The sequence below is a fragment of the Variovorax sp. dw_308 genome (assembly GCF_019207085.1).
Classification (GTDB): Bacteria; Pseudomonadota; Gammaproteobacteria; order Burkholderiales; family Burkholderiaceae_C; genus Variovorax.
Genome location: NZ_JAATOM010000020.1, coordinates 1 through 57,067, shown reverse-complemented (window position 1 = coordinate 57,067; position 57,067 = coordinate 1). Strand labels below are relative to the sequence as shown.

The 57,067-nt window shown below is 66.4% G+C and carries 48 protein-coding genes and 1 pseudogene (1 of these 49 cut by a window edge); 26 read left to right on the top strand and 23 right to left on the bottom strand.

Features of this window, described 5'->3' with window-relative positions; translation table 11 throughout:
• The 3 genes from HCU76_RS27885 to HCU76_RS27875 form a co-directional block, all read left to right on the top strand.
• Positions 1-679, top strand: partial view of a Crp/Fnr family transcriptional regulator gene (locus tag HCU76_RS27885; RefSeq protein ID WP_213958377.1) — the 3' portion only. 53 nt of this gene lie to the left of the window's left edge; 679 of the gene's 732 nt are visible here — the last part of the coding sequence; its start codon lies beyond the left edge, outside the window; its stop codon occupies positions 677-679.
• Between the two features lie 89 nt (positions 680-768).
• Complete coding sequence (locus HCU76_RS27880) at positions 769-1,461, top strand: Crp/Fnr family transcriptional regulator (RefSeq protein WP_218511135.1); 693 nt, start codon at positions 769-771, stop codon at positions 1,459-1,461.
• A gap of 211 nt (positions 1,462-1,672) precedes the next feature.
• Positions 1,673-2,068, top strand: a complete 396-nt coding sequence (locus HCU76_RS27875) for a hypothetical protein (protein WP_218511134.1) — start codon at positions 1,673-1,675, stop codon at positions 2,066-2,068.
• Between the two features lie 49 nt (positions 2,069-2,117).
• On the opposite strand, the gene HCU76_RS27870 is transcribed toward HCU76_RS27875, so the two are convergent.
• Both HCU76_RS27870 and HCU76_RS27865 read right to left on the bottom strand, forming a co-directional pair.
• A complete protein-coding gene (locus tag HCU76_RS27870; protein ID WP_218511133.1) occupies positions 2,118-3,749 on the bottom strand; it encodes a toll/interleukin-1 receptor domain-containing protein in 1,632 nt (543 codons plus the stop codon).
• A gap of 194 nt (positions 3,750-3,943) precedes the next feature.
• Positions 3,944-4,678: a toll/interleukin-1 receptor domain-containing protein gene (locus HCU76_RS27865; RefSeq protein ID WP_218511132.1), complete on the bottom strand. Its 735-nt coding sequence runs from the start codon at positions 4,676-4,678 to the stop codon at positions 3,944-3,946.
• Positions 4,679-4,984: 306 nt separating this feature from the next.
• On the opposite strand from HCU76_RS27865, the gene HCU76_RS27860 reads away from it, so the two are divergent.
• Complete coding sequence (locus HCU76_RS27860; RefSeq protein WP_218511131.1) at positions 4,985-10,495, top strand: CHAT domain-containing protein; 5,511 nt, start codon at positions 4,985-4,987, stop codon at positions 10,493-10,495.
• Positions 10,496-10,500: 5 nt separating this feature from the next.
• Here the strand turns inward: HCU76_RS27860 and HCU76_RS27855 are convergent, their stop codons facing one another.
• The 9 genes from HCU76_RS27855 to HCU76_RS27815 all read right to left on the bottom strand — a co-directional run bounded on the left by HCU76_RS27855 (position 10,501) and on the right by HCU76_RS27815 (position 18,829).
• Entirely contained in the window at positions 10,501-11,319 is an 819-nt protein-coding gene (locus tag HCU76_RS27855; protein ID WP_218511130.1) for a phytanoyl-CoA dioxygenase family protein, read from the bottom strand.
• Between the two features lie 16 nt (positions 11,320-11,335).
• A complete protein-coding gene (locus tag HCU76_RS27850) occupies positions 11,336-11,719 on the bottom strand; it encodes a hypothetical protein (protein WP_218511129.1) in 384 nt (127 codons plus the stop codon).
• A gap of 12 nt (positions 11,720-11,731) precedes the next feature.
• Positions 11,732-12,802: an ABC transporter ATP-binding protein gene (locus HCU76_RS27845; protein WP_213958385.1), complete on the bottom strand. Its 1,071-nt coding sequence runs from the start codon at positions 12,800-12,802 to the stop codon at positions 11,732-11,734.
• Positions 12,803-12,824: 22 nt separating this feature from the next.
• On the bottom strand, positions 12,825-13,679 hold the full coding sequence (locus HCU76_RS27840; RefSeq protein ID WP_213958386.1) for a carbohydrate ABC transporter permease: 855 nt from the start codon (positions 13,677-13,679) through the stop codon (positions 12,825-12,827).
• Positions 13,676-14,548 (bottom strand): carbohydrate ABC transporter permease, encoded by an 873-nt coding sequence (locus HCU76_RS27835; RefSeq protein WP_213958387.1) that lies wholly within the window; start codon positions 14,546-14,548, stop codon positions 13,676-13,678. Before HCU76_RS27835 ends, HCU76_RS27840 begins: the two co-directional genes overlap by 4 nt.
• A gap of 143 nt (positions 14,549-14,691) precedes the next feature.
• A complete protein-coding gene (locus tag HCU76_RS27830) occupies positions 14,692-16,068 on the bottom strand; it encodes an ABC transporter substrate-binding protein (protein WP_218511128.1) in 1,377 nt (458 codons plus the stop codon).
• 80 nt (positions 16,069-16,148) lie between these two features.
• Entirely contained in the window at positions 16,149-16,892 is a 744-nt protein-coding gene (locus HCU76_RS27825; protein WP_218511127.1) for a FadR/GntR family transcriptional regulator, read from the bottom strand.
• Between the two features lie 21 nt (positions 16,893-16,913).
• Positions 16,914-17,858 carry a 2-hydroxyacid dehydrogenase gene (locus HCU76_RS27820; protein ID WP_218511126.1) on the bottom strand — a complete coding sequence of 315 codons (945 nt, stop codon included), beginning with the start codon at positions 17,856-17,858 and terminating at the stop codon, positions 16,914-16,916.
• Entirely contained in the window at positions 17,855-18,829 is a 975-nt protein-coding gene (locus HCU76_RS27815) for a tripartite tricarboxylate transporter substrate binding protein (protein ID WP_213958391.1), read from the bottom strand. The genes HCU76_RS27820 and HCU76_RS27815 overlap by 4 nt, the downstream gene beginning before the upstream one ends.
• 145 nt (positions 18,830-18,974) lie before the next feature.
• Here HCU76_RS27815 and HCU76_RS27810 point away from each other — a divergent pair, with 145 nt between their 5' ends.
• The 3 genes from HCU76_RS27810 to HCU76_RS27800 are packed head-to-tail and all read left to right on the top strand — an operon-like array spanning position 18,975 to position 21,274.
• Entirely contained in the window at positions 18,975-19,865 is an 891-nt protein-coding gene (locus tag HCU76_RS27810; protein ID WP_218511125.1) for a 2-dehydro-3-deoxygalactonokinase, read from the top strand.
• Positions 19,862-20,500, top strand: a complete 639-nt coding sequence (locus HCU76_RS27805) for a 2-dehydro-3-deoxy-6-phosphogalactonate aldolase (protein ID WP_218511124.1) — start codon at positions 19,862-19,864, stop codon at positions 20,498-20,500. The genes HCU76_RS27810 and HCU76_RS27805 overlap by 4 nt, the downstream gene beginning before the upstream one ends.
• Before the next feature lie 9 nt (positions 20,501-20,509).
• The gene (locus tag HCU76_RS27800) at positions 20,510-21,274 is read left to right on the top strand and encodes an aldolase (RefSeq protein ID WP_218511123.1); all 765 of its coding nucleotides are present in this window, start codon (positions 20,510-20,512) and stop codon (positions 21,272-21,274) included.
• A gap of 30 nt (positions 21,275-21,304) precedes the next feature.
• On the opposite strand, the gene HCU76_RS27795 is transcribed toward HCU76_RS27800, so the two are convergent.
• The gene (locus tag HCU76_RS27795; protein WP_218511122.1) at positions 21,305-22,318 is read right to left on the bottom strand and encodes a LacI family DNA-binding transcriptional regulator; all 1,014 of its coding nucleotides are present in this window, start codon (positions 22,316-22,318) and stop codon (positions 21,305-21,307) included.
• A 111-nt stretch (positions 22,319-22,429) separates the two neighbouring features.
• On the opposite strand from HCU76_RS27795, the gene HCU76_RS27790 reads away from it, so the two are divergent.
• From HCU76_RS27790 to HCU76_RS27730, 13 genes are read left to right on the top strand one after another with little or no spacing between them, the layout of a single operon-like run.
• On the top strand, positions 22,430-23,452 hold the full coding sequence (locus tag HCU76_RS27790; protein WP_256354521.1) for a Gfo/Idh/MocA family protein: 1,023 nt from the start codon (positions 22,430-22,432) through the stop codon (positions 23,450-23,452).
• Between the two features lie 8 nt (positions 23,453-23,460).
• Positions 23,461-25,152: an acyl CoA:acetate/3-ketoacid CoA transferase gene (locus HCU76_RS27785; protein WP_218511121.1), complete on the top strand. Its 1,692-nt coding sequence runs from the start codon at positions 23,461-23,463 to the stop codon at positions 25,150-25,152.
• Positions 25,145-25,924: an enoyl-CoA hydratase/isomerase family protein gene (locus tag HCU76_RS27780; protein WP_218511120.1), complete on the top strand. Its 780-nt coding sequence runs from the start codon at positions 25,145-25,147 to the stop codon at positions 25,922-25,924. The genes HCU76_RS27785 and HCU76_RS27780 overlap by 8 nt, the downstream gene beginning before the upstream one ends.
• Before the next feature lie 22 nt (positions 25,925-25,946).
• Positions 25,947-27,455, top strand: a complete 1,509-nt coding sequence (locus tag HCU76_RS27775) for an aldehyde dehydrogenase family protein (protein WP_218511119.1) — start codon at positions 25,947-25,949, stop codon at positions 27,453-27,455.
• Between the two features lie 45 nt (positions 27,456-27,500).
• Positions 27,501-28,745, top strand: coding sequence for an ABC transporter substrate-binding protein (locus tag HCU76_RS27770; protein ID WP_218511118.1), 1,245 nt, complete (start codon positions 27,501-27,503; stop codon positions 28,743-28,745).
• An 8-nt stretch (positions 28,746-28,753) separates the two neighbouring features.
• Positions 28,754-29,620, top strand: coding sequence for a carbohydrate ABC transporter permease (locus tag HCU76_RS27765; protein ID WP_213958400.1), 867 nt, complete (start codon positions 28,754-28,756; stop codon positions 29,618-29,620).
• Between the two features lie 43 nt (positions 29,621-29,663).
• The gene (locus HCU76_RS27760; RefSeq protein WP_218511177.1) at positions 29,664-30,521 is read left to right on the top strand and encodes a carbohydrate ABC transporter permease; all 858 of its coding nucleotides are present in this window, start codon (positions 29,664-29,666) and stop codon (positions 30,519-30,521) included.
• Positions 30,522-30,547: 26 nt separating this feature from the next.
• Positions 30,548-31,669, top strand: a complete 1,122-nt coding sequence (locus tag HCU76_RS27755; RefSeq protein WP_218511117.1) for an ABC transporter ATP-binding protein — start codon at positions 30,548-30,550, stop codon at positions 31,667-31,669.
• Positions 31,670-31,674: 5 nt separating this feature from the next.
• Positions 31,675-33,195 (top strand): GMC oxidoreductase, encoded by a 1,521-nt coding sequence (locus HCU76_RS27750; RefSeq protein ID WP_218511116.1) that lies wholly within the window; start codon positions 31,675-31,677, stop codon positions 33,193-33,195.
• Positions 33,192-33,959, top strand: a complete 768-nt coding sequence (locus tag HCU76_RS27745; protein ID WP_218511115.1) for a 3-ketoacyl-ACP reductase — start codon at positions 33,192-33,194, stop codon at positions 33,957-33,959. The genes HCU76_RS27750 and HCU76_RS27745 overlap by 4 nt, the downstream gene beginning before the upstream one ends.
• Complete coding sequence (locus HCU76_RS27740) at positions 33,956-35,575, top strand: GMC family oxidoreductase (RefSeq protein ID WP_218511114.1); 1,620 nt, start codon at positions 33,956-33,958, stop codon at positions 35,573-35,575. The genes HCU76_RS27745 and HCU76_RS27740 overlap by 4 nt, the downstream gene beginning before the upstream one ends.
• A gap of 27 nt (positions 35,576-35,602) precedes the next feature.
• On the top strand, positions 35,603-36,772 hold the full coding sequence (locus HCU76_RS27735) for a dihydrodipicolinate synthase family protein (protein ID WP_218511113.1): 1,170 nt from the start codon (positions 35,603-35,605) through the stop codon (positions 36,770-36,772).
• A gap of 7 nt (positions 36,773-36,779) precedes the next feature.
• Complete coding sequence (locus tag HCU76_RS27730; RefSeq protein WP_256354519.1) at positions 36,780-37,313, top strand: heme-degrading domain-containing protein; 534 nt, start codon at positions 36,780-36,782, stop codon at positions 37,311-37,313.
• Between the two features lie 46 nt (positions 37,314-37,359).
• Here the strand turns inward: HCU76_RS27730 and HCU76_RS27725 are convergent, their stop codons facing one another.
• Positions 37,360-38,151, bottom strand: a complete 792-nt coding sequence (locus HCU76_RS27725; RefSeq protein WP_256354518.1) for an IclR family transcriptional regulator — start codon at positions 38,149-38,151, stop codon at positions 37,360-37,362.
• 176 nt (positions 38,152-38,327) lie between these two features.
• On the opposite strand from HCU76_RS27725, the gene HCU76_RS27720 reads away from it, so the two are divergent.
• The 5 genes from HCU76_RS27720 (at position 38,328) to HCU76_RS27700 (ending at position 46,660) form a co-directional block, all read left to right on the top strand.
• The gene (locus HCU76_RS27720; RefSeq protein WP_218511112.1) at positions 38,328-39,326 is read left to right on the top strand and encodes a tripartite tricarboxylate transporter substrate binding protein; all 999 of its coding nucleotides are present in this window, start codon (positions 38,328-38,330) and stop codon (positions 39,324-39,326) included.
• Positions 39,327-39,343: 17 nt separating this feature from the next.
• The gene (locus HCU76_RS27715; protein WP_218511111.1) at positions 39,344-40,147 is read left to right on the top strand and encodes an enoyl-CoA hydratase/isomerase family protein; all 804 of its coding nucleotides are present in this window, start codon (positions 39,344-39,346) and stop codon (positions 40,145-40,147) included.
• Between the two features lie 32 nt (positions 40,148-40,179).
• Positions 40,180-42,267, top strand: coding sequence for an acetate--CoA ligase family protein (locus tag HCU76_RS27710; RefSeq protein ID WP_218511174.1), 2,088 nt, complete (start codon positions 40,180-40,182; stop codon positions 42,265-42,267).
• Positions 42,268-42,374: 107 nt separating this feature from the next.
• Complete coding sequence (locus HCU76_RS27705; RefSeq protein WP_256354517.1) at positions 42,375-45,629, top strand: patatin-like phospholipase family protein; 3,255 nt, start codon at positions 42,375-42,377, stop codon at positions 45,627-45,629.
• Entirely contained in the window at positions 45,626-46,660 is a 1,035-nt protein-coding gene (locus HCU76_RS27700; RefSeq protein WP_218511110.1) for a hypothetical protein, read from the top strand. The genes HCU76_RS27705 and HCU76_RS27700 overlap by 4 nt, the downstream gene beginning before the upstream one ends.
• A gap of 4 nt (positions 46,661-46,664) precedes the next feature.
• On the opposite strand, the gene HCU76_RS27695 is transcribed toward HCU76_RS27700, so the two are convergent.
• The 9 genes from HCU76_RS27695 to HCU76_RS27655 form a co-directional block, all read right to left on the bottom strand.
• A complete protein-coding gene (locus tag HCU76_RS27695) occupies positions 46,665-47,246 on the bottom strand; it encodes a hypothetical protein (RefSeq protein WP_218511172.1) in 582 nt (193 codons plus the stop codon).
• Between the two features lie 39 nt (positions 47,247-47,285).
• Positions 47,286-48,074: a thioredoxin family protein gene (locus HCU76_RS27690; RefSeq protein ID WP_218511109.1), complete on the bottom strand. Its 789-nt coding sequence runs from the start codon at positions 48,072-48,074 to the stop codon at positions 47,286-47,288.
• A gap of 119 nt (positions 48,075-48,193) precedes the next feature.
• Entirely contained in the window at positions 48,194-48,919 is a 726-nt protein-coding gene (locus tag HCU76_RS27685; RefSeq protein ID WP_218511108.1) for a hypothetical protein, read from the bottom strand.
• A 136-nt stretch (positions 48,920-49,055) separates the two neighbouring features.
• Entirely contained in the window at positions 49,056-50,282 is a 1,227-nt protein-coding gene (locus tag HCU76_RS27680; RefSeq protein ID WP_218511107.1) for a porin, read from the bottom strand.
• A gap of 16 nt (positions 50,283-50,298) precedes the next feature.
• Complete coding sequence (locus HCU76_RS27675) at positions 50,299-51,270, bottom strand: quinone oxidoreductase (protein ID WP_218511106.1); 972 nt, start codon at positions 51,268-51,270, stop codon at positions 50,299-50,301.
• Positions 51,271-51,429: 159 nt separating this feature from the next.
• On the bottom strand, positions 51,430-52,425 hold the full coding sequence (locus HCU76_RS27670) for a tripartite tricarboxylate transporter substrate binding protein (RefSeq protein WP_218511105.1): 996 nt from the start codon (positions 52,423-52,425) through the stop codon (positions 51,430-51,432).
• Positions 52,426-52,514: 89 nt separating this feature from the next.
• Positions 52,515-53,567, bottom strand: coding sequence for a 3-keto-5-aminohexanoate cleavage protein (locus HCU76_RS27665; RefSeq protein WP_213958410.1), 1,053 nt, complete (start codon positions 53,565-53,567; stop codon positions 52,515-52,517).
• Between the two features lie 114 nt (positions 53,568-53,681).
• Positions 53,682-54,263 (bottom strand): alpha/beta hydrolase, encoded by a 582-nt coding sequence (locus HCU76_RS27660; RefSeq protein WP_218511104.1) that lies wholly within the window; start codon positions 54,261-54,263, stop codon positions 53,682-53,684.
• Positions 54,264-54,400: 137 nt separating this feature from the next.
• Entirely contained in the window at positions 54,401-55,252 is an 852-nt protein-coding gene (locus tag HCU76_RS27655; protein WP_218511171.1) for a TauD/TfdA family dioxygenase, read from the bottom strand.
• A 185-nt stretch (positions 55,253-55,437) separates the two neighbouring features.
• Here HCU76_RS27655 and HCU76_RS27650 point away from each other — a divergent pair, with 185 nt between their 5' ends.
• Positions 55,438-56,463 carry an AraC family transcriptional regulator gene (locus HCU76_RS27650; protein ID WP_218511103.1) on the top strand — a complete coding sequence of 342 codons (1,026 nt, stop codon included), beginning with the start codon at positions 55,438-55,440 and terminating at the stop codon, positions 56,461-56,463.
• 36 nt (positions 56,464-56,499) lie between these two features.
• Here HCU76_RS27650 and HCU76_RS27645 read toward each other — a convergent pair.
• Positions 56,500-57,067: pseudogene (locus tag HCU76_RS27645) on the bottom strand (helix-turn-helix domain-containing protein); the annotation flags it as partial.

Genomic DNA, 57,067 nt, shown 5'->3' with positions numbered 1-57,067 from the left:
CGAATGGGGCCGGTGGCTTCCGAACCTCGAACCCTTCGAGATGGCGTTGGGCGACGTGCTCCATGAGTCGGGCAGCCAGCAGACCCACGTGTATTTTCCGACCACCGCCATCGTCTCGCTGCTGTACGTGCTGGAGAACGGCGCCTCGGCGGAGATCGCCATCGTGGGCAATGAGGGCATCGTCGGCGTGCCTCTTTTCATGGGTGGTGGCTCGACGCCCAGCCGCGCCGTGGTCCAGAGCGCCGGCAAGGGCCTGCGGATGTCAGCGCGCGCGATGAAGGACGAGTTCGACCGGGCCGGTCCGGTGCTCCAGCTGTTGCTGCGCTACACGCAGGCCCTGATCACGCAAATGTCGCAGACGGCGGTGTGCAACCGGCACCACACGGTGGACCAGCAACTGTGCAGGTGGTTGCTGTTGAGCCTCGACCGGCTGCGGGACAACGAACTTTCCATGACCCAGGAACTGATCTCCAACATGCTCGGCGTGCGGCGCGAAGGCGTGACCGAGGTGGCGCTCAAGCTGCAGAAGGCGAACCTGATCCGATATGCACGAGGTCGCATATCGGTGCTCGATCGGGCAGGGCTCGAAAGGCGCAGCTGCGAATGCTATGCCGTCGTGAAGAAGGAATACGACAGGCTGCTTCCGCCGATGAACGAGACGGGATTGCGCGCATACTGACGCACCGGACCCTACTGCAGGCGAGAAAAGAGCGTTGACGGCGAGCCGCTCGCCCAACCGGACGAGTGGCAATCTTCTGGAGATGCCGCATGACGAACGTCCGCAACCGGCTGATCGCCGGGCTTCCCGCCGCTGACCAGGGGCGCCTCCTCGCGATGTGCGAGCCTTTCGAGCTGGTGCTGTCCGAGGTTCTCTGCGAGACCGGCATGCCGACGTTCCATGCCTACTTCCCGGTCGAAGGCTTCATATCGCTGGTTTCGATGATCGACCAGAGCCCCGGCGTCGAGGTCGGCATGGTCGGCAGCGAAGGCATGCTGGGCGCACAGTTGGCACTGGGTGTTTCCGTGACGCCGCTGCGGGCGCTGGTGCAGGGCCCGGGCACGGCGTTGCGCATCAGCGCTCCGGCGTTTCGCAAGGCGTTGAAGCGCAGCCCCGAGCTGCAGCATGCGATTCTTCGCTATGTCCATGTCCTGATGACGCAGTTGGCAACCTCGTCCGCGTGCCTGCGCTTCCACATGATCGGGCCGCGCCTGGCGCGCTGGCTGCTGATGAGCCAGGACCGCGCGCAGTCCACGCACTTCCACGTCACGCAGGAGTTCCTCGCCTACATGCTCGGCGTGCGACGCGTGGGCATCACGGCCGCCGCCGGTGCGTTGCAACGCAGTGGCTTGATCGTCTATCACCGGGGCGATATCGAGGTCCTGGATCGCAAGGGGCTCGAGGCTGCCGCTTGTGGCTGCTATGCCGCCGAGTGCCGGGCCTACGAGGCATTCCTGCACTAGGGCTTCGCGGCTTCGGCTTTGCCATGGTGCGGCAGCGTACAGACGGCCGGTCGACCGTCCCACTATCGTTTCATGCATGCGCGTGGCGTGTCGACGCTTTCGGCCGATGCGATGCGCAGGTACAGGGAGCCATGCAATGCATGAATTGGACTTCGACCTTCGGATCGCGGCTGTCAGGAGTGTTCTTGCGACACGCGGCGTCCTCGCGGGCTTGGCCATGCTCAACCACAGGACGGACTACCGCTACACCGGGCTGTTCAATCTGCGAGGCGCTGGCATGTGTCCGACCGTCGTATTCGACCGGACGGCCGACTCTCGCACCTGGCACCGGCTGGTCCCGCTTCGCGCAAGCATCTGGCGTCACATGCTCCGCCAGGGCGAATTCACGACGAGTTGCGCATCGGAAGACAGTCGACTCAGCCGCAGTGACCCGCTCAACTCCCTCGAATCGTGCTGCGGAAGCCTGCTTCAACCCAATGCAGGCGCCCTGCCCTGCGGCGTGCTGATCCACTTCGACGTGCAACGGCGAAGCATTGACCCGGGCGAGGTCTCGATGCTCCGGAGGACGGCGCCGCTCTTCCTCACGTACCTGGCCTTGAGCGAATGACAGGCCGCTCAACCTGCCACCGCGGAGCACCGGTGTCGCGGCTTGCGACTCAGCGCTTGATCAACAGGTCTTCGGTCTTGATGAATGTGATGACCAGGCTTGGCGCCTTGAATCGAACATCGCCCTTGCCCGTGTATTTGAAGTGCAGCCCGAGCAACGATCCGGTGTTGAACGCGTTGCGCATGATGTGCTCCGGAAGCGTCAGGCGGACTTGATGAAGTCCATCCCATGTCAGCGGTTCGGCGAGATTCACCGGTTGCCAGTCGCCGCCTTGCTCAGGTCGGAAAACGCCGGTCGATTCGTATAGCGACACTGAGATGGTCCCGGTCCCGGACGACTGCTGTGGCGCCAGAGTGACTTCAGCCTGCACCAGGGCGCCGGGCCCCAGGGGCTTGAGGCTGTAGACGTAGATCGCTCGACGATCGTCCGCGTCGAGGTTGCCGACGAATCCATCCGCAACCTTCTCCTCACGCCCCGTGATGGCGCCGCCCTTGCTGGCCATCAGGCCGGTGAGAAGTGGTTCCAGGCGCTTTTCCGTCCGGCGTTCAGGTGTGCTCGGTACGACCTGGGTGCCCGCCTCATCCTTCAGTTGCTTCACGGGGCCATGGGCAATCCAGACGCCGAGATCGTTCCCTTCTGCCCATGCGTTGTCGTAGGGTCCTTGCAAGTAGTTGGAATACTGATAGCCCCAGACCTTCATGCCGCCATCGCTGGCGCGATGGATTCCCATCACGTTCGTGGCTCCGCCGGGGATCTGGCGCGTCGCAAAGGCCCGGAACAAGGCGCTCCCGTCGATGGCTTTCAGGTCTTGCATCTCCTCTTCCGAGGCCAGATGCCAATTTGTAAGGCCGTCAAGCAGCAGCGCCTTCGCCTTCGCGTCGATCGCTGCAAGGTCCTGGGAGCGTGTGGCCGTCCCTGCCGCGCTGGCCTTGAGAAGCTCTTTCGTCGTACCGAGCTGGAAGATGTCGCGCGCCCAGACACGACCCGTCTTTGAGTCGCGGACGACCTGGTTGTTCATGCTCAACGTCGTCGGCACTCCGTCCATGTTTTGCGAGGGCGCAGGGACGGAGGGCTCTGGCAAGGGCGGCGGGTTCGCCGAGAGGGTTGGACCTGGCGCAGGTTCAGGCACAGGTTGGCGCAAATGCCAATAAAGGGCAGCCGAAACCACGAGCCCAAGCAAGACAAGGGCGATCGGCGTCTTGGGGACGCCAATCCTTTTGCTCGGCAGGCTCGCAGTGATTGCGCCAATGAGTCGGTCGATGTCATGCTTGAAGTCCGCGCCGGAGCGAACCGGAATCGCGTTGCGAAACGACAGTTCTGCCAGGGTCTGCGGAAGTTCGTTCGCCTGAGGCATGACCGCGCCGCCGACGCAGACGGGGATCAGCGGGATCTTGCGACGGATGGCCGTTTCCAGTTCCAGGCGCACGAAGTCATTGACATCCTCGAGACGGCGATTTCCGGCGGCGTCGGCCGCATTCAACCAGCCGGGACCAATGATCGCGACAAGGACCTGAGTGGATCCAAGCGCCTTTTCGATCTCGGCCCGGAAGTCTGTCCCCGGTGACATCGAGTCGATGTCCCTGAACATGTTCTTCTCGCCGAACTTGTCTTCGAGACGGTCGTAGACGCGCCCAACGTAGTGTTCGTCCACACGGCGATACGACAGGAAGATGCGAGACATCGGGTACGACCAGAGCGGCTCCGAGGGTGAACGAAAGTCTAGCGGCTAAGCCCGCTCCAGAGCCAAGTGCGCGTGGCTGCGTCGGGTGCCCATGGGCGTCTCGTCGGAAGTCATGGCGAGGCGTGGTCATGGCCACCGCGCACGACGCGAGTCGAAGTGCACACCCCTGGCGCACGAGTCCCAGCGGGAAAGCGCTAGATCGGCAGTGGCGCTGGCTCCGTCCCGACCTTCGGATTCGTGCCCATGCAGCCCCCTCCATGGTTCTGCAACCAATTGATGACTGCAGCCTCCGACTTCGCGCAGATGCCGAGAAGGAGATAGTCGTTTCCATTCACCACTGGGTCCATGCCCACGTCGAACCAACTCGCGGCCTGGGAGGAATGCAGGATGTGTTGCTTTGCCCGTCCAAACTCGTAGGGGACCCAGCGGGAGTGCACGGCATTCTTCGTCTGCACCGCGATCACATGGGAGCAGTTGAGCAGCGCCATCTCGATGATGGACGCAATCAGGATGGACTTCGTGAGTGGCGGCAAAGCCCATCCATTGGCAAGTCGCAGCACGGGGTCATGGACATCGAGCCAATATTCGAGGCCATTCTTGTTTGCCAACCACGCGATGCGCTCGGCGTATACGACATCGGCCTGCTGGTGTGAGACGAACACGCGGCACGGTTTCCGCACTTCCTTCTGCTTCCGTCTCTGTGCCTCTGCCCAGGTTGCACTCAGGAAGTCATCGAAAGCGCCGAGGCTGCTCCTTGTCCAGGAATCCTCTTCGGCCCTGTCCGGCGATCCGATCTCGCGCAGCCTTTCGACAAGCGCAGTCCATTCGTTTGGGCCGATATCAACCCACTCATCAGCATCGTCATGTGGCCTCTTGTAGCGATCCCGGAGATCGTCCGAGGCTGCGAGAACCCAATTGAAATTGGCCACGTGAGCTCCTTGTCAGACCCCGCATCGCCGCCAGAGTAAAGGTCGGAACCAGCATGCATTCGGTCGAATCGTGGGTGAGGGATCGCGGTCAAGCACCCGAGTCCTGGCGGCATTCTGCGCGCCGGCTCCCGGCAGGTCCATCCACCCATCGAGGGATGCTTTTCCTCGACCGCCACCTCGCACCGACTTGATAATTCAGGCTGAGGAGGAAGCCGCGCCGACGTCGACAGCGCCACGCAAGACGCGTCCAACTCACCAGCATGCTGACCGGCGCTGCCCCAATAACGAACCTCAAGAGGCAAGGGCATGGCCAACAACGCACCTCGAATCCTGCATCTGCGCGGCACGTACCTGGGCCCCGCCGAGATCCAGGGCATGCAGCACCTGACCGTCACCAGTGCCCGGCGCGTGGGCATCGGCGGCGCAAGCCGCGCGGCCGGTCCCGCGCCGGAGGTCAAGGTCGCATCCGATGAACTGGTCCGCGTCGTCTTCGCCGATGACCAGGTGATCTGGATGCGCGCCGACGAGCTGGTCGCGCTGCGGGGTTCGAGCAGCAACCAGGGGCGCGGCGCCACGGAGCCGGAACTCATCGAGATCGACGACAGCGGCCAAGCCGACCAGCGGGGCGCTTTGTCCATCGGCATCAAGGTACTGGAGTTCTTCGGCATCAACCTCAAGCAGAAGGCCGCTCTCAACCTGGCCGCGCTCGTCGACCAACGCCAGCTCAAGGTGCAGGAGCCAGGACTCTATCGATGCCAGCTCGACAAGGCGGTGCCGCTTTCACCGCTTCCGGCCAACGCGCGCCCGCCCGGCAAGCAGCCGCTGCTGCTGTTCTTGCACGGCACGTTCTCGAATTTCGAGGGTGGCTACGGCGGGTTGATGGCGCGCACCGACGACGCGGCCGGTCGTGCGGCAGGGTTGGCGCGCGAGGCAATTGCCAAGGCTTATGGTGAACGCATTTATGCGTTCGAGCACCGCACGCTGACAGAGAGTCCGATCGACAACGCACTGGCGCTTGCAGGTGCCTTGCCGGATGACGCCGAGTTGCACATCGTGTCGCACTCGCGCGGCGGACTGGTCGGGGAACTGCTGGCCCTGGCCGGCCGGATGCGGGAGATGGATCCGCTGGCCGAAGACCTCATCAGCCGCCTGTTCGAACAGGATCCCGAACTGTCTCGCCCGCCGGGGCTGCCCCGGTTGAACGAGGAGGACGCCAAGCGTCTGGCGAAGACCTACGAGAAAGATGCAGAACGCCTGCGGGATCTGCTCCGGCTGCTCGATGCCAAGCGGGTGCGCATTCGCCGTTTCGTGCGCGTGGCCTGCCCAGCGCGCGGCACCACGCTTGCGTCTGGCCGGCTCGATCGCTGGCTGGGGGTGCTGCAGGCACTGGTGCCCGAGAGTTTTGTCGGCGACGGGCTGGAGTTCCTGCTCGCGGTGCTGAAAGAGCGAACCGATGCGCGCGTGATGCCGGGCATCGAAGCCATGATGCCTGGCTCGGCGCTGACACGCCTGCTCAACCGGGGCGGCATCACGACCGGCGCCGACCTCTCCGTGATCGCCGGGGACACCCAGGGCAATGGTGCCTTCAGCCGGCTGAAGATGTTCCTCATCGACTGGTTCTATGGCGACCAGAACGATCTCGTGGTCAACACGGGCTCGATGAGCGGCGGGCTGGCGCGCCCGCCAGGCTTCGCGCGCGTACTCGAGGACCGCGGGCCCGAGGTGACCCACACGCACTATTTCCGCAATCCGACCACCATCGGGTGGCTGGTCAAGGGCCTGACGCGGGAAGACAACCAGGACGGCGGATTCGCACCGATCTCGCAGGCGAGCCAGCAGGAACCACGCTACCGCTCCGCGCTACAGCGCCGCGCCGCCGACACGCGCAAGCTGCCGATCGTTGTCTTCGTGCCCGGCGCGCTGGGCAGCGCGCTGGCCGTCAAGGGAGCGCCGGTATGGGTCAACTACCGCGCGCTGATGTTCGGCGGCATGGGCAAGCTGGTGATCGACGCCGACGGCGTCAAGGCGACCGAACCGCTGGACGACTTCTACGGCCCGCTGATTGCACACCTGGCGCGCGACCACCGGGTCGAACTCTTTCCCTACGACTGGCGCCTGTCGGTACGCGACAACGCGGCCGGCTTGCAAGCAACAGTGGCGCCGCTTCTCAAGCGCGCCAATGACGAGGGTGTAGCGCTGCACATCGTCGCCCACTCGATGGGTGGCCTGGTCGTGCGCGCGATGATCGCCGACGGCGCGGCCGGTACGGCTCTGTGGAACGACATGGGCCGACTCACGACTGGCAGCCGGCTGTTGATGCTGGGCACGCCGAACCGGGGATCGCACGAGGCGATGCGCTGGCTCACCGGCTTCAATCCGACCCAGGCCAAGCTGGCCCTGCTCGATCTCACACGCGGCGCCAACGGGCTGATCGAAATCGTGCGTCGCTACCCGGGCCTGGTGGAAATGCTGCCGTTTGGCGACGACCAGACCGAGGCGCAGTTTGGCGCCGTCAAATTCTGGAAGGATCTCCGGACCGCCTGCGCTGCAGGCTTTCCGCTCGTCGAGCCCGACGTGTTCGTGCAGGCGAAGCAGACCTGGAAGCGCCTGAAAGGGACCGTGGTCGATCCCGAGCGCATGCTCTATGTCGCCGGCTGCGCGCGCGCCACCGTGGTCGACCATGAACTGGTCGTCGACGAGCAGGTGCAGCGACAACGCATCAGTTGGATCGCGAGCAGCGACGGCGACGGCACCGTCAGCTGGGACTCGGGCAAGCTGGACACCGTCAAGACCTGGTATGCACCCGACACCGCGCACGACGAACTGTGTGCCAACGAAGACGACCGACGGATCTTCCGCGCGTATGTCGACCTGCTCGCGCGCGGCAGCACCGACCAGCTCTCGCAAGCGCCACCGGCGCGGGCGCGCGGTGCGCGCGAACGCTTCGAACTGGTCCAGCCACTGGCCGACGCGTTTCCGAGTGAGGCAGACCTGCGCGGCGCGGGCTTCGGCGGCACGCAGCCGCGGCGCCGTGCCCCGCAAATCACCCAGGCGCCGATCAAGGTCCTTGTGCGTCATGCCGACCTCAAGATGGCCAACCACGCGGTCATGGTGGGGCACTACATGGGCGACCTCATCGTCAGCGCCGAACGGGTGATCGACGACGCCCTGGACGGCGCGCTGTCGCAGGCCTACACCGCCGGCGTCTATCCGGGCGGCAGCGGCACTTCCATGAGCTTCTTCGCCGATGCGTGCGCCGACGCGGACGGCACGTTCAAGGGCGCGGTCGTGCTCGGCCTGGGCCAGGTTGGCGACCTGACCGCGGCCCGGTTGCGCGCCACCGCCCGCGCCGCGATGGTCGACCATGCACGGCAGCTGGCACAGCACCACGCACGGGACGGCGAGCGGCTTTCCGTCGGCCTTTCGTGCGTGCTGGTCGGCAGCGGTGATGCGGGGCTGAGCGCGCGCGAATCCGTCGAGTCGCTGCTGCATGCCGCGATCGACGCCAACCGGCGCCTTGAACGCGCCAGGCTCGACAGCCGGGTGCTGATCGACACCATCGAGTTCATCGAGGTGTACGAGGACATTGCACTGTCGGCCGGCCTCGCACTGAACGAGGCGTTGAAGAGCAGCGACCTGGGGTCGGCCGTTCGCTGGGATCCTCCCGTGGTCCTGAGCGGGGTCGAACTTCGCGGGCGCAAGCGCCGCGTCTTCGACACCGACCGCTCCTGGGATCAGCGCGTCGAGATCCTCGAGGATGAGGCAACGGGCATGCTGAGCTTCTCGATTGCCGGCCAGCGGGCGCGGGCGGAACAACAGAAGTCCACGAGCCGGGTCGCCTTCGCCGAGCACTACATCGCTCGCGCAGTCGGCGACACCCGTGCCGACAGCGAGGTGGCCAACACCCTTTTCGAAATGCTCCTGCCGCTGGAATTCCGCCTCACCTCACCCGATGCGCGCGGGATGGTGCTGTTGCTGGACGAGCGCTCGGCGCGATTTCCCTGGGAGTTGCTGGAGGACCGCTGGAGCATCAACGCGCGTCCGCTGGCGATCGACGCCGGCATGTTGCGGCAGCTCAAGACCGTTGAATACCGTCCGGCGCCGCTGACCGCCAGCGATCATGCGGTGCTGATCGTGGGCGACCCCCAGCTCGAGGGCTGGGACAAGTTTCCCCAGCTCAAGGGTGCGGAGAATGAGGCCGCCGCGGTGCGGGATACGCTCCGCGCCGTGTTCCCCACCGACGAAGTGCTTGCGCTGATCGGCCCCGACGCGATCCTCAAGGACATCATGCCTGCACTGCACAAGCGCGCCTGGCGCGTACTGCACCTGGCCGGCCACGGCGAGCACGAGTGGCGTGAAACGCCCGAGTCGGCGCCCCAGTCCGGCATGGTCGTGGGCAAGAATGTTTTCCTTGGTGCGGGCGAGATCGCACAGATGCGCCATGTTCCGGAGCTGGTGTTCATCAACTGCTGTCACCTCGGGCGCACCGATGGCAAGGTGCCCGAGTACCACAAGCTCGCCGCCAACCTCGGCGCGGAATGCATCCGCATGGGTGCGCGCGCAGTGGTGGCTGCGGGCTGGGCGGTGGACGACGCCGCGGCCGTGACTTTCGCGCGCACGTTCTACGCTGCGCTGCTGGCCGGCAGCACGTTTAGAGATGCGGTCCGGCGAGCACGCAGCAAGACGCATGATGACCACCCCAGCACCAACACCTGGGGCGCGTACCAATGCTATGGCGACCCCGGTTGGCGCCTGGTCAACGACGGCATGCAGGATGCGCGCCCGGTCGTGCCGGACTATGTCTCCCCGCGTGAGCTGGTGGCCGAACTCGACAGCTTGCTCGTGGCGGAGAAGGACGCACCCAGGAGCGGGGACAGCAAGGCGCGCACCAGGGATCTCGAGGAGCGGGTACAGACCTGCCTCGACCGCGCGCCGGCTAGCGTTCGCGACCTCTGGCTGGCCCGTGCCGACGTGGCCGCCGCCCTCGGGCTGTTGTATGGCGAAGCAGGCGAGCGCGATCAGGCCATCAAGCACCTGACGATCGCCATCGCGGCGCCGATCGGCGAATGCTCGCTGCTGGCCATCGAACAGTGCGCGAACCTGCGGGTTCGACGCACGGCCGACCTGTGGTCGGCGCTGCGCGAAGACGAGCGTCGCACAGGCACGCATGCGGACAAGCACGCCGAACTCTCTGCCGAGATCGCGGCCGCCATCGCGCCGCTGGAGGCGCTGGTGTTGCAGGCGCCGAACCGCGAACGTATGTCCTTGATCGGCAGTGCGCACAAGCGGCGAGCCTGGCTGGCCCTGGACAGGTCGCAGCGCCGCAAGAGCCTGTTCGACACCGCCGCAGCCTATTTCAAGGCGTGGCAGTTGCCGGGCGACAACGACTACTACCCCGTGGCCAACGGTGCCGTGGCCGGCGTGCTGCTGGAGAAACTGGTCGCCGCAGAGGCCGATTCGACGTGGCGGAAGGAGATGTGCAGCCTGATCGAACAAACCAGGAGGCGTGACGCAACGCTTCTGCAGGCGGAGCATGACTTCTGGCGCGCGTCAGGCCAGGGGGACCTGGCCGTTGCAATGTTGCTGGTGGAAGGCGCGGACCCGTCGAGCATCGGAACTGCGCTGCTCAACAAGGAGAAGGCGATCGACGCCTACACGCGCGCCTTTTCACGCGGCGTCAGCGAACGCAACCGGGGGTCGGTCTACGAGCACCTGCTGTTCCTCATCGAGCTGACGCAGGATCCGCAGGCCAGCTGGGACGCCCGCGTGCCAGTGGCACTGGGTGAAATCCACAAGCAGCTGACCCAGTTGAAATGAGGCGGTCAGCCGGCGGCCACGCGCCGCTGGTGCCCCACCTCGAAATCATTGCGCCCGCTGCGATCCACGCCCCTGAGCAGCCACAACGGCCGCTGCGCGAAATTGACGGCCACGCCACTCTTGCCATCCGCCGGCCGCAGGTCGCGCTCGAACACCGACGTCGCCGGCATGTAGCGCAAGGCCACGCCGGTGCGCCGCTTGGTTGAGGTGTTGGCCTTGGCGCCGTGGATCATGTAGACATCGTGCAAGGACATCTGGCCCGGCTGCAGTTCGAGGTCGACCGCATCGGCTTCGTCGAACGCGCCTTCGGCCATGCGCTGGTTCAGCGTAAGGTCGGTGCGGTCTTCATGCAGGTGCGGGTGCAGGACATGGTCGCGGTGCGAGCGCGGGATCACGCGCAGGCAGCCGTTCTCCACCGTCGACTCCTCCAGCGCCACCCACACCGTGCAATTGGCCAGCGGGCGAATCGGCCAGTAGTGGCCGTCCTGGTGCCACGGCGTCTCGAAGCCTTCCGAAGGCGGCTTGCAGAACACATGGCAGCCCCAGAGGATCACGTCCTCGCCGATCACGCCGGACACGAGTTCGACGATCTCCGGGTCCTTTGCGAGGTCGAGAAAGGAACGGCTGCCGCGCACGCCCTCGCCGTTGTCGCCTTCGATGTGCGCCGAGACCAGCTTCTCCGGCCGCACACCGGGGTTGTCGCGGATCAGCGCATCGAGCGCCTCGCGCATCTGCGTCACGCGATCGGGCGAAAGGCGGAACTGCGGGATCACATAGCCTTCCGCGCGGTACTGCGCGATCTCGCTGGCGGACAAGCGTGCCATGGCCTGCGCTCCTTGTTCAGCTGCGTACGAACATCGTCACCAGCGGCTCGTCGCCGACCTGGCGGCTCCAGTGGCCATGCACCGCAGGGTCGAAGGTCGCACCCTCGGGCAGCCTGTCATCGGAATAGAAATGCTCGCCGGCCTTGAACACGCGCGACGTGTCGCCTTGCAGGCCGATCTCCATCTGCCCCTGGAGAATCACCACCCATTGCGGGGTGACGGTGCAATGGAACTGGCTGCGAAAGCCCACCGGGCTGTGGCGCAACTGGTAGCCTTGCGAGGGGAAGAGTTGCGAGAGTTGCGACGACGGCGTGCCCTCGCCCAGTTCGATGGGCTCCTCGCGAAAGCGCGCCTTGCCGTCGGTATCCGTGAAGAGGATCACCTTGCTGAATGCGGTCATGTCGATGGTCCTTCAATCCAGGCGCAAGCCGCTCGTTCCGTCGAACACATGCGCATTGGCCGGATCGAGCGCGAGGTAGACCGTGTCGTCCGGTCCCACGTCAGTACGGCCGTGCATCACCAGCACCAGCTTCTCCTGCCCCACCTGCACCAGCAGTTCGGTCTCGGCGCCGGTGGGCTCCACCACCACCACCTGCGCCGGAATGCCCTGGTTGGCTGGCGCCAGCACGAGGTCGGTGGGCCGCACGCCGTAGTGCACCGACTGGCCGTCCTTGACTTTCGCGCCGTCCGGCAGGGGCCAGTACGCGCCCTGCGCCTCGACCCAGAAGCTGCCCTCGACCTTGCGCGCCGTGCCGGCCAGCACGTTCATCGAGGGCGAGCCGATGAACTGCGCCACGAACAGGTTGCCGGGCCGGTCGAACAACTCCAGCGGCGTGCCGATCTGCTCGATGATGCCGTCGTGCATGACCACGATGCGGTCGGCCATGGTCATGGCCTCGATCTGGTCGTGCGTCACGTAGACGGTGGTGGTCTTCAGGCGCTGGTGCAGCGCCTTGATCTCGGCGCGCATCGCCACGCGCAACTTGGCGTCGAGGTTGGACAAGGGTTCGTCGAACAGGAACACCTTCGGGTCGCGCACGATGGCCCGGCCCATGGCCACGCGCTGGCGCTGGCCGCCGGAGAGTTCGCGCGGGTAGCGCCCGAGCAGCTTGTCGAGGTTGAGGATCTTCGCGGCCCTGTCCACGCGCTCGGCCGTCACGCCCTTGTCGGCATCGCGCAGGCGCAAGCTGAAGGCCATGTTCTCACCGACCGTCATGTGCGGATACAACGCATAGCTCTGGAACACCATGGCGATGTCGCGGTCCTTCGATTCGAGCTCGTTGACGACCTTGCCATCGATGAGGATCTCGCCGCCGGTGATGTCCTCCAGGCCCGCGAGCATGCGCAGCAGCGTGGACTTGCCGCAGCCCGAGGGGCCGACCAGCACGACGAATTCGCCGTCGCTGATCTCGAAGCCCAGGCCCTTGAGGATGTCGGTCTTGCCGAATGATTTCTTGATATTGCGGAATGTGACGGAAGCCATTGGATCTCCTCGTTATCGTTGTTCAGCTCTTCACCGCGCCGGCAGTGAGGCCGCCGACCATGTAGCGCTTGAAGGTGTAGTAGATGGCTGCCGGCGGCAATGCGTAGATGAGGCCCGTCGTCATCAGGAGTTCCCATGGCGAATCGTCGGCGGAAAGGAAGTTGCCGAGCGCCACGGCCAGCGTCACGCTCGTGTCCTTCGATAGCAGCAGGAAGGCGAACAGGTACTCGTTCCAGGCCAGCAGCAGCGCATAGGTTCCCACGGCCACCAGCGACGGCACCATCAGCGGCAGGTAGACCAGGCGGAACAGTTGCAGCGGCGAGGCGCCGTCCATGCGCGCGGCTTCGTCGAGTTCGTACGGCAGCTTGTCGGATGCCTGCTTGAGCACCCAGATGCAGTACGGCGAAGCGATGGTCACCATGGCCAGGATCAGCGACCACTGGCTGTTGAGCAGCCCGTAGTTGCCCATGGTCTTGTACATCGGCACGGCCAGGAATGCGGCGGGGATGAAGTAGGTGAACAGCGCCATGTTCATCACCGTGCGGCCGCCGCGCACGCGCAGGCGGCTGATGGCAAAGGCGGCCGTCGTGGCGACGAACAGCGTGAGCACGCCCACCGCCACCGCGATGATCAGCGAGTTCCAGAGCTGCAGCCAGAAGTGGTTGAGGTAGAAGTGCTTCTCCCCGAACACCGTCGCGAAGTTCTGCAGCGTCGGATGCGTGGGCCACAGGTGGCCGGAGGTTGCGGAGTCTCGCGGCGAGATCGCGAACAACACCATGTGATAGACGGGGATCAGCGTCCACAGCGTGACCGGTATGCCGATGAGCAGCAGCTTGGCCTCGGTGGCGATGGCCTTGGGTGTCCAGCGCTTGCTCATTTCGACAACCTCTTCATCATGAAATAGACCAATGGAAGAACGAGAGGCATCGCCACAACGATCGACGCCATCGACAAGTCCACCTGGTCCAGCCGCAGGTAGCGAATACCCAGCGTCGCCAGCACGTGCGTCATGTCGGCCGGGCCACCGCCAGTCAGCAGGTAGACGCTGTTGAAGTCGCCCAGCGTCCAGATCATCGAGAGGATGGTCGATGTGAGGTACAGCGTCTTCAACGCCGGCCAGCTGATGAACTTGAATTTCTGCCACGAGGTGGCGCCGTCGACAGATGCGGCCTCGTACTGTTCGCTCGGGATCGCGAGCCGGCCCGCCACGAGGATCAGCGTCCAGAAGGGCAGCGACTTCCACACGTGCATCAGCATCGCGAAGGTCAGTGCCAGCGTCGGGTCGTTGAGCCAGTTGGGCCCGTCCGCACCCGTCAGCCGGAAGATGGTCGTGTTGATCACGCCCCACTCCGGGTTGAGCATGAAGCGAACCGACAGGATGGTCGGGATCGAGGGCATGGCCCATGGCAGGATGAACAGCGCCGACACGATCTTGATCCACCAACGCGTCTGCACGAAGAAGCCCGACAGCACCAGCGCCACGCCCATCTTGATGTTGATCGCGACCACCAGGAACACGAAGGTGTTGACCACCGAGCGCAGGAAGATCGGGTCGGCTTCCAGGTGAACGTAGCTCTGCGGATGCCGCGCCAGCCAGAGCCCGTAGCCCACCGGATACAGCACGAAGATCAGGAAGATCAACAGGTAAGGCAGGACCATCCATCGGCCCCAGGCCTGCCATCGGTCCTTTCGCTGCATGGTCGACGCACCACTCACGGTGCCGACGGCGGATGCGGTACTGCTCATACAAGCCCCCTTTTCTCTTTCAGCGTTTCAACAGATCAACGCCCCATTTCAGAAACACCGCAGGGCCGGCCTTGCCGGCCCGCGGGTGTTGTCCCCCGGGGCGTTGGAGCGGCGCGCGAAAGTGCGCGCAGCCGGGGCGAGGCTTACTTGGCGACCACCTTGATGCGCTCGATCATCTCGTCCACTGCCTTGTCGACGGGGATCTTGTCGGTCACGACGCGGCTCATCGCCTTGGCCCACACGTTCTCGTTGTTGAGAATGGTGAACTTGTAGTTCTTCGTGAATTCGAAAGTCACCGTGCCGCTGGCGTACTGGTTGAACACCGACTTGCGATGCTCGTTGGCTTGCCAGAACGGGCTGGCCTGGCCGGCCTTGGTCACCGGGAACCAGCGGCCAAGCGAGCCTTCCACGTACGGCGTCAGGTTCTCTTCCTGCAGCAGGAACTCGACGAACTCCTTCGCGCGCTTCTTGTTCTTGGCTTCCTTGAAGATCACGCCGGTCTTCACTGCCGTGCGGTACACCATCTTGCCGCCATCGGGCTTGTTGGGGAATCCGGCCGTGCGGATTCGCTCCGTGAAGTTCTTCTTGGCCTCTTCGCGCTGCTCGGGCGTGAGCGTCTGGTTGTCCATGTCGTCGAGCCACTTCGCCGCGATCGAGATGGTCGCGTTGTGCGTCATCACGGTCGTCTTGTTGTGGAACGCGACGTTGTTGTCCGGGTCCTTCCAGCTCGTCGACGAAGGCGGCGTGCAGCCCTTGGTATAGGGCGCGGTGTAGTCGGTCAGCGCGCCGACGAGGCCGGCCTTGACCTTCGGGTCGTCGACCAGCAGCTTGCCGCTATCGTCCACCATCTTCACGTTGTAGGCATCCGCGAAGGTCAGGAACGAATAGAACGCATCGCTGGAATCCACGCCCATCGGCATGCCGATGCCGAAGGTGCGCTTGCCCGACTTCGCGCGGCTGGCCGGCTGCACCTTGTCGCACCAGAACGCCCAGTAGTCCTTCCATGCGGTCGGGATGTCCGATTCCTTGAACCCGGCTTCGGTCAGCATGTCGAGCCAATACTCGACGTGCATCGTCTGCTGCTTGATCGGGAAGGCGTAGTAGGCCTTCTGCTTGGTCTTGTCGTCGTAGAGGAAGGTGGTCTCGACCGTGTTGGGCGCGAAGCGCGCCTTCATCGGGTTGATCACGCTGCTGATGTCTTCGAGCTTGTCCTCGAAGGCCCACTTGCCGGTGACCTGGAAGTCATACACGTCGGCATAGGCCACGTCGGGCGGGCTGCCGGAATCGAGCGCGGACACGGTCTTGGGGATCATGTCCTGGATCGGGTACTGCGACAGGTCGATCTTCACGTCCTTGTGCTTCTCTTCGTACTTCTTGATGGCCGCGAAGAGCGCGTCGTCCTCGGCCTTGTAGAAGCCCTTGACCCACCAGACGGTGAGCTTTTCCTGGGCGGCCGCCTGGCCGCTGGCCACGAGCCCCAGCGCAACGAGCGATGCGGCGAATAGCGGTTTCAATTTCATGGTGAGTTGTCTCCTGGATGAACGGATGCTTCGATTGCTACGGGGGGAACGGAAAAAAATAAGGTGCCGGTGACCAGGCGTCAATGGGCCTTGAGCCGCGGGGGCGGCCTGCTCAACCGCGGCAGGCGCCGGCGCGAGCCCAGCACGGCCTCGATGTCGATGCGTGCGCCGTCGATCAGCTTGAGGACGGCGCGCTCGGCCTTCGCGGGTTCATGGGCGATGACGGCGTCCAGCACCGCGCGGTGCATCGGCAGCGAGAGCGCCGGGCCGTTGCTGCGCGTGGTGGAGATTTCGAAACTGGTGCGCAGTAGCGCATTCAGTGCCTTGCTCATCTGCGTCAGCATGCGGTTGCGCGCGGCACGCAGCAGCCCGTGATGAAAGCGCAGGTCGTGGGTGACGTAGTCGCCGCCATGCTCGATGGCATTCTTCATGCCGGCATAGGCCGATTCGATTTCGCCGATGTCCTCGGCGGTGGCGCGCTCTGCGGCCAGGCGCACGGCGGCCGGCTCCACCACGCGGCGCAGGTCCTGCAGGTCGCGCAGGAACTCCGGCGTCAGGCCCACGCGCGCCTGCCAGGTGATGACGTCGGGGTCGAACCAGTTCCACGAGTCCTGCGGCAGCACGCGGCTGCCGACCTTCGGCCCGGTCACGATCAGGCCCTTGGCGGCCAGCGCCTTGATCGCCTCGCGCACCACGGTGCGGCTCACGCCCAGTTCCTCGCCGAGGATGGGCTCCGGCGGAATGACGCCGCCCTCGCGGTAGCGACCCGCGACGATCGACTCGCCGAGCAGGTCGACCGTGTGGCCGTGAGCGTTCTTGACCATGGGGCGAGGACGCGACGGGGCTCAAGACGCGACGGGGGTCAGCAGGGGCTGGCCGGCGAAGTGCGCGCGCAGGTTGTCGAAGGTGAGCTGCCCCATGGCCTCGCGCGTCTGCCGCGTGCCGCTGCCGATGTGCGGCGTGAGCACCACGTTGTTCATCTCGCGCAGCACGGCGGGCACGTTGGGCTCGTCGACGAACACATCGAGCGCCGCGCCGGCAATGTCGCCGGCCTGCAATGCGGCAATCAGCGCCGGCTGGTCGACGACCGTGCCGCGCGCCACGTTGATCAGGTAGCCCTGCGGGCCGAGCGCCGTCAGCACCTTTGCATCGATCATGCCGCGCGTGGCCGCGCCGCCGGGCGTGATGACGACGAGAAAGTCGACCGCCGCGGCCAACGCCTCGGCATTGGGGTAGTAGGTGTAGGGCACGCCGGCGCGCGGCGAGCGCGCCGTGTACGAGATCTCCATGCGGAAGGCCTGCGCCCTGTGCGCAATGGCCTGGCCGATGCGGCCGATGCCCACGATGCCCAGCCGCGCACCGGTGGCCTTGCGCGCCAGCGGGATCGGGCCATTGACCCACGAGCCGTTGCGCACGAAGCGGTCGGCTTGCGGAATGCGCCGCGCGATCGACAGCAGCAGGCCGATGGCCAGGTCGGCCACGTCGTCGTTCAGCACTTCCGGCGTGTTGGTCACGGGCACGCCGCGCTCATGCGCTGCCGCAACGTCGACACCGTCGTAGCCAACGCCGAAGACCGAGATCACTTCGAGCGCGGGCAGCCTGCCGATGAGTTCGCGCGGGACCTTGGCTTCGCCATTGGCGACGACGCCGCGGATGCGCGGCGCCACCGCCGCGAAGGCGTCCGGGTCGCTGACATGGATGCGGTCATGCACCGTGTATTCGGCGCGCAGCTGATCCATGAGGAAGGGCATCAGCGGCGCGACGGCCAGGACCTCGACCTTGTCGGTCATGACTTGATGCCGATCTTTTCGACCAGTTGCTTGAAGTACGCGTGGTCGCGTTCCATGGCCTTGCCGAAGGCGTCGGCGTCCAGGTAGGCAAAGCCCAGGTTGAGCTTTTCGAGCGAATCGCTCATGGCGGGATCGGCGGCTGTCTTGCGCGCTGCGTCGCGCAGCGCATTGACGATGTTGTCGGGCGTGGCCTTGGTCACCGCCAGGCCGCGCCAGGTGCCGATCGACAGGTCGATCTTGCGTTCCTTCAGCGTGGGCACCTTGTCGAAGGCCTTGAGGCGCTCGTCGGCCATCACGGCCAGTATCTTGAGCTTGCCGCCCTGCACATGCGTGGCGACTTCGGCAGGACTCACCGCCACCGCGTCGATATGGCCGCCGAGCAATGCGATCACGCCCGGCGCCGCGCCCTGGAACGGCACGTGGCTGAGCTTGACGCCGGTCTTGTCCTCGAAGCCCGCGGCAGCCAGGTGCCAGATCGAGCCGTTTCCCGAATTGCCGACCTTCATCTCGCCCGGCTTGGCCTTGCACGCCGCAATGAACTCCTCGATGGTGTTCCACGGCGCATCGGCCTTGACCGTGATGGCGGCCGGGTCGGCGTTGAGGCGCGCGATCGGACGGAAATCGGCATAGGTGAACTTGGAGAGGTTCAGGTGCGGCAGGATCACCAACTCGGCGATCACCACGCTCACCTTGTAGCCATCGGGCTTGCTGTTGAGCACCTCGCCCATGCCGATCACGCCGCTCGCACCGGGCTTGTCGTTGACGATGAAGGGCTGCGGGAAGTTCTTCTTCGCCAGCTCGGCAAAGCTGCGGGCCAATGCGTCGGTGCCGCCGCCGGCCGACGCGGGCACGATGAGCTCCACGGGCTTGCTCGGATAGTCTTCCGCGAAGGCGGCAAAGGAGGTTGGCAAGAGCATGGCGGCGAGGCCCTGCAGGACTTGGCGGCGGTGCGCCACAGGTGAGCTGTGCATGGAGATGTCCCGTTGGTTTGTCACTCGGAAACCCTAGGCCAGGGGCGGGGTTCGCGGCTTATCATATGATGATTGAAATGGCCGTCGCTGCAGGGAAACCCTGAGTTGCGGCCCTCGAAAACATGCCATACGGAGACGGAAACCGATGCAATGGGTCGCGGTCGATTGGGGCACCAGCTCCTTGCGTGGAGCCTTGCTCGACGCCACCGGAAAGGTGCTTGCGGAACAGGGCCATCCACGTGGCATCCTGAGCGTTCCGGCCGGCGGGTTCCCCGATGTGTTCGAGTCGCTGTTCGCCGACTGGATGCGGCCCGAGGGCACGCGCTGCATCATCTCTGGCATGGCCGGCAGCCAGCAGGGCTGGGTCGAGGCGCCCTACTGCGCCTGCCCCGCCGTGCTCGACGAGGTGGCCCGCAGCATCATCGAGATCCAGCCAGGCCGCATCGCGCTGGTGCCGGGTCTGCGCGACGAGCACGCCGGCGTGCCGGATGTGATGCGTGGCGAGGAAGTGCAGATCTTCGGCGCCATCGCGCTCACCGGCTTGCGCGACGGGCTTTTCGTGCTGCCGGGTACGCACAACAAGTGGGCCCGCGTGAAGAACGGGCGCGTCGAAGGCTTTCGCACCTTCATGACCGGCGAGTTCTATGCGCTGCTGAGCCAGCACTCGATCCTGGCGCGCACGCTGGACGTCGATGCCCCGCTCGATGAGGCCGCCTTCCTGCAAGGCGTGACCCAGTCGGACAACGGCGAGGGACTGCTGCACAACGCCTTCGGCGCGCGCACGCTGGCCTTGTTCAGCCGCATGCCAAAGGCGCAGTTGGCCAGCTATCTCTCGGGGCTGCTCATCGGCGAGGAACTGCGCACGCAGTCGCTGCAAGCCACCGCCGAGGTGGTGCTGATCGGTTCCCCCATCCTCACCCAACGCTATGCACTGGCCATCGGCGCCGCTGGCGTCGCGACGCGCACGCTCGGCGCCGAAGCGACTTGGGCCGGACTGCATGCGCTGGCCACCCACCTGTCCCGACGCACACCATGACCGCACTCGCCACCTTCCAGGCTGCCATGCAGCAGCTCCCCCTCATCGCGATCCTGCGCGGGCTCACGCCGGCCGAGGCCGCCGACGTGGGCGATGCCATCGTCGAGCCGGGCTTCCGGCTGCTCGAGGTACCGCTCAATTCACCCCGGCCGCTGGAGAGCATCGCCTCGATGCGCCAGCGCTTTCCGCAGGCGCTGGTCGGCGCGGGCACGGTGCTGAACGCGCAGCAGGTGCGCGAGGTGCATGCGGCCGGCGGGCAACTGATCGTGTCGCCCAACTTCAACGCCGAGGTGATCGCCGAGGCGGTGCGGCTCGACATGGTGTGCCTGCCTGGCGTGATGACGCCCACCGAGGCCTTCGGCGCCCTGGCCGCCGGCGCCACGGGCCTCAAGTTGTTCCCGGCCGAGCTGGCTTCGCCCGCAGTCGTGAAGGCGCTGCTGGCGGTGCTGCCGGCCGGCACGCCGCTGATGCCCGTGGGCGGCATCGCGCCGCACAACATGGGCGAGTGGCGCGCCGCGGGCGCGGCCGGCTTCGGCATCGGCTCGTCGCTCTACAAGCCCGGCAAGCCGGCTGCGGCCGTGCGCGAGGATGCCACCCGCTTCGTGTCGGCATGGGCCGGCACCATCACCGCTTGAGGAACGACCATGGTTGAAACCATCATCAAGGGCAACATCCGCGATACGCCTGAAGCCCAATACGCCCACCCCCGCGTGCGCAAGCTGCGCGAGGACCTCGCGCTGGCGCTGCGCGCGGCTGCACACCACGGCCTGTCGGAAGGTGTCTGCAATCACTTCAGCGTGCTGCTGCCGGGCGCCGCGGACCGCTACCTCATCAACCCGCGCGGCCTGCACTGGAGCGAGATCGGACCGGACGACGTCGTGCTCATCGACGTGCAGGGCAAGGTGCTCGCGGGCCGCCATCGCGTCGAGCCCACCGCCCTCTTCATCCACGGCGCGGTGCATCGCCTGACGGGCCATGCGGTGGTGCTGCATTGCCACATGCCCTATGCCACGGCGCTCACGCTGACCACCGACCGCGCGCTCGACCCCACGCTGAGCCAGAACGCGATGCGCTACATGAACCGCATCGCCATCGACACGAAATACAACGGCCTCGCGCTCGACGATGCCGAGGGCGAGCGCATTGCCAGGGCCATGGCCGGCAAGGACGTGGCCTTCCTCGCGAACCACGGCGTGATCGTGGCCGGCGCGACGGTTGCACATGCCTACGACGATCTCTACTACCTGGAACGCAGTTGCCTGCACCAGGTGATCGCGCAGCAGACCGGGCGTCCGCTCGCGCCCGTGGACGCGACGCTGGCCGCGCGCGTGGCGGCGCAGATCCAGGGGGAGCGGGAGCAGTCGGACCTGTACTTCGAGGCGTTGCGGCGGATGTTGCCGGCGCCCTGAGAGCCGCGGTCGCTGCATCGGCGATCGCCGCTATCCAGACTGTCTCAGCACCAGCTGCGGGTCGGCCAAGTAAGTCTGACGCGCGCGCGCCGGCGCCTGAATGCGGTCCAGCAGGATCGCCGCGGCATGCTCGCCCAACTCGCCCGGGCGGATGTCGATGGTGCTCAGCGGCGGGTTGGAATGGGCCGCGTCCTGCACGTTGTCGAAGCCCATCACCGCGAAATCCTGTCCGGCGCGCAAGCCGCGTTCCCCCAATGCCGACAGTGCGCCGAAAGCGACCACATCGTTGTAGCAGACAGCCGCGGTCGGCCGCGGCTTCTTGTCCAGCAGCGCGCCCATGGTTTCAGAACCGCCCTGGCGCGTGGGCTGGCACGGCACCAGCAATTCCTCGTCGAACTCGATCTTGCGTTCGGCCAGCGCCGCCCTGAAGCCCTTCAGGCGCTGCTCGAGCACGACGCCCGTGCGCCCACCCAGGAAACCGATGCGTGTGTGCCCCGCATCGAGCAGGTGCCTGGTTGCCGTGTAGATCCCGCGCTCGTTGTCCGCGCCCGCAAAGTCGTATTTACCGGGTCCCAGGGTGCGGACCATGACAACCAGTGGCATGCCCCAGGACTCGACTTCCTTCGTCAGCGTCCGGGGCGTGCCATAGGCCGGGCACAGGACGATGCCTGCGGCGCCCTGCTCCCGCATGGTTCGCAAGACAGTGTTCTGCCGCTCGACGTCCTCGGCGGTGTGTGCCATCAGGACGATGTACCCCGCCTCCACGAGCCTGCGCTCGACCCCCACCAGGATCTCCGCAAAAAAGGGATTGCTGAGGTCGTTGACGATGACGCCGATGGTCCTTGAGGTCCTGCCGCGAAGTTCTCCGGCGCGGCTGTTGTAGACGTACCCGATCTTGCGCGCCGCCTCGCGCACCCGCTCGGCCGTCTCGGCCGGAATCAACGGGCTGTTCTTCAACACCAGCGAGACGGTGGACTTGGAAACCTCCGCCGCTGCCGCGACGTCGAGGATCGTGACTGCCCGTGGCGAGTTTGCTTTGCTCATGGTGATCTCTAGGTGTTTTCCCGCACTTAAATAAAAGCGCTTGATCTTTTACTGGAACGTTCCAATAATTCATTCAACCGTTCCAACAAATGTAGCCGCAAAGGGGACAACATGGACAGCAAAGCAGTGACCGGATGGGGCCTGATCGGGGCCAGCACGATCGCCTCCGAGTACATGATCGAGGCGATCCGCGCACAGCAAGGGCATGAGGTCGTGGCAGTCGCGAGCAGCAACGCCGATCGCGCCAAGGACTTCGCCGCAAGGCACGTGATCGCCGGGGCGTACGACAGCGTCGCGAAGTTGCTGGCCGACCCGGCCGTGCAAGTCGTCTACATCAGCACGACGAACGAGTTGCACCGCGACCAGGTGATCGCTGCAGCGGCTGCCGGCAAGCACGTGCTCTGCGAGAAGCCGCTGGCACTGAAGCTGGACGACGCCCGGAAGATGGTCGGTGCCTGTGCGGACGCTGGCGTGGTGATGGCCACCAACCACCACCTGCGCAATGCAGCCACGCATCGCAAGATCCGCGAACTGGTCCAGGCCGGCGCAATCGGTCGCCCCCTCTTCGCCCGCGTGTTCCACGCCGTCTACCTGCCACCGCATCTGCAGGGCTGGCGCATCGACAAGCCCGCCGCCGGCGGCGGCGTCATCCTCGACATTGCCGTGCATGACGCGGACACGTTGCGCTTCATCCTCGACGCCGAGCCCGTCGAGGCGGTCGGCATCTCCCAGTCCGCTTCGCTGGCCCGCGAAGGCCTGGAAGACGGCGTGATGGCCGTGCTTCGCTTCGACAACGGCGTCGTGGCGCAACTGCACGACGCCTTCACCGTGCCCTTCGCCGGAACCGGCATCGAGATCCACGGCGACAAGGGTTCAGTGTTCGGCCGCAATGTCATGACCCAGAAGCCGGTCGGCGAGGTGCTTCTGCGCGACGCACAGGGCGAGCGCGCCGTGCCGGTCGAACATGAAAGCCTCTACGCACGCGGCGTGGCGCGTTTCTGCGCGGCCCTTCGCGGCGAAGGCGAACCGGCAGCAACTGCCCTCGACGGCGTGCGCTCCCTCGCCACGGCACTGGCCATCGCCGAAGCCTGCCAAGGCGGCAAGACCGTCCGAGTGGCTCCTCTCCAACCTTAGGAAACTCCATGAAAAAAGTGATCACCGCCGAACAGGCGGCGGGATTGGTGCGCTCCGGCGATGTCGTGAGCATCAGTTCCTCCAGCGGTCTCGGCTGCCCCGACAAGGTACTGGCCGCCATCGGCGCGCGCTTCGACAAGGAAGGCCAGCCCCGCAACCTGACGACGCTGAACCCGATTGCCGCCGGCGACATGTACGGCATCAAGGGCGTCGACCACATCGCGAAGCCGGGGCTGCTGTCCCGTGTGCTGGCGGGTTCGTATCCGAGCGGCCCCTCCTCGCTGCCGATGCCCGCCATCTGGCAGATGGTGGTCGACAACCAGATCGAGGCCTACAACATCCCGAGCGGCATCCTCTACGACATGCATCGGGATGCCGCCGCCAGGCGCCCCGGCGTGCTGACCAAGGTCGGCCTCGGCACCTTCGTCGATCCGCAGTTCCAGGGCTGCGCGATGAACGGGGCCGCAGCCGCCAACCCGGTCGTGCGCAAGGAAAGCTTCGACGGCCAGGAATGGCTCTACTTCCCGGCCATCGTGCCGGATGTGGCGATCATCCGCGCCACCACGGCCGACGAGCACGGCAACCTGACCTACGAACACGAAGGCGCGCTGCTCGGCGGGCTCGACCAGGCACTGGCCGCACGCAACAACGGCGGCATCGTCATCGCCCAGGTCAAGCGCGTCGTCAAGGAAGGCAGCCTGCGTCCGCACGACGTGCATGTGCCACGCAACCTGGTCGACTACATCGTGGTCGATGCGGACCAGTGGCAGACGACGCAGACGCCTTACGACCCGGCCATCAGCGGAGAGATCGCGCAGCCTCTGGCGACCTTCGAGCCGCAGGCGTGGAGCGCCGAGAAAGTCATCTCCCGCCGCGCAGCGATGGAACTGGCGCACGGCCACGCGGTGAACCTCGGCTTCGGCATTTCGGCCAACGTGCCACGCATCCTGCTCGAGGAAGGCCTGCACGGCGAAGTGACCTGGGCCATCGAGCAAGGCGCCGTGGGTGGCATGCCGCTGCTCGGCTTCGCCTTCGGCTGCGCATCGAACGCAGACGCGATCATGGCCTCGCCGAACCAGTTCACCTACTTCCAGGGCGGCGGCTTCGACGTGACTCTGCTGTCCTTCCTGCAGGTCGATGGCAACGGCAGCGTCAACGTCTCGAAGCTGGGCGCCAAGCCCTACCTCACCGCAGGCTGCGGCGGCTTTGTCGACATCACCGCGCATGCGCGGCGCATCGTGTTCTCGGGATTCTTCACGGCGGGCGCGAAGCTGGAAGTCGGCAACGGCAAGCTGACCATCCTCAAGGAAGGCAAGACCCGCAAGTTCGTCCAGTCGGCCGAGCACATCACCTTCAGCGGTGTGGTCGGACGCCAGCGCGGCCAGCGCGTGACCTACGTCACCGAGCGCTGCGTGATCGACCTGGAGGACGACGCGCTGGTGGTGCGCGAGATCGCGCCCGGCATCGACCTGCAGCGCGACGTGCTGGACCAGGCGGAGATCCCGCTGCGGGTCGCGAAGGACCTGCGTGTGATGAACCCCGCGTTGTTCACCGATGCGCCCTTCGGTCTTCGGCTCAAGGCGGAGGAAGTGCGTCGGGGTACATCGCTTCCGATTGCGAAGGATATGCGCCCGCTGGATGCCACGTCGAGTCCTTCGGTGGCCAAGGAAGTCCTGGTGGCGGAGTTGCACCGTGGCTGAGTCCTTGATCCAGCTCGAGCGCGACGGGTTTGTTGCGACCGTCATCCTGAACCGCCCATCCAAGCTCAACTCGCTGACGCCAGCCATGCTGGACCAGTTGGAGCTGGTTGCCCGTCAACTGGATGCCGACACCAGCGTGCGCGTGGTCATCCTCCTGGGCGGCGGCGAGAAGGCCTTCTGTGTGGGAGCCGACATCAACGAATGGGCCGCACTGCAACCGCTCGACATGTGGCGCCGCTGGGTGCGCCGTGGTCACCAGGTCTTCGACCAGTGGGCCCGTCTTCGCCAACCCGTCATCACCGCCATCAATGGGCACGCCTTCGGTGGCGGGCTGGAACTCGCGATCACGGGGGACATCCGCATTGCCGTCGAAGGCGCGCAGTTCGCGTTGCCCGAAGCGTCCATTGCGACGTGCCCGGGCTGGTCGGGAACGCAGCGGCTCGTGCAGTTGATCGGTGCGAGCCGTGCCAAGTACCTGGCCTTGAGCGGAGTGCGCCAGACGGCCGCGGACGCGCTGGGCGCCGGCCTTGTCCACGAAGTGGTGCCCGCGGCGCAACTCAGGGACCGCGCCGCTGCGCTGGCCCGCGAGATGACAACCAAGGCACCCGTCTCCCTGCAACTCACCAAGCAACTCATCAACGCCGCCGCCGGCGAAGACACCGCCGCCACGCTGGAAGCCATGGCCGGTGCACTCGCTGCCACCACGCAAGACGCCACAGAAGGCATCCGGAGCTTTCGCGAGAAGCGCGCAGCCAGCTTCGCCGGCCTCTGACCCACCGACACAGGACAACCCCATGAGCACTTCCACCCTCTCCCCCACCGAGGCGCTGACCCGCGCGCCCTACCAAGGCAAGCTGCTGATCGACGGCGCCTGGTCCGACGCCGCCGATGGCTCGACGCTCGATCGCAAGTCGCCTGCCCATGACACGCTGGTGGCGGTATACGCCCAAGCCGGCGCAGCCGATGCGAAGCGGGCCATCGCCGCCGCGCGCCACGCCTTCGACAAGGGCCCATGGCCTCGCATGAAGGGTGCGGAGCGCGCCCGCATCCTGCGCGCCGTGGCTGAGGGCATCCTGTCGCGCAAGCATGAACTGGCACTGATGGAGACGCTGGAAAACGGCAAGCCGATGGCCCAGTCGCTGGCCGAGATCGAAGGCGCGGCCGACCTGTGGCACTACGCCGCGACGCTGGCGCGCAACCTGCACGGCGACAGCTACAACACGCTCGGCGAAAACACCCTCGGCGTCGTGCTGCGCGAGCCGATCGGGGTGGTCAGCATCATCACGCCCTGGAACTTTCCGTTCCTCATCGTCAGCCAGAAGCTGCCATTCGCGCTGGCCGCCGGCTGCACCACCGTCGTCAAGCCTGCCGAGGTGACATCCGGCACCACCGTGATGCTCGGCGAAATCCTCCAGGCCGCCGGCGTGCCCGGCGGCGTCGTGAACATCCTGGTCGGTCGCGGCAGCGTGGTCGGCGAAGTGATGGTGACGCATCCCGATGTCGACATGCTGTCCTTCACCGGCTCGACGGTGATCGGCAAGCAGGCGGTGGCCAAGTCGGCCCAGACCCTGAAGAAGGTCTCGATGGAACTGGGCGGCAAGAACCCGCAGATCATCTTCCCCGATTGCGACTGGGATGCCGCCGTGGACGCGGCCGTGTACGGCATCTACTTCAATGCCGGCCAGTGCTGCAACAGTGGCAGCCGCATCCTCGTGCACGAGTCGATTGCGGAGCGCTTCACCGCGGCCGTGGTCGAGCGCTCGAAGCTCGTCAAGGTCGGCGACCCGCTCACGCCTGGCATGCAGGTCGGCGCGATCACCACCGAGAAGCAACTCGAGACGATCCTCTCGCACGTCGAAGCCGCTCGCCGCGGCGGCGCAACCATTGCACTCGGCGGCTCGCGCATCGACACGACCGGCATGTACTTCGAACCCACCGTCGTGACAGGCGTCACCCGCGACATGGCCATCGCCAGGGAAGAAGTCTTCGGCCCGGTGCTGGCGGTCCTGAGCTTCAAGGACCTCGACGACGCGGTAGACCTGGCCAACAGCACGCTTTACGGCCTGTCGGCTGCTGTCTGGAGTCAGGACTTCAGCACCTGCCTCAGCGCCGCGCGCTGCATCAAGGCCGGCACGGTCTGGGTCAACACCTTCCTGGAGGGGCATGCCGAGCTGCCCTTCGGCGGCTACCACGAAAGCGGCATCGGCCGCGAACTCGGCCGCTTCGCGACCGAGGACTACACCGAGACCAAGACCCTGCACATGCACCTCGGCGGCCGCACCGACTGGTACCTGCCGCGCTGATTCCTCCCCCCAACCTCCACCACCACCCCCCATCCGGAGACAACCATGAAGAAGCAACTCATCAGCCTCGCCATCGCGGCGACCCTTGCGGCTCCCGCACTGGCCCAGCAACAGAGCGTGGAGGTCCTCCATTGGTGGACTTCCGGCGGCGAAGCCTCGGCCCTCAACGTGCTCAAGACCACGCTCGAGAAGCAGGGCGTGACCTGGAACGACATGCCCGTTGCCGGCGGCGGCGGCGAGGCGGCCATGACGGCCGTGCGCGCACGCGTCACCGCGGGCAACCCGCCGACTGCCGTCCAGCTGCTCGGTTTCGACGTACAGGACTGGGCCAAGCAAGGCGTGCTGGCCGACCTGAACGACATGGCGGCCAAGGGCAACTGGGACAAGGTCGTTCCGCCGCAGCTGCAGAAGTTCACCAAGTACAACGGCAAGTGGATCGCCGTGCCGGTCAACCTCCACACGACCAACTGGATCTGGGCCAACAAGGAGGTCCTCGCCAAGGCCGGCGTGACCAGCGAACCCAAGGACTTCGACGAATTCATCGCAAGTGCCGAGAAGGTGCAGAAGGCCGGCTTCATCGCGATCGCACATGGCGGGCAGCCGTGGCAGGACGCGACCGTCTTCGACAGCGTCGTGCTGTCCACCGGCGGCGTCGACTACTACCGGAAGGCCTTCATCGACCTGGACACCAAGACGCTCGGCTCGCCCACCACGCTGAAGGTGTTCCAGCGCATGTCGCAGATCCGCAAGCTGGTCGACAAGGACTTCTCGGGTCGTGACTGGAACGTCGCCTCGGGCCTGGTCATCAGCGGCAAGGCCGGCTTCCAGATCATGGGCGACTGGGCCAAGGGCGAGTTCGTGAATGCGAAGAAGGTGCCGGGCAAGGACTTCTATTGCTATCGCTTCCCCGGCACGCAGGGCACGGCCGCATTCAACACCGACAACTTCGCGATGTTCAAGCTGGGCGACCCGGCAAAGACCGCCGCGCAGATGAAGATGGCCGCGGACGTCATGGATCCCTCGTTCCAGTCCTCCTTCAACGTCATCAAGGGCGCAGCCCCCGCACGCAACGATGTGTCGGACGCGGCCTTCGACGACTGCGGCAAGAAGGCCATCAAGGACGCCGCCGAGGCCAGCAAGAACAACACGCTGGTCGGCTCCATCGCACACGGGCATGCGGTTCCGGCCTCGATGAAGAGCGCCTTCTATGACGTGATCACGCGCCACTTCAACGGCCAGATCGACGACAGGAAGGCCGTCGCCGAGCTGGTGTCCGCGGCCAGGAACTGAGCCCTGCCATGAAAGCCGGTGTCCTTCCCAAGTTGCTGTTCAGTCCCAGCGCGTTTCTCGTGCTGGTGTGCGTGTACGGCTACATCATGTTCACGGTCTACCTGTCCTTCACGACGTCGACGATGCTGCCGACGTCCGAGCTGGCAGGCACGGCCAACTACACGCGACTGCTTGGGTTGGAGAACTGGCAAGTCTCCCTGTCCAACCTCGCGACCTTCGCAAGCCTCTACATCATCATCGCGATGGTGATGGGTTTGGGCCTCGCGATCCTGATCGACCAGAAGATCCGCTCCGAGAGCGCCTTCCGTTCGATCTTCCTGTACCCGATGGCGCTGTCCTTCATCGTCACCGGCACGGCCTGGAAGTGGCTGCTGGACCCGGGCGTCGGGCTGGAGCGCTCGATCCACCTGCTGGGTTGGGAGAGCTTCTCCTTCACCTGGATCAAGGACAGCGAGATGGCGATCTACTGCGTCGTGATCGCAGCCGTCTGGCAGACCAGCGGCTTCGTGATGGCGATGTTCCTGGCCGGGCTGCGTGGCGTCGATACCGAGCAGGTCAACGCGGCCAGGGTCGACGGCGCGAAGACCTGGCAGGTCTACCTGCGCATCATCCTGCCGCAGCTCGGGCCGGTGTTCGTCTCGGCCTTCGTGATCCTGGCGCACATGGCCATCAAGTCCTATGACCTGGTCATCGCCCTGACCAACGGCGGCCCCGGCCGCTCCACCTGGCTGCCGTCGGTGTTCATGTACCAGTACACCTTCACCCGCAACGAGATGGCGGTCGGCGCCGCGAGTTCGGTGCTGATGTTGCTGGCCATCGGCGTGGTCGTGCTCCCCTACCTCTTCAGTGAAATGCGGAAGGTCAAAAATGGCTAATGCAACTGCCCACCCGGTCGTGCACGTGCACGGCGCCAGCGGCATCGCGCCCAGGCTGGACATCGCACGCATCGCGCTCTACGCCGTCCTGCTGGTGTTTGCGGTGGCGTTCCTGATGCCCGTCTATGTGATGGCCGTCAACTCGTTCAAGCCGCTTGACGAGATCCGCACCGGCAACATGATGTCCCTGCCCATCGACTGGACCATCGCACCATGGCTGAGCGCCTGGAGCACGGCGCAGATCGGCGTGCAGCCGACGGGCCTGAAGCCCTTCTTCATCAACTCCTTCCTGCTGGTGATTCCGTCGGTGGTGCTGTCGACGCTGATCGGTGCGTTGAACGGCTACATCCTGACCCAGTTCAGGTTCAGGGGTTCGAACCTGATGTTCGCGGCGATGCTGTTCTCGGTGTTCATCCCGTTCCAGATCGTGCTGATCCCGATGGCGAAGACGCTGGGCTTCCTGGGGCTGGCCGGTACGGTGAAGGGCCTGATCTTCGTGAACACGGTGTACGGCATCGGCTTCACGACGCTGTTCTTCCGCAACTACTACGCGGCCTTTCCGGCGGAGCTGATCCGCTCGGCCCGCATGGATGGCGCCGGCTTCTTCGGTGTGATGGGCCGCATCCTGCTGCCCAACAGCACGCCGATCATCGTCGTCACCGTGATCTGGCAGTTCACCAACATCTGGAACGAGTTCCTCTTCGGCGCGTCCTTCAGCGACTTCAGCTCCTACCCGCTCACGGTGGCGTTGAACAACCTGGTCAACAGCAGCACCGGGGTCAAGGAATACAACGTTCATTTCGCCGGCGCATTCATCGCGGCGATTCCAACGCTCGTCGTGTACCTCGTGTCCGGCAAGTATTTCGTTCGCGGCCTCATGGCCGGCTCGGTCAAGGGCTGAACGCCCGGACCTCCCAGGAGATAAGCATGGCATCCCTCGACCTCGTCAACGTGCAGAAGAGCTTCGGCCCCGTCAAGATCCTGCACGACATTTCCATCAGCCTCCAGGACGGCGAGTTCCTCGTCCTCGTCGGCCCGTCGGGTTGCGGCAAGAGCACCCTCATGAACATCATTGCCGGGCTCGAAGAGCCGACCGCCGGCACTCTGAGCCTCCAGGGCCGCGACATCACGACGGTTGCGCCGGCAGAGCGAAACATCTCGATGGTGTTCCAGTCTTATGCGCTCTATCCGAACATGACGGTCGCCAAGAACATCGAGTTCCCGCTCGAGATGCGCAAGGTCGAGAAGTCGGCGCGGGTCGAGCGGGTCAAGTCGGTGTCGAAGCTGCTCCAGATCGAGCACCTGCTGGACCGCAAGCCGCGGCAGCTTTCGGGTGGCCAGCGACAACGCGTGGCCATCGGCCGGGCGCTGGCGCGCGAGCCGCAGCTCTATCTCTTCGACGAACCCCTCTCGAACCTCGACGCGCAATTGCGGGTCGACATGCGCACCGAGATCAAGAAGCTGCACCAGCGGCTGAAGGCGACCATCGTCTACGTGACGCATGACCAGATCGAGGCGATGACGCTGGCCACGCGCATTGCGGTGATGAAGGGTGGCGTGCTGCAACAGCTCGGCACGCCCTACGAGGTCTACAACCGGCCTGCCAACACCTTTGTCGCGAGCTTCATGGGTTCGCCCCGCATGAACCTGGTCAAGGCGCGGGTGACCGGAACGGGCGGCGGCCTGGGCCTGGACATCCAGGCCGGCAACAGCCCACGCGCGAGCATTCCGCTGCCACCTTCCGTGGCACCGGCGGGGTTGCAGGCCTATGCCGGCCAGGAAGTCATCGCCGGCATCCGTGCCGAGGCCGTCAGCCTCGCGCGGGAAGGCATGGTCGCGGGGCCGATGCACTGCTTCATCGATGCGCGCGTCGAAGTCATCGAGCCCACCGGCGCCGACACGCTGGTCGTGCTGAACCTGGGCGGAAGCGAGTTCACGGTGCGCCTGGAGCCGGACGCGCCGCTCAAGCCCGAGCAGAACGCGCGCTTCCTTGTCGATCTGTCGAAGCTCGTGTGCTTCGATGCGAAGAGCGAATCGCTGATTGCGTGACCACCATGACGACACGCGAAGACTACGACGTGGTGATCATCGGCTCAGGGATCGGCGGCGGCGCCGTGGCCCGGCAGCTGGCGGGCACCGCTGCGCGCGTGTTGATCCTGGAGCGCGGCCCGGTGCTGCCACGTGAGCCGGAGAACTGGAGCCCCGAATCGGTGTTCGTCGACCTGCGCTATCGCAGCACCGAAACCTGGACCAGCGGCGAGCGGCGCTTCAGGCCCGGCCAGTACTACTACGTCGGCGGCCATACCAAGTTCTACGGCACGGCGATGTTCCGCTTCAGGGAGCGGGACTTCGGTGCGCTGGAGCTGGAAGACGGCGTCTCGCCCGCCTGGCCCATCAACTACGGCGACCTCGAACCCTGGTATGCGCAGGCCGAGCAGCACTTCGGTGTTCGCGGGCAGGCCGGGCTCGATCCGACGGAACCACCGCGCAGCGCGCCGTACGCGCATGCTGCGATCCCCCATGAGCCCGTGCTGGCCGGGATCGCCCAGCGCTTGAAGGCGCAGGGACTGCGACCCTTCCCCATGCCCGCGGCGGTCGACTTCGGTCCGGGCGGCCGTTGCCAGCGCTGCGGCACCTGCGACGCCTTCCCCTGCCGCATCGACGCGAAGGGCGACGCCGAGACTTGCCTCGTCCGCCCCGCCCTGTTGCAGCCCAACGTGCAGTTGATCTCCGAGGCGTATGTCGATCGCCTCATCACCGACGACACCGGCCGCCGGATCGTCGCTGCGGAAATCATCGAGCGTGGCGCGAGGCGGCGCATCCACGGCGGCCTGTTCGTGCTGAGCGCGGGCGCCATCAATTCGGCTGCGCTGCTGCAGCGTTCGGCCACGGCGCGACATCCGCGCGGCCTGGCGAACTCCAGCGACGTCGTCGGCCGCCATTTCATGAACCACAACTGCACGGGGCTGATGGCGCTGCATCCTGTCAAGCGCAATCACACGAAGTTCCCGAAGACGCTCTCGATCAACGACTGCTACTTCGGCGACCTGGAAGGCAAGGGGCCGCCGCTGGGCAACCTGCAACTGCTCGGCAAGCTGAGCGAGCCGATCCTGCGTGGCGCCATGCCGGCATGGACGCCTCGTGCGCTGCGCCAGTGGGTGGCCGGGCACAGCGTCGACTGGTATGTCATGTCGGAGGACCTGCCGCACCGGGACAGCACGGTGCGCGTCAACGCCGACGGCAGCATCGATCTGCGCTGGCACCGGACCAACATGGGCGCTCATCGCAAGTGGGTCGAGACCGCGACTCGAATCATCAAGCGCACGGGCTATCCGATCGTGCTGACGAAGCCCTTCACGGTGGACACGCCGTCGCACCAGTGCGGCACAGCGCGCTTCGGCGACGACCCCGCAACCTCGGCGCTCGACCCGCTGTGCAAGGCCTGGGACCACGACAACCTCTACGTGGTCGACGCCAGCTTCTTTCCCTCGTCGGCGGCCGTCAACCCCGCACTGACCATCGCCGCGCAGGCGCTGCGCGTCGGTCATCACCTTCGTACGCAGGTACTCCAATGACAACGACCCGACCCCTGGCGGTGGTGACCGGCGCCCGACGTGGCATCGGCGCCGGCATCGCCATCGAACTGGCCTCGCGCGGCTTCGATATCGCGCTCACCGACATCGACGGCACGGGCGCCGAAGACACGCTGGCGGACATCGCCGCGCAGGGTGCGCGATGCAGGCTTTTCGAATCCGACTTGGGCAAGGTCGACGACCATGCCGCCGTGGTGCAGCGCATCGTCGAATGGCACGGTCCCATCGCCTGCCTCGTCAACAACGCAGGCATCCCGGCGCCCAGCCGCGGCGACCTGCTCGACGTGACGCCGGCCGCCTTCGACCGGGTGCTCGACGTGAATCTGCGCGGCACCTTCTTCTTCACGCAGGCCGTGGCGCGCCACATGGTCGCCGTGAACTCGCCGCATCAGCGCGCCATCGTCACGGTCTCCTCGGTCAGCGTCGAGATGGCCTCTATCGAGCGTGGCGAGTACTGCGTTTCCAAGTCGGGCCTGGGCATGCTGACCAAGCTCTTCGCGCTTCGGCTCGCGCCGCTCGGCATCGGCGTGTTCGAGGTCCGTCCCGGGGTGATCCGCACGCCGATGACGGAGGGCGTGGTGGGCAAGTACGAACAGCGCATCGCCGACGGCCTCGTCCCCATGGGGCGCTGGGGCTATCCGGAGGACGTGGCACGCGCGGTGGCCGCGCTGGCCGGCGGCCAGCTGGGCTTCTCAACCGGCAGCGTCCTCCATGTGGACGGCGCCCTTTCCATTCCGACGCTATGAAAACCGAAGGCTACGACTACATCATCACAGGCGGCGGCTCCGCCGGCTGCGTACTGGCCAACCGCCTGAGCGCCGAACCTTCGGCAAGGGTGCTGCTGCTGGAAGCGGGCGGCTCCGACCGCCACCCCTTCTTCCACATGCCGGCGGGCTTCGCGAAGATGACCAAGGGCATCGGCTCGTGGGGCTGGCATACCGTCGCGCAGAAGCACATGAAGGACCGCGTGCTGCGCTTCACGCAGGCGAAGGTCATCGGGGGCGGCTCGTCGATCAACGCGCAGCTCTACACGCGCGGCGTCGCGGCGGACTACGACGAGTGGGTGAGCGAGGAAGGCGCCGCCGGCTGGTCGTATCGCGACGTGCTGCCGTACTTCAAGCGCTCGGAAAACAACCAGCGCTTCGCCAACGAGTTCCACGCCTACGGCGGACCGCTGGGCGTGTCCAACCCGATCAGCCCGTTGCCGATCTGCGAAGCCTTCTTCCAGGCCGGCCAGGAACTCGGCATTCCGTTCAATCCGGATTTCAATGGCGCGAGCCAGGGCGGTCTCGGCTATTACCAGCTGACGCAGCTGAACGCCCGTCGTTCATCGACGTCGACCGGCTTCCTCGGCAAGGAAGTCCGCGCCCGCCCCAACCTGACCGTGATGATGCAGACGCGTGCCCTTCGCGTCGTGGTGGAGAACGGTCGGGCCGTCGGGGTGGAGGTCGTCAGCGGCAGCGGTGCGAGCCCGCGCGTGATACGCGCCGATCGCGAAGTGATCGTCTCCTCGGGCGCCATCGGATCGCCCAAGCTGCTGATGCAGTCCGGCATCGGTCCAGCGGGGCATCTGCGCTCGGTCGGCGTGCCGGTGGAGCACGACCTGCCCGGCGTGGGCGGCAACCTGCAAGACCACCTGGACCTGTTCGTCATCGCCGAGTGCACGGGCGACCACACCTATGACAAGTACAACAAGCCGCAGCATGCCGCGCTGGCGGGCTTGCAGTACTTGCTTCTGAAGACGGGCCCGGTGGCGTCCAGCCTCTTCGAGACGGGCGGCTTCTGGTTTGCCGATCCGAAGGAAAACGCCCGCTCGCCGGACATCCAGTTCCACCTCGGTCTGGGCTCCGGCATCGAAGCGGGCATGGCCAGGCTGAACAATGCCGGCGTCACGCTGAACACGGCTTACCTGCGGCCACGTTCGCGCGGCACGGTGCGACTCGCGAGCAAGGATCCTGCGGCAGCGCCGCTGCTCGACCCCAACTACTGGTCGGATCCGTACGACCGCGAGATGTCGATCAAGGGCCTTCGGCTGGCGCGCGACATCATGCGGCAGCAGGCCATGCGCCGCTACGTGCAGACGGAGGTCCTGCCGGGCTCGCGCCTCGAGACCGACCAGGAACTCTTCGACTACGCCTGCGCCAACGCCAAGACCGACCACCACCCGGTCGGCACCTGCCGCATGGGGCCCGCGAGCCATCCAGACAGTGTCGTCACGCCGGACCTGCGCCTCGTCGGCATGCAGGGACTGCGCGTGGTCGATGCCTCCGTCATGCCGCGGGTTCCGTCGTGCAACACCAACGCGCCAACCATCATGGTCGCCGAGAAGGCAGCCGACCACATCCTCGGGCGGATCGCCTGAGTTCACATCCATACCCAGAGACTCATCATGCAGATCACCCTTCCCCAAGTCGATGGCACGCTGATGCCCTACGCGCTCAAGGCTCGCCCGATCGTGCCGACAGGCAAGCTGGCGCCCTTCAACCGCACCGTGTTCGCCGCCGCGCATGTGGTGGTGAATCCGCTGGCGACCGTCGACCCGTGGGACGCTTCGCCGGCCATCGACTGGGAGCGCACGCTGGCCTTTCGCGAGCATCTCTGGTCGCTCGGCTTCAAGATTGCCGAGGCGATGGACACCGCGCAGCGCGGCATGGGCGTGGACTGGCCGGTTGCGCGCGAACTGATCCAGCGCAGCCTGCGCCACGCGAAGACCATCCCCGGCGCGGACCTCGCTTGCGGCGTCGGCACGGACCAACTTTTGCCAGGCCCGGATGTGACGCTTGCGCAGGTCGAAGCGGCCTATCGCGAGCAACTGGAAGTCGTCGAGGCCGAAGGCGGCCGCGCGATCCTGATGGCCAGCCGCGCCCTCGTGCGCTGCGCCGGCAGTGCCGATGACTACCTCGCGCTCTACGGCCGGCTGCTCAGGGACGCGTCGAAGCCGGTCGTGCTGCACTGGCTCGGAGAGATGTTCGATCCCGCCTTGCGCGGCTACTGGGGCTCGACCGACTTGCCGACCGCACTCGACACGGTCGCGCAACTCGTGCGCGACAACGCCTCGCACGTGGAAGGCATCAAGGTCTCCCTGCTCGACGCCAAATGGGAACTCGACCTGCGTCGGCGCCTGCCGGCCGGCGTGAAGATGTACACCGGCGACGACTTCAACTATGCCGAGTTGATGGCCGGTGACGAGCAGGGTCACTCGCACGGGCTGCTGGGCATCTTCGACCCCATCGCGCCGGTGGCTGCTGTCGCTCTCGGCGAGCTGGCCGCCGGCCGCACCGAACGTTTTCGGGAACTGCTCGACCCCACCGTGACCCTGTCGCGCGAGATCTTCCGCGCACCGACGCGCCACTACAAGGCCGGCGTTGTCTTCCTCGCGTGGCTGAATGGCCACCAGGACCACTTCTCGATGGCCGGCGGCCTCCAGTCGGCGCGCGGCGCGGCGCACTTCGCGAGGCTCTTCGAGCTGGCAGACGGCTGCGGCGTGCTGACCGATCCGGAGCTTGCGGTGCTGCGCATGGAACGCTACCTGTCCGTGGCTTGCGGCATCCGGAAATGAGGTCGCGATGACGACGACATTTCCGCACGCCGTGCCCGAGGGTCGATACATGGACATCGAACGGGACCTGGAACGCATGGCCCTGCAGGAGCAGCGCCTGTGCCTGCCCCATTTCGACCATGCGACAGCCTGGGACCTCGGAACGCGAATCAGGGCGCGTGGCGAGACGATGGGCATGGCGCTGACCATCGAGATCCGACTGGCACGAGAAACGGTCTTCCTGTTCGCGATGCCGGGCACCGCGCCCGCCAACGCGGACTGGGCCCGGCGCAAGCGCAACACGGTCGAACTACTGCAACAGAGTTCCTATGCCGTCGGCAAGTCACTCGAGCGCGACGGCAAGTCGCTCGAACAGAAGATGGGATTGCCCATGCGCGACTACGCCGTTCACGGCGGCGCATTTCCGATCCGCGTGGCACACGTCGGCTGCGTGGGCTGTGTCACCGTCTCCGGCGCGCCGGATCGCGAGGACCATGCGCTGGTCGTCGCCGTGCTGGCCGAGATGTGCCGGGTGGACGTGGCGACAGTCGCATTGGACTGACGAGGCCGCGTCGAACGCGATGCTGGCGCAGGCACGGCTCAACCCTTCAGCCCTTGAGCGCACCCCTCGACTTGTCGCGCAGCGCCAGCAGGGGACCGCTCAATTCCCTCTCGACCTCCTGAATGCTCGAGGCCGTGGTCACACTGGCATTGAGAATGAACACCTGGCCTGCAGGCATCACAAGCGGCGTTGCAACCGCGATCACTTCAGCCTGCCATGAAGCAACGCAGTAGCCTCTTTGTTCGACGCTTTGCGCCGCAGCCTCGATGTCTTCCTTCAAGCGATTCCAGTCGTCCTTGCGTCGCGCCTTGAATTGAGCGAACAACGCGCGCCGCTCGGCTTCCGGCGCCACTGCAAGCCAGGCCCTGCCGAGTGACGTGAGTTCCATCGGCACCCGCTGGCCCGCCACGACGTTCCGGAATGCCACGCGGCGGTTGTAGCGCACGGACTCGAGGTAGACCATCTCGTCCCGGTCAGCCACCGCCAGGCCGACGTTGATTCGCATCTTCTCGGCCAGCGCACGCATCAGCGGGGCGACGGCATTCAATACCGGCGAGCCGGCGCGCATGGCGTGCGCCAGGCTCAACACGGGCGCGGCCAGCCTGTAGGCCCGCTGACTGCGGTCGTGTTCCAGCAACCCGGTTTCGACCAGGGTCTGGGCAAGCCGGCTGACCGTCGCGCGCGACAGGCCGGTCCGCTCGGAAAGTTCGCCATTCCCGAGCAAGTCGGAACCCGGCCTGAAGGCCCTCAGGATCTCGACGCCCCGCACCAGTGATCGATTGAGCAGGGGCTCCTCGTGATGCTTGCGCCGCGGCGCGTCCATGGGGGAAGAAGTCATTCGAGCCACGCTGGAAAAGTCGAAACGCCACCCTATCACCCATTTCCACTCCTTGGAATTGGGGGGATGTGCCCGAGGGCCTGCATCCCTAAGCTCGGCTTGTCGATGAGAAGAAGCGCATCAATGCCGCCATCGAGACCCCTTCGACATCCTTCTTGCCACCCGGAGACACATCCATGCACAACGTCCTGACACCCACGCGAGCCAGGTTGGCAGCGATTCTTTGCTGCGCCTGCGCTGCCACCTTCATCGCTGCCTCGCCGGCGGCCGCCGCCTTTCCAGACAAGGCGATCAAGATCGTCGTGCCCTTCGCGCCCGGCGGCGGCACGGATCTCATCGCACGCACCATGGGCATCACCATGGGCAAGGAACTGGGCCAGCCGGTCATCATCGACAACAAGCCCGGTGCCGGAACCATCATCGGAACGGAGGCGGTCGCCAAGAGCGCACCCGACGGCTACACGCTCGTGATGGCAACCGTCGCACATGTGGTGAACCCGAGCCTGCAGCCCAAGCTGCCCTACAACTACGAGAAGGGCTTTGCGCCCGTCATCCTCGTCGGCATTTCGCCGAACGTGCTGGTCGTGCGGGCGGACAGCCCCTACAAGTCCGTCGCGGACCTCATCGCTGCGGCAAAGGCCAATCCCGGCAAGATCTCGTTCGCCTCGCAAGGTTCGGGGACTTCGGCTCACCTGGCCGGCGAACTCTTCAAGAACCTCACGAAGACCGACATGACGCACATCCCCTATCGCGGGGCGGGCCCCGCGATGACCGACCTGCTCGGCGGCCAGGTGGACGTCATGTTTGCCACGGCAGCGGCCGTCGGCAACTTCGTCGAAAGCGGAAAGCTTCGCGCCCTTGCGGTGACGACGGCGACGCGCTCACCGTCCCCATCGCTTGCCAAGGTCCCGACCATCGCGGAGAGCGGCGTTCCCGGCTACGTTGCGGACAGCTGGTACGGCCTCTATGCCCCGGCCGGTACGCCTGCCGATGTGATCGCCAGGCTGAACTCGGCAGCAAGGAAGTCGATCCAGACGGACGCCTTCAAGAAGCGCGTCGAGAGCGAAGGTCTCGTGATCAACGCCGGTTCGCCCGAGGACTTCGACAAGTATGCAAAGGGCGAAGAGGCCCGCTGGCGCAAGGTGGTCAAGGAAAACCACATCACGACCGACTGAAGCACAAAGGCCGACCCATGAACTCCAATCTGATCCAACTCGAAGTCGTCGACGGCATCGCCACGCTGTGGCTGAACCGACCCGAGAAGCGCAATGCGATGAGCGACGACATGCGGACGGAATTCATCGCCGCGCTCGAGCACGTGACCTATGACAAGAACATTCGCGCACTGGTGCTGACCGGTCGCGGCAAGGGCTTCTGCGCCGGTGGCGACGTGGCCGGCATGGAACGCCGCATGCAGGCGCCGGCCGGCGAGGTGGGCTTCAACGGATGGAGCCGCCAGCAGCGCGTTCACCACACCCAGTCGCTGCTGCACACCATGCCCAAGCCGACCATTGCCGCCGTCAATGGCGCGGCGTCGGGGCTCGGCGCCGACACGGCGCTGGCATGCGACTTCATCATCGCTTCCGGCGCGGCCAGCTTCACCTGGTCCTACATCCACCGCGGGATCATTCCGGACGGCGGCGGCATGTACTTCCTTCCGCGCCGCGTGGGCCTAGCAAGGGCCAAGGAACTGATCTTCAGCGGACGCAAGGTCGAGCTGGAAGAGGCCTTGCGCCTGGGCATCGCCGATCGCAAGTCGGACGCCGACAGCCTGGTCGCGGATGCGCAGCGCTGGGCGGCGGAGATGAGCAAGGGCTCCGCCACGGCACTGGCGCTGGGCAAGACCATCCTCAACCAGACCTTCGAGCTTCCCGCACAGCAGGTGTTCGCACAGGGTAGCCAGGCGCAGGGCATCTGCTACACGAGCACCGAGCACCGCGAGTCGGTGATGGCCTTCCTTTCCAAGAGCAACACCAGGAAGGAGTCAGCGCAATGAACGACATGATCGACTTGCACGCAGTGACCGCCATGAATGCCATCGCCCGGCTGATCAAGCCCCGCAGCGTCGCCGTGATCGGCGCCTCTGCCGATGCCGCCAAGACGGCGGGTCGTCCGGTTGCCTACCTCCGGAAGCATGGATTCACCGGGGACATCTACCCGGTCAATCCTCGGGTCGACGCCATCAACGGATTGAAGTGCTACCCGGACATCGCCTCCCTGCCGGGCAACCCCGACGTGGGCATCGTGCTGCTCGGCGCCGAGCGCGCCCATCAAGCGGTCAGCGAGCTCGCGGCACGCGGCACGGCTGCTGCGATCGTCCTGGCGAGCGGGTACACCGAGACCGGCGAGCAAGGCGCACGTCGCCAGCAGCAACTCATCGAGGCGGCCGGCGACATGCGCATCCTCGGCCCCAACACGATCGGGCTGGTCAACCTCACCGACAACATCGTGCTGTCGGCGAGCGGTGCGTTGGAGATGGACCACTTCCCGGTGGGCGGCATCGGCGTGGTGTCTCAGAGCGGCGGCATCCTCGGCTCGCTGCTCTCGCGGGCCGCGGCGCGCGGCATCGGCCTGTCCAAGCTGATCTCGACGAGCAACGAGGTCGACCTGGAACTGTCCGATTTCATCGACCACCTGGTGGACGACGATGCCACCAGGGTCATCGCGCTCTACATCGAAACCGTGCGCAACCCCGAGAAGTTCCGTGCCGCGGCGCTGAAGGCAGCGAAAGCGGGCAAGCCCGTGGTTGCGTTCAAGATCGGCCGGTCCGAGGCGGGCGCCAAGGCCGCGGTGTCGCACACCGGTGCGATGGCCGGCGCCGACAGCATGTACGACGCGTTGTTCCGGCAGGTGGGCGTGATCCGCGCCCGGAGCTTTGGCGACCTGCTCGACATCCCGGTGGCACTGGCCACGGGCCGCAAGCTGCGGGGTCCGCGCGTTGCCATCCTGACATCCACCGGCGGGGCTGGCACGCTGGTCTCGGACGACCTGGGCATGCAGGGGTTCGAGACGCCGGCGCCCGATGCCGCGACGGCCGAGGCCCTGCGCGCGCTGCAGACCGGCGACCACGCCGTGCTGGACCGCAACCCCATCGACGTGACCCTGGCTGGATTGAAGCCGGATCTCCTGCGCGGCGCCATCGACGTCCTGCTGAAGAGCCCGAGCTATGACGCGCTCGCGATCATCGTGGGATCGTCCGGCCTGGCCATGCCCGAACTGATGGCCGGGGCCATCGAGGACTGCCTGCCCCATTCCGACAAGCCGGTGATCGCCTACGTGAGCCCGCATGCGCCCGAAGTCGGGGCCCTGCTCACGCAGCGTGGCGTGCCCGCCTTTGCCAACGCGGAAAGCTGCACCGCGGCGCTGGGCGCGATGCTCAAGGTCGGCCGCTGGCAGGCGCCCGCACCGGCCAGCATCGCGAAAGAGACCGTGGCCATCGACGACCTGCCGGCCGGTTCGCTGGACGAAGCACAGGCCAAGCAGTTGTTCACCCGCTTCGGGGTGCCCTGCGCACGCGAGGTGGTGGTGACGACGCCGACGCAGGCGGAAGCCTCCGCGCGCAAGCTGGGTGGTCGCGTCGTGCTCAAGATCCTGTCGGCCGAGATCACGCACAAGAGCGATGTGGGCGGCGTCGCCGTCAACCTCACGCCGGAGACCGTGGGCACGCGCCTGCAGGCGATGGCGTCGGAGGTCGAGGCCAGGGCCGGCGTGCGGCCGCAGCGCTTCCTGGTGCAGGAGATGGTGGGCGGTGGCACGGAGCTGATCCTGGGAGTGCATCACGACGCGCTGGGGACGGCGATCCTACTGGGCATGGGCGGCGTGACCGCGGAGCTCTTCAAGGACACCACGATGCGCCTGCTGCCTTCGGAAGGCGGCTTGAGTCGCGAGGAAGCGCTCGGCATGGCGCAGGAGCTCAAGACCTGGCCACTGCTGGACGGCTTCCGCGGTCGACCGAAGGCGGATGTCGAAGCGCTGGTGGATGCCATCGTCGCTTTCTCGCAGATGGCCGCGCAGTTGGGCGATCGCCTCGTCGAGGCCGAGATCAACCCGGTCTTCGTCCTGCCCGAAGGGCAAGGCGTGCGCGCCGCCGACGGCGTCGTGGTCCTGGCTGGCTGACAACCAGCGCAAGGGCCTCGGCAGTCCCGTATCCACCAGTTTGAGGTTGCCTCCGCCCGCCGCCACGTGCAAGCTCGCGCCCGACAGTGGCTTCAAAGGGTGCTTCCATGTTCAACCTGAAGAGCAAGCAGAAGACCGCCAGGGACCGGCAAGAAGAAAAAAGACGCCAGGAGGCGCAGGCGGCGCCCTACTGGGACCCCGAGGACATGCTGCGGCAGGAGGCCGTGCACGTCCTCCGCGATCTGCGCTGGACAGCGCTCGACCCCGATTTCAAGCCCAAGCCCGATGCAGGACCGGATCCGGACCCGGACCGGTACCTGCACTCGCTGTCCGAACTGGTGCAGGGCTTCACCAAGGCCAACAGCGCCACGGCCCTGTGCCTGTCCGGCGGCGGAATCCGCAGCGCGACATTCAGCCTGGGCGTGCTGCAGTGGCTTGCCGGGAAGGGTCAGCTGGAGGACTTCCACTACATCTCCACCGTCAGCGGTGGTGGCTACATGGGCAGCTGGCTGGTGAACGGGTTGTGGCAGGCCTACCTGAGCGGCAGCTGCGCGAAGCGCAAGGAATACGAGGCGCCCAGGCGCGAGGTCGCGGCGGAACTGAACGCCATCATCGAAAAGCCGAAGCAGAACGATACCGACAAGGCCCGGCTGGCAGCGCTGCAATCCGAACTCCAGCGGATCGACGCGGCCGAGGACGAGGCCGCCGACACCGCCGGCAAAGCGGCCGTGCAACTGCGCCTGTACCACATCGGCCACAGCGCCGGCACCGAGGGCGCGTCCCGGATGGCGGGCGCCACGCGCATCAGCGGCGGCGCGACCGACCCTGTCGCCCCGCTGCGCGCCTACAGCAACTACCTGAGCCCCCGGGGCGGCCTGAGCACCGACGCATTCACGCTCGTTGCGATCTTCCTGCGCAACTTGATGCTGAACTGGGTGGTGTGGTTGCCGTTCCTGGCGGCCCTCGTGGCACTGCCGCGGCTGTACCTCGCGGTGGACATCGGGGGGCCGGCGCTGACTCCGAAAAGCCTGGCCGAGTGGTGGCCACTGTGGGGCGTGCTGGTGGTCATCATCCTGGGCATCGCCTACATCGCGTCCGACCTGCCCGAGCCCGTCCGCCGGCCGGCAAGGCAGCCGCAGGTGCCGCAAAAAAGCATGTTCTCGTGGGCCTGCTTCCTGCCGATCACGCTGGCCGTAACGGTTCTGGCCCTGCTGGGGTCGTGGACGGAGCCGCTGCACAAGCAGGACTGGCGGTGGTTCGCTGCCGGCGGCGCGGCGGCGCATTTCATCGGCATGCTGCTGGGCGTGCTGTTGCGCAAGCACTGGCGCAAGCTCGAGTTGCGGCCTGCCAGCCCGTGGGGCGTTTTTTTCGTAGTCGTGGTGGGCGCCGTGGGTGGCTTGCTCGCGTTGGCGGTGCTGTCGCAGCTCGGGCAAGGCGCCGTGGCGCAAGAGCTGTCGGCCACGCAGCGATTGCTCTACGCGAGCTTCGCGGTGCCGGCGATGACCGGGGCCTTCTGGCTGTCCATGACCCTGTATGCCGGCCTGATGGGCCGCGTCAGCAGCGAGGAGGACCGCGAATGGTGGGCCCGCGCCACTGCAGCCTGGCTGATCTTCACCCTCGCCTGGGTGGTCGCCTTCGGCCTGGTCGTGTGGGCGCCGATGTTCATCCTGGGCTACGTCGCCGACGCCGGCATCACCGCCGTCAAGTTCGGAATAGGCAGCGGCACCCTGGGCGTGCTGACCGCGCTCAGCGGCTACTGGAGCAAGCACGGCGACGACATCAAGACCCAGGCCCAGCGCGTCATGCGCCTGCTGCGCCAACGGGTGCTGGACGTCATGGCCGGGCTGGTGCTGCTGGCCATGCTGCTGACGCTGTCGATGTGCTGGCACATCGCCCTGGACCGCTGCTACGACTGGCGCTGGAGCCGCGCCGTCTGCACCACCGACCTGCATGCGCAGACCGAGTACCTGCGCGAGCAGGTGCGCATGCAGGCCGCCACGGCAGGCGTGGCGGGCAGCGACATCGTGCACACGCAGGCGCCCGAGCCTGACCCCGTCAGCGCCGAGCTGGCCGAGCTGGGAAGCTCGGCCGGTGCCCAGGTGTATGCCCACGTGCTGCTGCGCTCGAACCTCCTGGCGCTGATCGGGGCTTGCGGGCCGCTGCTGCTCGTGTCGATCGGCATGGCGTTCTTCATGGGCGCCAACCAGTTCTCGTTGCACGGCATGTACGGCAACCGCCTGGTGCGCGCCTACCTCGGCTCCGGGCGGCCGGTGCGCCACCCGCACTGGTTCACCCGCTTCGATCCCGACGACAACCCGCCGCTGGCAGACCTCGGTGCGCCGCTGCGCTCGCCCGAGGGACAGCCGCGGCTCTACCCATTGGTCAACATCGCGCTCAACCTGGTGAAGCCTTCGGACAAGCGGCTGGACTGGCAGCAGCGCAAGGCCGCCTCCTTCGTTGCCACGCCGCTCTTCTGCGGCTCTGCCCACCTTGGCTTCCGGCCCACCGAGTTCTATTCCGGCGGCATGTCGCTGGGCCGCGCGATGACCATCTCCGGCGCGGCGGCCTCTCCCAACATGGGCTATCACAGTTCGACGCTGGTGACCGCCGTCATGACGCTCTTCAACGTGCGCCTGGGCTGGTGGTCTCCCAACCCCGTGCAGAACTTCCGCTGGTACAAGGAGCAGGCCGGCCTGGGCCTGGACGTGATGCTCGCAGAGGCGGCCAGTGCCACTGGCGACGAGGACCGGTTCATCTACCTCTCCGACGGCGGCCACTTCGACAACATGGGCATCTACGAGATGGTGCGTCGCCGATGCCGCCGGATCGTGCTCGTCGACGCCAGTTGCGACGGCGCGTACGAATGGGGCGACCTGCTCGATGCCGTGCGGAAGATCCGCGTCGACCTCGGCATCCCCATCAGGCTTCCGCCCGAGCTGCCGAGCGGCGGGAAGACGGGACCGCGCAGCTTCACGGCGGACATCCTCTACTCCGAGCGCGACGGCAGCGACGCCGCCGAGGACGGCGAGCTGATCGTGCTCAAGCCCGTCCTGCGGGAGGACGACCCGCCCGAGCTTGCCGCCTATGCCCGCGACAGCGCCAGGCCCGGCAAGGACGGCTCGGACCCCAACCGCTTCCCCCACCAGAGCACCATCGACCAGTTCTTCGACGAGCGGCAGTTCGAGAGCTACCGTCTGCTGGGGTATGTGACGGCAGGCGCCGCGCTGGGCCCGCAGCCAGCGCCAGCGCCACCATCACCGCCGCCGCCGCCTGGCGGAGGAGCATCCGCGCCGCCTGCCGCATCGGCGCCCGCTTCGACGCCTGCGCCATCACCCGCTGCGCACACGGAGGCCGCATCGTGACCGGCGCCACCCTGCACCCGTGCTGCCGGCAGCGCCTGCCCACCTTGTGCCGTCGCGTGCTGCCTGTCGCAGTCACGCTGCTGCTGGCGCAGGCTGGCGGCGCCCAGGCTGAAGGCAGCGACAAGCCGCCTCCGCTGCCCACCCAGGTGAGCGCTGCGGGCCAACAGTACCAACGCTGGGCCGCGGCCTTCGCTGCATGGCGGGCGGCCGCTACCGCTTCGTCATGGGAGAGTCCGCGCGAAGCTGCCATCCGCAAGGCCACGCGACTGAGCGTCATCCCCACGCCCACGCCGCTCCTTGGCACGCAGCGGCGGCTGGACGGCCACGCCATCGTCGTGAGCATGGGCCTCATCGCGCTGCTCGACGAACTGCTGTTGGCCGAGGCTACTTCCACCGGCTGCTTCGACGGCTACGCGAACGAAGTGGCCGACGTGCTCAACGGCAACCAGAGGGAAGCGCGGGCCTACACGGAGGCTCTCGCCAAGTCCGCCCAGGGCATCCCGACCACGGGCGACAAGGGTCAGCCCGTGCGGGCACTGCCGGCCACGCCCGTCAACGCCTGGCCGCGCCTCGGCGATCGCATCGGCAAGGCCGGGACCGCCTGCGAAAACGTCAAGCCCGCAGCCCTGCAAAGCGCTTCGACGCGGGCCTGGATAACCAAGAACGCCGACTCGGTGCCGCTGTGGGTGCTGACACGCCAGGTTGCCATCCTCGCGGCAGACCCCGCGATCGAGACGCCGGTGCCCAAGCCGGACGTGCCATCGGCAAGCTCGCAGGCTTCACAAGCGCCCAATGCACAGGCCCCTGCGCCAGCACCTGTCCCGCCGCCGTGGCCCTCCCCCTCGCCGGCCAAGGCTGCCTGCCTGGATGAGATTGCCGCCGCAGCCAAGGCTGCCGCCGCTGCGACGGTTGCCACTACTGTGCCGCCTTCGCAGCGCGCTCACCTTGCGTTGTGCACGACGGAGCACAACGATCAATTGCGCACGCTGAAGTGGCTGCAGACGAACGCAGGGCTGCTCGGCACCTTGTAGGTCGTCAACACGTTCCCTCCCTGGGTTCGTCGACTCGTCTCCATCGGCGCCATGCCTCGAAGCCGCGACACACCCCGCTCGCAATGAGGCCGGTCACCGCGAGCATTGCCACCGTGTGAACACCGACGGCCGCGAACGCGAGCAGCAAGGCGTTTGACGCGCTGCCTTGCCGGGCCGCAGGGTCGCCCATGCACAGCGGCGCCAGGGCCGGCACCAGCATCAAGCCGGCGCCGTGCGCGGTGGACATCATGAAAGACCAAAGCGCCAGCCCGGCATGCCCCGCCGGCTTGCGCGCCAGCCGGGGTGCACGGCCCGACAGGTGCAAGGCCGCAGCCACCACCATCAGCCCACCCGCCACGACTTGCAGCACCGTCCGGTCCATCGACATGCCGAACGCGACCGCTGCAGCCACGAGCGCCACCGAGGCAGCGTGCCCCGCGGCGATCGGCAGCAAGGCACGCAGCGCCTGCGCCCGGTCGCGCGAACGCAGGGCAAATCCGGCAGCCAGCATCCACCCGCTGGCCGGGTTCAGCCCATGGAAGGCGCCGAGTCCCGCGACCGCCAGCCAGGGCCAAAGACTCGCCAGGATGTCCATTTCCTTGACTTCATCACACGGCACTGCGCCTCAAGCCCCTGCATGGCAGCATGCGCCGCCTGAGGGCGCCGGCTGCGCGATCGGCGCCGGCTCGTAGCGGTCGTGATGGCGCACCCAATCCATCGGATACGCCAGGTTGTGCTCGTCGCGGCCCTTGGGCGTCAGGTCGAGCATGTCGTAGGTGCCCATCATCACCTCGACACCGCGGCCATAGGTCGAGTAGGTGCGGAACACCTCGCCCGCCTCGTCCTTGAAGAACACGCTGACGCCGGGCAGTTCCTCGCGCATGAAGGGGCGCTTGCCGAAGTTGTAGTCGACCTCGCCCCGGGCCTTTTCCTCCGGCGTGAAGCTGACGCCGAAGTCGAAGTTGAAGTCGCTGCCATGCGAGGACACCCACTTGAACCCCCAGCCCATGCGCGCCCGAAAGCGCTCGATCTCATCCAGCGGCGCGCGCGAGATGACGAGCATCGTCACGTCGCGATGTTCGAGGTGGATCTGCATGCCGCCGATGTGGTCGGCCATGTACGAGCAGCTCTGGCAGCCTTGCGCCCAGCCCGGGCCGAGCATGAAGTGCTGCACCAGCAACTGGCTGCGGCCTTCGAACAGATCGGCGAGGCGGCGCGGGCCGTCGGGCGTGTCGAAGACGTAGTCCTTGTCGATGCGCGTCCACGGCAGCGCGCGGCGTGCGCGGGCGATGTCGTCGCGCAGGCGCGTCAGTTCCTTCTCGCGATCGAGCAGCGCCTTGCGTTCGGCAAGCCAGCGCTCGCGCGAGACGACGGGATGGTTCGGTGTGCGGGCTTCGGCGGTGCTTGTGTTCATGGTTTGCTCCTTGGCGTGGTGAGCCGTTGCGGTTGTTGCCAATGCGCTTGGCCAGGGCGCGACCCAGCCGGCCGATGGCGGGCCCGCGCGTGCTTCGATCGGAAGACCGGGTGGGAACGTCAGGAAGGCGTCGTTGCCTTGCCTGCAGGGCTGCGCGATGCGCTGGTGGGGCGGCGCACGGCGCGGACCTTTCCGCTCGATCCGCCACCGCAATAGAAGAGGTCCGCCCCATCGGATTCGAGTCCGCTGATGCCGATGCCCGGCGGCATCTCCAGCCGCTCGATCACCGTGCCGCTGTGCGGGTCGATGCGGCGAATCTCGCTCGCGTCACCCTCCCACGTGGCGTGCCACAACTCGCCGTCGACCCAGGTCACGCCGGTGACGAACCGGTTGGACTCGATGGTGCGGATGACCGCACCGGTCTGCGGATCGATCTGGTGGATCTTGCGGTCGCGGTACTGGCCGACCCACAGGCTGCCCTCGGCCCAGGTGAGGCCCGAGTCGAGGCCGTGGCCCGGCGCCGGGATCGTGGCCAGCACCTCGCCGGTGACCGGATCGATCTTGTCGATGCGCTGCTCGGCGATCTGGTAGAGGTGCGTGCCGTCATAGGCGGTGCCGGCGTCGCAGACGCGGTCGAGCGTGCGCGTGGTCTGGCCGCTGTCGGCGTCGAAGGCGATCAGCCGCTCGCCCGTGGCGGCCCAGACGCGCTGGCCGTCATGGGTCACGCCGGCGATCTTCTCGGCGCCGTCGAAGGGACCGTATTCGCGCACGATCTCGGCTGCATGGGCCGTGGGTTCGGGCTGGCTGTTGCCGGGCTGGCTTTTGCCGGTCTTGCTGCTTGCCATCGCTGACTCCTTGTCGCGCCTGGAGCGGCGCCATGGAGCGAACTCTATTCAATCGGCAGCGCAGCGGGGAGTAACAAGATCGTCGTGAATCCGGCGAGCGGCCGGCACTGGCCGCCCCGCGCGCATGCGCCGGGGTCTAGAACGCGTGCCGGATCCCGAAGTCGTAGCCGTAGGAGCCGTGCGGTTGCATTCCGTTGGTCGTGACATACGTGGGCTGCGGAAATATGGCGGGAACACTCAGCACCAGCGGCGTGACGCCCATCACGGCCGGGTTGTTGTGACCGTCGTCGATATTGATGCGCGCCACCGATGCGTACAGCGCAGTACGCTTCGACAGATTGTGCACATAGCCCAGCGCCAGCTTCCTCACCGATGCGTCGCTGTCGGGCAAGCCGTTGCCGTTGTTGAAGTTCACCCGCGCAATCGACACACGGACAAGACCCGGACCCACCGGCACGGTCACGCCGGTCATGAGGCCGTCGTAGCGGTCGGTCGCTGCCGGCGTGGTCGCGTTGACGGCGTCACGGACGTCGGACACGCGCGACCACTCGCCGAAGACCTTCACGATCCCGAAGTCATAGGAGGCGCCGACGTTCAGGGTCTTGATCTTCTCGCCACCCGGCGTGGTGCTGGCCAATGTGCTCTCGCCGTAGCCCACGGCGACGTCGGCGCCACCGTTGGCCCAGCCGAAGCGTCCCCCGGCGTAGCTGCCCCGCCTGGACGGACTGCCAGGCACGTTGCTCGAATCCACGTTCTCGTGGAATGCGTATTGCGCCTGGCCGTAGAAGCCCGCAAGGCCCGCCGGCAGGAAGTACCCGATGGCGTTGCTGGTGCGCAGGTAGCTGTCGGTGCCGGCGGACAGCCCGCCGTTCAACAGGCCGCCCGTCGCAAGCGCGCGCGTGGCCGCCAGGTTGCTGTTGACCACCGCGATCAGGTTGGTGCCGACGCCGTTGACGCCGAAGGGATCGAACACGCCATCGTTCCAGAAGGACGCGGTGTAGTCGCGGCCGAGCCGGACTTCGCCGAAGGGGCCGGTCAGGCTGACGGTGGAGCGACGACCGAAGTTCGCGGCGCCGCCGCCCACGTCGTTGGCCAACGGTGCCTCCAGCCAGAAGCTTGCGGACAGCCCGCCGCCCAGATCCTCCGTGCCGCGAAAGCCGAGCCTGCTGGAGTTGTAGCCCGAGGGCGACAGCACGGTCTGTGACTGGGTGACCTCCCGCGGCGGCGTGAATCCATAGGACCGACTCGTGGTGCTGTAGTAGCTGACAGCCGCGTCGACGACGCCGAACACGGTCACGGACGATTGCGCAGCGGCAGTGCCCGCTGACGCCAGCGCACAAAGCGCCAGCAGGTGCTTGTTCATGGTGATTCCCATGCGATCAGGGAACGAGGATGGTCGAGCCGGAGGTCTGGCGTGCCTCGAGCGCGCGATGGGCTTCGGCCGCATCCTCGAGCTGGAACACCTGCTTCGGCTCGCTGACGATGCGCCCGGCCAGTACATGGTCGAACAGCTCGCGGGCCATGTCGAGCATGTGGGCGCGCGGCTGGATGTAATGCATCATCGCCGGCCGCGTGACCCACAGCGAACCGCGGCCCGCCAGCATCGAGGTGTCGATCACGACGGGCCCCGAGGAGGTGCCATTGCTGACCAGCGAGCCGCGCGGCTGAAGGCAATCCAGCGACGCCGTCAGCGTGTCCTTGCCGACCGAGTCGTAGACCACTGGAACACCCTTGCCGTCGGTGATCTCCTTGACGCGCTCGACGACGTTCTCGCGCGAGGTCACGATGGTGTGCGCGCAGCCGTTGGCCTTGGCAAGCTCGGCCTTCTCGTCGGTGCTGACGGTGCCGATCATGGTCACGCCCATGGCCCGCGCCCATTGGCAGGCGATCAGGCCCACGCCGCCGGCGGCCGCGTGATAGAGGATGGTTTCCCCGCCCTGCAGCGGGAACACCTGGCGGAACAGGTACTGTGCCGTCATGCCCTTCATCATCAGCGTGGCGGCCGTGCGGTCCGACACGCCATCGGGCAGCGGGATCAGCACTTCGGCCGGCATCACCCGCGCCTGCGCATACGCGCCCTGCGGCCCGATCAGGTAGCCCACGCGGTCGCCGGCCTTGATGTCCGTCACGCCGGGGCCCACCGCCTCCACCACGCCCACCGCGTCGGAGCCGATGCCGTTGGGCAGCGCGAGCGGATAGCGGCCGGTGCGGAAATAGACGTCGATGAAGTTCAGCGCGATGAAGCTGTGCCGCACACGCGCCTGGCCGGGACCGGGGTCGCCGACCTCGACGTCCTCGAACTTCAGGACCTCGGGGGTGCCTGTCTCATAGAGGCGGATCGCCTTGACCATGTCGTGTCTCCTGTCTGGTGTTTGATTGGCATGCCGCTCAGGCGGCCTTGCGCAGGAAGCCCTGATGGCTGTCCTTGCGATGGAGTGCGAAGCCTTTGGGGATCAGGGGAGGCTCCTGCCGGGCGCGTTCGCAGTGCGATAACGCGCCGCTGCCCGCCTTCACTCCGGACTGATCTTGAGTTGCAGCTTCTCGATGATGGCCTGGTTGTGTTCCATGGTCGTGGCCAGCACCTGCTTGAGCTGTGCGGGCGAGGAGTCGTGCGGCAGGTCCAGGCTCTGCAAGGCGAGCGCCTGGCGGTACTTCGGCGTGGCGACGATCTTCTTCACTTCGGCCTGGATCCGGTCGACAAGCGGCTGGGGCGTGCTGCTCAGGAGGAAGACGCCGACGCTCGCATGCGGCATCACGAAATCAGGCAGCCCGGCCTCGGCGAAGGTCGGCACGTCCGGCAGGTACTGCGAGCGCGTCGAGGAAGCGATGGCAATGGCCTTGAGCTTGCCGGCCTTGATGAACGGGACGACGTTGCTGACCACCTCGAAAGTGAGCTGGATCTGATTGCCCATCAGGTCGACGATGGCAGGCGCCGAGCCCTTGTACGGCACCACCAGCATCTCGTTGCCGCTCTTCTCCCTGAGCATTTCGCCGAGGAGGTTGGAGCGCGTGCCAACGCTCAGGTTGGCCACGCTCACGGCACGCGGATGGCGCTTGGTGTACTCGAGCAGTTCCTTCATGTTGTTCGGAGGAAAGCTCGCGTTCGCCACCAGCACATGCAGCATGGCGCCCCCTTCCGCCACATAGGTGAAGGTCTTCTGCGGGTCGTACGGCGTCTTCACCGTGAGCGGGATGTCGGACAGCACGCTCGACGGCCCGACCATCCAGGTGTAGCCGTCGGCCGGCGAAGCCATCACCGCGCGCTCGGCGACGATGGCCGAGCCGCCCGGCTTGTTGTCCACCAGCACGGTGACACCCAGGCTGGTGCGCAGTTGCTCCGAGAGCAGCCTGGCAACGGCGTCCGAGATACCGCCCGCTGGCGCCGGGACGACCAGGCGGATGGGCTTGTCGGGCCATTGCTGCTCCGCTTGCGCAGGCGACAGGGCCGCCAGCCATGACAGCGCAAAGGGCGCGAGGAATCTCAGCTTCAACAGATCAGCAAACATGGCATTCACCTTGGGGTACGGACACTTGGACGACGAGAAATGAAATTGCAGGCATCGGGCGCCCTTGAGCACCCGACGCGTTGTGCCTGCTATGCGGTGGCGTAGTGCGTGAAGCCGCGCTGGCCCGGCTTGCGCGAGGGAGCAAAGCCGTTCTTCGCCAGCGTCTCCTCGACGCTGTTGTAGAACACGCCGATCTTGTAGATGCGGTGCGCGTCTTCGCCAGTCGCGATCTCCCGGTGGTATTCCCGGGAGACGCGCACCATCTTCTCGACCTGCTGGACCGAGGTGATGCGCTCGCCCAGCTTGTCGTTCAGCGTGTCCTCGATGCCGCAGCGCACATGCAAGCCCAGGAGGATGCCCATGCCGGTCAATGGCCAGGTGTTGCGTGCCGTGCCCTCGATGGTGAGCACCGCGCCGTCCGGCACATGGTTGATGAAGTTCAGCATGCTGTTCGGATTGGGGCCGTCGAAGCCACCCTGCAGCGACACCCAGTTCAACACCAGCGGCCCCATGTACTTGCCGCGACGGATCATGCGCCCCAGCGTCTCGAACTGCGCCAGGTGACCGAGCTGGAAGTGCGGCTGGATGCCGTTGGCCACCAGGCGCTTCATGTGCTCCTCGACGAAGGTCGGGCCGGCCGGAACGACCATCTCGCGGTAGGCGCTGTTCTCCAGGTCCTCCCACGAGGTGCCCGCCACATCGGAAGGCACCTTGTTCTCCGCCGTGTTCATCTGGCTGGTGTTGACGGCGAGCGTGACCTGGTCGGGCCGCGGATTCAACTCGGCCAGCGCATGGCGCACGTCGTCCGAGAGCCACTTGGCGCTCTCGCCTTCGTTCTCCGGCGCGAACGAGATGGACCCGCCCACCTGCAGGACCATCTTCGGCACGGCGGTGCGCAGGCGGTCGAGCATCTCATTGAACATCGACAGGCGCTTCGAGCCCGTGCCATCGGCTTCGCGCACATGCACGTGAAGCACGGTGGCGCCGGCGTTGTAGACGTCGACCGCCTTCTGGATCTGGTCAGCGAACTTCACCGGCACATCGGTGGAGTCACCGGGCAGCCATTGGGGGCCGTAGGGCGCGGACTGGATGACCAGCGGTTCCTGGTTTTCCGGCAGGAGGGAGTCGTCGAGGAAGTGCATGTTTATCTCCTTTTGATGGGTGGGTGTCGGGTGTCTGAAGGGACAGTGAATGGTCTGGCTTTGCATCGCTTGTCGCTTGACATTGCATGCCTCTCACTTTGCAAATCGCGACAGCTATCGCAGCCGCATTTCCAACTGGCCGATCAACGCCTCGGCCATCGGCCAGGGGCCGAAACCCGAAGCCGGGTTGAGGTGGCCTGCGGCGCCGACGTTGACCAGTTTGCTGCCCCAGTCCTTCGCCATGCGGGTCACGCTGTCGAAGCTGGCGAGCGGATCGTTGGTGCTGGCCGCCACGATGCTGGGGAAGGGCAACGCGCGGCGCGGAACCGGCAACCAGCCATTCGATTGCAGTGCATCGAGGGTCGGATAACCCGCGGGCAAAGGCGAATCGAAATCCGGCGGTGCCGCGAGCAATGCGCCTTCGAGTTTTCTGGCGTGGACCTGTGCCCAATGCACCAGCATGACCACGCCGGCGCTGTGGGCCACGGCGACGATGGGACCGTCGATGGATTCGACGGTCCGCTGGATGGCCGCCACGCGCGCGGCGCGGCTCAGCTTGTCGGCCTCCAGCGGGGGCACGCAGACGACCTTGCGCACCGAAGACAGTTTGCGTTGCAGGTGCGTCTGCCAATGTTCTTCGACATGGTCGCGAAGGCCGGGCACGATGAGGAGAGTGGGTTGTGTTGAGGCGTTCATTGCAGGTTTCGTGGACAAAAGGCTGCCGCGGCCGGCATCGCGGGCCGACCCGAGGTCGATGAAGAGATGAAGAAAACCATGCGGCGCAGGCGCCCGTCACGGCCACTGCGCCAAGGCCGGTGCGCCGCCCCGCGCCATCAGTACGGCGCGTCTCCGACGATGGCGGTGCGTTCCATCTTGCGGTCGCAGGGCGGGTAGTCCATCACCGCGTAGTGCTGCGTCGAGCGGTTGTCCCAGAAGGCCACGCTGTTCTTCTTCCACCGGAAGCGGACCTGGTATTCGGGGATGAGGGCCTGGCTGGCAAGGTAGTTGAGCAACTGGCTCGCGCCCGGCGACTTGTCGAGCCCGCAGCGCACGTTGGCCGGCGTGTTGAAGTTGGTGAAGTGCGTGGTGAAGCTGCCGTTGACGAACAGCACCTTCTCGCCCGTCTCGGGATGGGTGCGGACGACCGGGTGCTCGGCATCGGGGAACTGCGCCTTCAGCGCATGCCGCTTCTCGATCGGCATGGCGGCGCCGAAGCTGGCCTCGATGCTGTGGCGCGCGCGCAAGGGCGCGATCTTCGCCTTGATGTCCTCGGGCAGTTGCCGGTACGCCTCGACCATGTTGACCCACATCGTGTCGCCGCCCACCGGCGGGCATTCCACGCATCGCAGCACGCAGCCGAGCGGCGGCTTGTCGCGCCAGGTGGCATCGGTGTGCCAGGAGTTCTCGTGGCGATCCGGTGGACTGGCGGCGGTCTTGTAGATCTGGACCAGCCCGGGATGGTCGGGGTCGCTGCCCAGCACCGGATGGTCTTCCAGCGCACCGAAGCGGCGCGCAAACGCCACGTGCTGGGCGCGCGTGATGTCCTGGTCGCGGAAGAACACCACGCGGTGCCTGAGCAGCAACGCGCGGATCTCCGCCATCAACAGGTCGTCTTCCGCGGCCGCGCCCAGGTTCACGTTGCCGAGTTCGGCGCCGATCGTGCAGGTGAGTGGCTCGACGCGGATCGAGTTGCCGAGCGATGCCGCGCGGACCACTGCGGGCGCCTCGGCGAATGCTTGAATCATGTGTGTCTCCTCTTGTCCTAAGGGCTTGGGACGGTGAGGAAAGTGTGAGCCTGCCGGGGCCATTCCACTTGACAATCCATGACACGCACTTATCCTTCGGTGCCACTTTCCCAAGGTCCCATGCCATGACGCAGGTCCGCGCCGCGAGCCTCACCAACTACAGCGAGGTCGCCCGGGCCAGCGGGCTCGATCCGGTGCAGATGCTCCATGACGTCGGCCTCAACCCGAACGTGCTGCGCCAGCCGGATCTCCTGATCCCGGTCGAGCGGGTGACCGAACTTCTCCACATCTCCGCGAGCAAGTCGGGCAATGAGAGCTTCGGCCTGTGCATGGCCGAGTCGCGCCAGCTGTCCAACCTCGGTGCGGTGGGATTGCTGATCCGCGACCAGGCAAGCTTGCGCAATTCGCTGAACGTACTGATGCGCTACCAGACGCTGATCAACGGCGCGCTGTCTTTCATGCTCGAGGAGTCAGCCGGCCTGGTCGTGATCCGCGAAGACCTGAGCGCCGGCAAGGCGCAGCAGTCCACGCGCCAGCGAATCGAAATGGCGCTCGGCGTGACGCTGCGCCTGATGCGCGAAATCCTCGGTGAAGCGTGGCAGCCGCGCCGCGTCTGTTTCGAGCATGCCGCGCCGCGTGACCTGAGCGTGCATCACCGGCTGTTCGGCCATCGCGTCGAGTTCGACTACGAGTTCAATTGCATCGTCTGCACCAGGGCCGATCTCGATGCACGCAACGCGTCGGCCGATCCCGCCATGGTGCGCTACGCCCAGCAGCTGCTGGACGCGTCGCCGAAGACGGGCGGTGCGACAGTGCATGGCGACGTGCGCCGCACCATCCTCCTGTTGCTGCCCAGCGGGCGCTGCACCATCGAGCAGGTGTCGGATCATCTGGGCCTCGTGTGCCGCACGGTCCAACGCAGGCTGGACGAACACGGGCAGCCCTTCTCGTCGATGGTCAACGAGATCCGCAAGGAACTCGCCATGCGGCATGTCATGGAGGGCAATCGCCCGTTGACGGAGGTCGCGATGATGCTCGGCTTTTCCGCGCCAAGCGCCTTCTCGCGCTGGTACCTCGGGCAATACGGATGCAGTGCCAAGGAGAGCCGGGCGAAGCGCGATGCCAAGGGCCGTGCAGCGATGGCGCCATAGCCCTTGTCGCGCCTGGAGCGGCGCCATGGAGCGACGCTATTCAATCGGCAGCGCGGCGGGCAGTAGCAAGATCGTCGTGAATCCGGCAAGCGGTGGCGACAGCCAGCGGCGCGCCCGCGCCTGCCCGATCGCGCGCACCCTGCCCTGCGCCTCCAGTTCGGCCAGCGCACGCTGCACCGTGCGCTGGCTGGCCCCAAGCGCCAGCGCCAGCGCGGAGGTCGACCAGGCCGCACCGTCGGACAGCAGCGCCACCAACGCGCCCTGGTCGCCGTCGACGGGCGGCGCGAGCACAACGACTGCGCGTTCGTCGAGCGGCTGGAGCATGAAGCCCCGCGCCGTGGCGTCGATCCGCGCCATCGACTTGAGCAGCGCGCGCAGGCGGCCGATCTCGACCCGCAGGCGTGCCCGGTGCGTCTCGTCGGGGCGGCGGGTGCGAAAGGCGTATTCGATCAAGGCTTCGCGGTCGGCGTCGCCGGGCCATGCCTCGGCAAGCGCACGCGCCAGCGCGAACAGCACGGGCCGGCGTGCCAGCGGCAACCACGCGTCGGCGGCATGCACCCGGTGGCGCAAGGCATCGACCACCAGCGCGCCGGAGTCGAGCAGT

What these genes read in the sequence shown, in the direction of transcription:
- HCU76_RS27745 (WP_218511115.1), top strand. Translation starts at nt 33,192, where the DNA reads ATGACAACGACCCGACCCCTGGCGGTGGTGACCGGCGCCCGACGTGGC.
- HCU76_RS27710 (WP_218511174.1), top strand. Translation starts at nt 40,180, where the DNA reads ATGAATGCCATCGCCCGGCTGATCAAGCCCCGCAGCGTCGCCGTGATC.
- HCU76_RS27675 (WP_218511106.1), bottom strand. Translation starts at nt 51,270, where the DNA reads ATGGTCAAGGCGATCCGCCTCTATGAGACAGGCACCCCCGAGGTCCTG.
- HCU76_RS27690 (WP_218511109.1), bottom strand. Translation starts at nt 48,074, where the DNA reads ATGAACACAAGCACCGCCGAAGCCCGCACACCGAACCATCCCGTCGTC.
- HCU76_RS27685 (WP_218511108.1), bottom strand. Translation starts at nt 48,919, where the DNA reads ATGGCAAGCAGCAAGACCGGCAAAAGCCAGCCCGGCAACAGCCAGCCC.
- HCU76_RS27770 (WP_218511118.1), top strand. Translation starts at nt 27,501, where the DNA reads ATGAAGAAGCAACTCATCAGCCTCGCCATCGCGGCGACCCTTGCGGCT.
- HCU76_RS27705 (WP_256354517.1), top strand. Translation starts at nt 42,375, where the DNA reads ATGTTCAACCTGAAGAGCAAGCAGAAGACCGCCAGGGACCGGCAAGAA.
- HCU76_RS27785 (WP_218511121.1), top strand. Translation starts at nt 23,461, where the DNA reads ATGAAAAAAGTGATCACCGCCGAACAGGCGGCGGGATTGGTGCGCTCC.
- HCU76_RS27820 (WP_218511126.1), bottom strand. Translation starts at nt 17,858, where the DNA reads ATGACCGACAAGGTCGAGGTCCTGGCCGTCGCGCCGCTGATGCCCTTC.
- HCU76_RS27825 (WP_218511127.1), bottom strand. Translation starts at nt 16,892, where the DNA reads ATGGTCAAGAACGCTCACGGCCACACGGTCGACCTGCTCGGCGAGTCG.
- HCU76_RS27840 (WP_213958386.1), bottom strand. Translation starts at nt 13,679, where the DNA reads ATGAGCAAGCGCTGGACACCCAAGGCCATCGCCACCGAGGCCAAGCTG.
- HCU76_RS27720 (WP_218511112.1), top strand. Translation starts at nt 38,328, where the DNA reads ATGCACAACGTCCTGACACCCACGCGAGCCAGGTTGGCAGCGATTCTT.
- HCU76_RS27860 (WP_218511131.1), top strand. Translation starts at nt 4,985, where the DNA reads ATGGCCAACAACGCACCTCGAATCCTGCATCTGCGCGGCACGTACCTG.
- HCU76_RS27795 (WP_218511122.1), bottom strand. Translation starts at nt 22,318, where the DNA reads ATGAGCAAAGCAAACTCGCCACGGGCAGTCACGATCCTCGACGTCGCG.
- HCU76_RS27790 (WP_256354521.1), top strand. Translation starts at nt 22,430, where the DNA reads ATGGACAGCAAAGCAGTGACCGGATGGGGCCTGATCGGGGCCAGCACG.
- HCU76_RS27855 (WP_218511130.1), bottom strand. Translation starts at nt 11,319, where the DNA reads ATGGCACGCTTGTCCGCCAGCGAGATCGCGCAGTACCGCGCGGAAGGC.
- HCU76_RS27750 (WP_218511116.1), top strand. Translation starts at nt 31,675, where the DNA reads ATGACGACACGCGAAGACTACGACGTGGTGATCATCGGCTCAGGGATC.
- HCU76_RS27870 (WP_218511133.1), bottom strand. Translation starts at nt 3,749, where the DNA reads ATGTCTCGCATCTTCCTGTCGTATCGCCGTGTGGACGAACACTACGTT.
- HCU76_RS27725 (WP_256354518.1), bottom strand. Translation starts at nt 38,151, where the DNA reads ATGACTTCTTCCCCCATGGACGCGCCGCGGCGCAAGCATCACGAGGAG.
- HCU76_RS27680 (WP_218511107.1), bottom strand. Translation starts at nt 50,282, where the DNA reads ATGAACAAGCACCTGCTGGCGCTTTGTGCGCTGGCGTCAGCGGGCACT.
- HCU76_RS27730 (WP_256354519.1), top strand. Translation starts at nt 36,780, where the DNA reads ATGACGACGACATTTCCGCACGCCGTGCCCGAGGGTCGATACATGGAC.
- HCU76_RS27775 (WP_218511119.1), top strand. Translation starts at nt 25,947, where the DNA reads ATGAGCACTTCCACCCTCTCCCCCACCGAGGCGCTGACCCGCGCGCCC.
- HCU76_RS27800 (WP_218511123.1), top strand. Translation starts at nt 20,510, where the DNA reads ATGGTTGAAACCATCATCAAGGGCAACATCCGCGATACGCCTGAAGCC.
- HCU76_RS27830 (WP_218511128.1), bottom strand. Translation starts at nt 16,068, where the DNA reads ATGAAATTGAAACCGCTATTCGCCGCATCGCTCGTTGCGCTGGGGCTC.
- HCU76_RS27845 (WP_213958385.1), bottom strand. Translation starts at nt 12,802, where the DNA reads ATGGCTTCCGTCACATTCCGCAATATCAAGAAATCATTCGGCAAGACC.
- HCU76_RS27835 (WP_213958387.1), bottom strand. Translation starts at nt 14,548, where the DNA reads ATGAGCAGTACCGCATCCGCCGTCGGCACCGTGAGTGGTGCGTCGACC.
- HCU76_RS27740 (WP_218511114.1), top strand. Translation starts at nt 33,956, where the DNA reads ATGAAAACCGAAGGCTACGACTACATCATCACAGGCGGCGGCTCCGCC.
- HCU76_RS27670 (WP_218511105.1), bottom strand. Translation starts at nt 52,425, where the DNA reads ATGTTTGCTGATCTGTTGAAGCTGAGATTCCTCGCGCCCTTTGCGCTG.
- HCU76_RS27650 (WP_218511103.1), top strand. Translation starts at nt 55,438, where the DNA reads ATGACGCAGGTCCGCGCCGCGAGCCTCACCAACTACAGCGAGGTCGCC.
- HCU76_RS27665 (WP_213958410.1), bottom strand. Translation starts at nt 53,567, where the DNA reads ATGCACTTCCTCGACGACTCCCTCCTGCCGGAAAACCAGGAACCGCTG.
- HCU76_RS27815 (WP_213958391.1), bottom strand. Translation starts at nt 18,829, where the DNA reads ATGCACAGCTCACCTGTGGCGCACCGCCGCCAAGTCCTGCAGGGCCTC.
- HCU76_RS27715 (WP_218511111.1), top strand. Translation starts at nt 39,344, where the DNA reads ATGAACTCCAATCTGATCCAACTCGAAGTCGTCGACGGCATCGCCACG.
- HCU76_RS27660 (WP_218511104.1), bottom strand. Translation starts at nt 54,263, where the DNA reads ATGAACGCCTCAACACAACCCACTCTCCTCATCGTGCCCGGCCTTCGC.
- HCU76_RS27805 (WP_218511124.1), top strand. Translation starts at nt 19,862, where the DNA reads ATGACCGCACTCGCCACCTTCCAGGCTGCCATGCAGCAGCTCCCCCTC.
- HCU76_RS27765 (WP_213958400.1), top strand. Translation starts at nt 28,754, where the DNA reads ATGAAAGCCGGTGTCCTTCCCAAGTTGCTGTTCAGTCCCAGCGCGTTT.
- HCU76_RS27850 (WP_218511129.1), bottom strand. Translation starts at nt 11,719, where the DNA reads ATGACCGCATTCAGCAAGGTGATCCTCTTCACGGATACCGACGGCAAG.
- HCU76_RS27810 (WP_218511125.1), top strand. Translation starts at nt 18,975, where the DNA reads ATGCAATGGGTCGCGGTCGATTGGGGCACCAGCTCCTTGCGTGGAGCC.
- HCU76_RS27735 (WP_218511113.1), top strand. Translation starts at nt 35,603, where the DNA reads ATGCAGATCACCCTTCCCCAAGTCGATGGCACGCTGATGCCCTACGCG.
- HCU76_RS27880 (WP_218511135.1), top strand. Translation starts at nt 769, where the DNA reads ATGACGAACGTCCGCAACCGGCTGATCGCCGGGCTTCCCGCCGCTGAC.
- HCU76_RS27755 (WP_218511117.1), top strand. Translation starts at nt 30,548, where the DNA reads ATGGCATCCCTCGACCTCGTCAACGTGCAGAAGAGCTTCGGCCCCGTC.